The 42,731-nt window shown below is 36.8% G+C and carries 33 protein-coding genes, 2 tRNA genes and 2 pseudogenes; 23 read left to right on the top strand and 14 right to left on the bottom strand.

What is annotated here, in order from left to right; genetic code table 11:
- From MKL62_RS00385 to MKL62_RS00365, 5 genes and pseudogenes are all read left to right on the top strand, one after another.
- Positions 1-85: transfer RNA gene (locus tag MKL62_RS00385), tRNA-Leu, on the top strand.
- A gap of 65 nt (positions 86-150) precedes the next feature.
- A tRNA-Trp gene (locus MKL62_RS00380) sits at positions 151-224 on the top strand.
- Positions 225-428: 204 nt separating this feature from the next.
- Positions 429-2,186 carry a ShlB/FhaC/HecB family hemolysin secretion/activation protein gene (locus MKL62_RS00375; protein ID WP_005128280.1) on the top strand — a complete coding sequence of 586 codons (1,758 nt, stop codon included), beginning with the start codon at positions 429-431 and terminating at the stop codon, positions 2,184-2,186.
- Positions 2,187-2,249: 63 nt separating this feature from the next.
- Positions 2,250-11,138, top strand: a pseudogene (locus MKL62_RS00370) (two-partner secretion domain-containing protein); the annotation flags it as partial.
- A pseudogene (locus tag MKL62_RS00365) lies at positions 11,131-11,409 on the top strand (TetR/AcrR family transcriptional regulator); the annotation flags it as partial. The pseudogenes MKL62_RS00370 and MKL62_RS00365, both read left to right, overlap by 8 nt.
- Before the next feature lie 55 nt (positions 11,410-11,464).
- Here the strand turns inward: MKL62_RS00365 and MKL62_RS00360 are convergent.
- Both MKL62_RS00360 and MKL62_RS00355 read right to left on the bottom strand, forming a co-directional pair.
- The gene (locus MKL62_RS00360) at positions 11,465-12,583 is read right to left on the bottom strand and encodes a hypothetical protein (RefSeq protein ID WP_005128286.1); all 1,119 of its coding nucleotides are present in this window, start codon (positions 12,581-12,583) and stop codon (positions 11,465-11,467) included.
- Positions 12,584-12,700: 117 nt separating this feature from the next.
- Positions 12,701-13,618, bottom strand: a complete 918-nt coding sequence (locus tag MKL62_RS00355; RefSeq protein WP_000802864.1) for a LysR family transcriptional regulator — start codon at positions 13,616-13,618, stop codon at positions 12,701-12,703.
- Positions 13,619-13,715: 97 nt separating this feature from the next.
- On the opposite strand from MKL62_RS00355, the gene MKL62_RS00350 reads away from it, so the two are divergent.
- From MKL62_RS00350 to MKL62_RS00340, 3 genes are all read left to right on the top strand, one after another.
- Entirely contained in the window at positions 13,716-15,098 is a 1,383-nt protein-coding gene (locus tag MKL62_RS00350; protein WP_085940506.1) for an omega-aminotransferase AptA, read from the top strand.
- A 108-nt stretch (positions 15,099-15,206) separates the two neighbouring features.
- Positions 15,207-16,775 carry a CoA-acylating methylmalonate-semialdehyde dehydrogenase gene (locus MKL62_RS00345; protein ID WP_000181286.1) on the top strand — a complete coding sequence of 523 codons (1,569 nt, stop codon included), beginning with the start codon at positions 15,207-15,209 and terminating at the stop codon, positions 16,773-16,775.
- A 102-nt stretch (positions 16,776-16,877) separates the two neighbouring features.
- A complete protein-coding gene (locus MKL62_RS00340) occupies positions 16,878-18,275 on the top strand; it encodes an amino acid permease (RefSeq protein WP_001058173.1) in 1,398 nt (465 codons plus the stop codon).
- Between the two features lie 147 nt (positions 18,276-18,422).
- Here MKL62_RS00340 and MKL62_RS00335 read toward each other — a convergent pair whose 3' ends face one another.
- Positions 18,423-18,656 carry a DUF2171 domain-containing protein gene (locus tag MKL62_RS00335; RefSeq protein ID WP_001094391.1) on the bottom strand — a complete coding sequence of 78 codons (234 nt, stop codon included), beginning with the start codon at positions 18,654-18,656 and terminating at the stop codon, positions 18,423-18,425.
- A 298-nt stretch (positions 18,657-18,954) separates the two neighbouring features.
- Here MKL62_RS00335 and MKL62_RS00330 point away from each other — a divergent pair, with 298 nt between their 5' ends.
- From MKL62_RS00330 to MKL62_RS00305, 6 genes are all read left to right on the top strand, one after another.
- Positions 18,955-19,929, top strand: coding sequence for an acyl-CoA dehydrogenase family protein (locus tag MKL62_RS00330; RefSeq protein ID WP_025470009.1), 975 nt, complete (start codon positions 18,955-18,957; stop codon positions 19,927-19,929).
- The gene (locus tag MKL62_RS00325; protein WP_000536980.1) at positions 19,917-20,711 is read left to right on the top strand and encodes a PIG-L deacetylase family protein; all 795 of its coding nucleotides are present in this window, start codon (positions 19,917-19,919) and stop codon (positions 20,709-20,711) included. The genes MKL62_RS00330 and MKL62_RS00325 overlap by 13 nt, the downstream gene beginning before the upstream one ends.
- A complete protein-coding gene (locus tag MKL62_RS00320) occupies positions 20,686-21,285 on the top strand; it encodes a class I SAM-dependent methyltransferase (protein WP_000581929.1) in 600 nt (199 codons plus the stop codon). Before MKL62_RS00325 ends, MKL62_RS00320 begins: the two co-directional genes overlap by 26 nt.
- The gene (locus MKL62_RS00315; protein WP_005128288.1) at positions 21,282-21,926 is read left to right on the top strand and encodes a glycosyltransferase family 2 protein; all 645 of its coding nucleotides are present in this window, start codon (positions 21,282-21,284) and stop codon (positions 21,924-21,926) included. Before MKL62_RS00320 ends, MKL62_RS00315 begins: the two co-directional genes overlap by 4 nt.
- Positions 21,927-22,212: 286 nt before the next feature.
- The gene (locus MKL62_RS00310) at positions 22,213-22,575 is read left to right on the top strand and encodes a NirD/YgiW/YdeI family stress tolerance protein (protein WP_000721827.1); all 363 of its coding nucleotides are present in this window, start codon (positions 22,213-22,215) and stop codon (positions 22,573-22,575) included.
- A gap of 162 nt (positions 22,576-22,737) precedes the next feature.
- Positions 22,738-23,208, top strand: a complete 471-nt coding sequence (locus MKL62_RS00305) for an AnBLUF65 family BLUF photoreceptors (RefSeq protein WP_001102888.1) — start codon at positions 22,738-22,740, stop codon at positions 23,206-23,208.
- On the opposite strand, the gene MKL62_RS00300 is transcribed toward MKL62_RS00305, so the two are convergent.
- The 4 genes from MKL62_RS00300 to MKL62_RS00285 all read right to left on the bottom strand — a co-directional run bounded on the left by MKL62_RS00300 (position 23,205) and on the right by MKL62_RS00285 (position 26,901).
- On the bottom strand, positions 23,205-23,531 hold the full coding sequence (locus tag MKL62_RS00300) for a hypothetical protein (protein WP_000469224.1): 327 nt from the start codon (positions 23,529-23,531) through the stop codon (positions 23,205-23,207). The two genes, MKL62_RS00305 and MKL62_RS00300, sit on opposite strands and share 4 nt — an antisense overlap.
- 568 nt (positions 23,532-24,099) lie before the next feature.
- Positions 24,100-24,705 carry a LysE family translocator gene (locus MKL62_RS00295; RefSeq protein ID WP_005128289.1) on the bottom strand — a complete coding sequence of 202 codons (606 nt, stop codon included), beginning with the start codon at positions 24,703-24,705 and terminating at the stop codon, positions 24,100-24,102.
- Positions 24,706-24,755: 50 nt separating this feature from the next.
- The gene (locus MKL62_RS00290; RefSeq protein WP_000097865.1) at positions 24,756-25,592 is read right to left on the bottom strand and encodes an AraC family transcriptional regulator; all 837 of its coding nucleotides are present in this window, start codon (positions 25,590-25,592) and stop codon (positions 24,756-24,758) included.
- A 157-nt stretch (positions 25,593-25,749) separates the two neighbouring features.
- Positions 25,750-26,901 (bottom strand): alpha/beta fold hydrolase, encoded by a 1,152-nt coding sequence (locus MKL62_RS00285; RefSeq protein ID WP_000054911.1) that lies wholly within the window; start codon positions 26,899-26,901, stop codon positions 25,750-25,752.
- Positions 26,902-27,261: 360 nt separating this feature from the next.
- Between MKL62_RS00285 and gltS the strand changes: the two genes are divergently transcribed.
- Complete coding sequence (gene gltS / locus MKL62_RS00280; protein ID WP_000397471.1) at positions 27,262-28,497, top strand: sodium/glutamate symporter; 1,236 nt, start codon at positions 27,262-27,264, stop codon at positions 28,495-28,497.
- A 52-nt stretch (positions 28,498-28,549) separates the two neighbouring features.
- Here gltS and MKL62_RS00275 read toward each other — a convergent pair whose 3' ends face one another.
- A complete protein-coding gene (locus MKL62_RS00275; protein ID WP_005128298.1) occupies positions 28,550-29,452 on the bottom strand; it encodes an ATP-binding protein in 903 nt (300 codons plus the stop codon).
- Between the two features lie 96 nt (positions 29,453-29,548).
- Between MKL62_RS00275 and MKL62_RS00270 the strand changes: the two genes are divergently transcribed.
- Both MKL62_RS00270 and MKL62_RS00265 read left to right on the top strand, forming a co-directional pair.
- Positions 29,549-30,247 carry a FadR/GntR family transcriptional regulator gene (locus MKL62_RS00270; protein ID WP_030423594.1) on the top strand — a complete coding sequence of 233 codons (699 nt, stop codon included), beginning with the start codon at positions 29,549-29,551 and terminating at the stop codon, positions 30,245-30,247.
- Positions 30,248-30,274: 27 nt separating this feature from the next.
- Positions 30,275-30,466 carry a hypothetical protein gene (locus tag MKL62_RS00265; RefSeq protein ID WP_000637306.1) on the top strand — a complete coding sequence of 64 codons (192 nt, stop codon included), beginning with the start codon at positions 30,275-30,277 and terminating at the stop codon, positions 30,464-30,466.
- 68 nt (positions 30,467-30,534) lie between these two features.
- Here MKL62_RS00265 and MKL62_RS00260 read toward each other — a convergent pair whose 3' ends face one another.
- Positions 30,535-31,173 carry a TetR/AcrR family transcriptional regulator gene (locus MKL62_RS00260; RefSeq protein ID WP_000590088.1) on the bottom strand — a complete coding sequence of 213 codons (639 nt, stop codon included), beginning with the start codon at positions 31,171-31,173 and terminating at the stop codon, positions 30,535-30,537.
- 582 nt (positions 31,174-31,755) lie between these two features.
- Between MKL62_RS00260 and csuAB the strand changes: the two genes are divergently transcribed.
- The 6 genes from csuAB to csuE all read left to right on the top strand — a co-directional run bounded on the left by csuAB (position 31,756) and on the right by csuE (position 37,777).
- Complete coding sequence (gene csuAB, locus MKL62_RS00255) at positions 31,756-32,292, top strand: Csu fimbrial major subunit CsuAB (RefSeq protein ID WP_000790104.1); 537 nt, start codon at positions 31,756-31,758, stop codon at positions 32,290-32,292.
- Between the two features lie 74 nt (positions 32,293-32,366).
- The gene (gene csuA / locus MKL62_RS00250) at positions 32,367-32,915 is read left to right on the top strand and encodes a Csu fimbrial biogenesis protein CsuA (RefSeq protein ID WP_000577010.1); all 549 of its coding nucleotides are present in this window, start codon (positions 32,367-32,369) and stop codon (positions 32,913-32,915) included.
- 5 nt (positions 32,916-32,920) lie between these two features.
- Positions 32,921-33,439, top strand: a complete 519-nt coding sequence (csuB, locus tag MKL62_RS00245; protein WP_000876483.1) for a Csu fimbrial biogenesis protein CsuB — start codon at positions 32,921-32,923, stop codon at positions 33,437-33,439.
- Positions 33,433-34,266 carry a Csu fimbrial biogenesis chaperone CsuC gene (csuC, locus tag MKL62_RS00240; protein ID WP_005128301.1) on the top strand — a complete coding sequence of 278 codons (834 nt, stop codon included), beginning with the start codon at positions 33,433-33,435 and terminating at the stop codon, positions 34,264-34,266. The genes csuB and csuC overlap by 7 nt, the downstream gene beginning before the upstream one ends.
- Positions 34,263-36,761, top strand: a complete 2,499-nt coding sequence (csuD, locus tag MKL62_RS00235; protein WP_005128302.1) for a Csu fimbrial usher CsuD — start codon at positions 34,263-34,265, stop codon at positions 36,759-36,761. The genes csuC and csuD overlap by 4 nt, the downstream gene beginning before the upstream one ends.
- Complete coding sequence (gene csuE / locus MKL62_RS00230) at positions 36,758-37,777, top strand: Csu fimbrial tip adhesin CsuE (protein WP_001022722.1); 1,020 nt, start codon at positions 36,758-36,760, stop codon at positions 37,775-37,777. Before csuD ends, csuE begins: the two co-directional genes overlap by 4 nt.
- A 54-nt stretch (positions 37,778-37,831) precedes the next feature.
- Here the strand turns inward: csuE and MKL62_RS00225 are convergent, their stop codons facing one another.
- The 5 genes from MKL62_RS00225 to MKL62_RS00205 form a co-directional block, all read right to left on the bottom strand.
- On the bottom strand, positions 37,832-38,065 hold the full coding sequence (locus MKL62_RS00225; RefSeq protein WP_000437833.1) for a hypothetical protein: 234 nt from the start codon (positions 38,063-38,065) through the stop codon (positions 37,832-37,834).
- 428 nt (positions 38,066-38,493) lie between these two features.
- A complete protein-coding gene (proP, locus tag MKL62_RS00220) occupies positions 38,494-39,981 on the bottom strand; it encodes a glycine betaine/L-proline transporter ProP (RefSeq protein ID WP_001260521.1) in 1,488 nt (495 codons plus the stop codon).
- 389 nt (positions 39,982-40,370) lie between these two features.
- Positions 40,371-40,991, bottom strand: a complete 621-nt coding sequence (locus MKL62_RS00215; protein WP_001000110.1) for an NUDIX hydrolase — start codon at positions 40,989-40,991, stop codon at positions 40,371-40,373.
- Positions 40,992-41,126: 135 nt separating this feature from the next.
- Positions 41,127-41,885, bottom strand: coding sequence for an HD domain-containing protein (locus MKL62_RS00210; protein WP_005128305.1), 759 nt, complete (start codon positions 41,883-41,885; stop codon positions 41,127-41,129).
- Positions 41,886-41,997: 112 nt separating this feature from the next.
- Positions 41,998-42,507 carry a GNAT family N-acetyltransferase gene (locus MKL62_RS00205; protein ID WP_005128307.1) on the bottom strand — a complete coding sequence of 170 codons (510 nt, stop codon included), beginning with the start codon at positions 42,505-42,507 and terminating at the stop codon, positions 41,998-42,000.
- Positions 42,508-42,731: the final 224 nt, after the last annotated feature.

Here is a 42,731-nt window from a genome sequence, read left to right as displayed (position 1 = left end):
GGGGGCGTGGCGAAATTGGTAGACGCACTGGATTTAGGTTCCAGCGCCGCAAGGTGTAAGAGTTCGAGTCTCTTCGCCCCCACCATAGAAAGAAGCAAGACGATGATCTTGCTTTTTTTATGATTAAATCTGAATGGTTTAATTGTCTATAGAGGATTGGTGTAATGGTAGCATGACGGTCTCCAAAACCGTTCGTCAAGGTTCGAGTCCTTGATCCTCTGCCAAGATTCTAAAAAAGCTCCTTTTGTGGAGCTTTTTTTATACCTTATTGATTTTATATATAAATTTGTTTCTCGGTTGAGTGCTTCTAAAAGTTTGTTAATAAAAATTATTTTACATACAGACAAATCTGTATAAAAAATACTTCCACTTTGTTAAGGTTTTGTTAAAATAAAATTAAGTTGATATTAATCACGGTTTGATTTTATATGGTGAACTATAACAAATTTAATAAAAATGTCTTATTCATCTGTTTATCACTCATGGGGGGCGTAAGTTATGCGGCTGACTCGGATGATCCAATTCGACAGAGAATTCAGGCTGATCAGACCATTCGGCAACAGCAGCGAGATACTGCATTAGAAAAACAGATTCAGCCGAACGTAAGTGTGAATTTAGGGCAAGAACAAAATAAAATTTCAGCTCAGCAATTACAATATTTACACTCTAATAGTGAAACACCTTGCTTTGAAATTAAAAAAATACTTTTAGAAGGTGATTTAGCTCATCAATTCATTTCTAGCTTTAATGTGGTTACAACTGGTAAAAACAATATTATTGGACGTTGTTTAGGTGTAAATGGTCTTAATCAGGCACTTGATCTTGTCCAAAATAAAATTATTGCAGATGGTTATGTCACAACACGAGTGTTACTACCTCAGCAAAATATTGCATCTGGCACAGTTCGGGTTCATGTTATTCCTGGCCGAGTTGATCAGATTAAGTTTGCCGATGGTACCTCTAAACGAGCACATTTATGGAATGCTTTACCGATGAAGTCGGGAGCGCTTTTAAATATTCGTGATATGGAGCAAGGCTTAGAAAACTTTAAACGTGTACCTACGGTTGAGGCTGATTTTAAAATTCAGCCAGCAGAACAAAAAAATGAACCGGGTTATAGTGATGTGATTCTTGCATGGCAACAAGCTAAACCTTATCGCTTACATGTGGGGATTGATGATTCAGGTTCTGATGCTACTGGAAAATACCAAGGTACAGCGACCTTGTCACTTGACCATGTGTTAACTTTAAATGATTTATTTTATATCAGTTATAACCATGATTTAGGTAGCAATGGTTCTGGTAAACATGGTACAGATGGCTTTTATGCAAGTTATACCATTCCATTTGATTATTGGTTATTTTCAACCAGTTATAGCCGTTCTAACTATTTACAAACAGTCGCTGGAAGCACTGAAACTTATCAATACAGCGGTAAAAGCGAACTCATTAATGCAGATTTGTCTCGAATTATTTATCGAGATGCACACCGTAAAACTGCTGTAGGTTTTGGTGGATGGTACCGTGAATCACAAAACTATATTAATGATGTCGAAGTAGAAGTACAACGCCGAAAAACGGCGGGATGGAAAGCAAGTCTTGATCATACTGAATATTTTTCTAATGCAACATTAAGCGGTAATGTGACTTATAAGCGTGGTACAGGCTGGCTTAATGCAATGAGAGCACCAGAAGAAAGCTTTGGTGAGGCTTATACACATGTAGGCATTTTGCAGGCCAATGCCAGTTTACAAGTTCCTTTTAAAGTGGGGCAACAGAACCTACAATATCTTGCAGAATGGCGTACCCAACACAGTAATAAGCCTTTGACACCGCAAGACCGATTCTCGATTGGAAACCGTTATACCGTAAGGGGTTTTGACGGTGAACAAACTTTATTGGCAGATAATGGTTTTTTAGTTCGCAATGAACTGAGTGGCTCAATCATGAATAAACCACATTCGTGGTATGCAGGTATTGATTATGGAGAGGTGGGGGGAAAAACCGCGCATTATCCAAACCCTTTACCAGGTACTAGTTTGTTAGGTGCAGTTGTTGGTTTGCGTGGACAAATTGCCCCTCTGCGTTTGAATTATGACGTTTTTGTCGGAGCACCGTTGAAAAAGCCAGATCACTTCGAGACGGATGATTACACGACTGGATTTAGCGTGAACTGGACCTATTAATTTAAGTTCAAAGGTCCTGAACGCAATCAATTGTATTAAAAAAAGATTTAGTGAGATTTTAAAATGAATAAGAACCGTTATCGTATTATTTTTAGTCATGCTCGCGGTATGTTTATTGCTGTTGCCGAGATTGTAAAAAGTAAAACTAAGCAAGCAGGGCAAAGTCAGGGAACAATGGAAACAGGTGTGGTGACGTCTTCTGTTCCCACTATTCATTATAAAAAATTAAATCCACTTAACTTTGCAGTTATTGGTTGTTTAGGGGCATTGGTAATCAGCTTGCCAATGAGTAGTGTTGCTGGAACTCAAATCATTGCAGACAAAGGTGCTCCAACATCACAGCAGCCAACTATTTTAAATAGTGCCAATGGAACAACTCAGGTCAATATTCAGACACCAAGTGCGGGTGGTGTTTCGCGGAATACCTATACACAATTTGATGTTGGTCAAGAAGGTGCCATTTTAAATAACTCGCGTAATAACACTCAAACCCAGATTGGTGGATGGGTACAAGGTAATCCTTGGCTTGCAACAGGTGAAGCCAAAGTTATTTTGAACGAGGTTAATAGCAGTAACCCAAGTCAGCTTAAAGGTTATATCGAAGTTGCCGGAAAACAAGCTCAAGTCGTCATTGCAAACCCTTCAGGTCTAATTTGTGATGGCTGTGGTGTGATTAATGCAGACCGTTTTACTTTAACAACCGGACAAGCGGTAATGAATCAAGGTTATCTTGAATCATTCCGTGTTCGTGAAGGTCAGGTTACGATTGAAGGTAAAGGCTTAAATGGAAGCTTAACACCATATACCGATATTTATACGCGTGCCTTAAAGGTCAATGCAGGACTATATGCCAATGAACTTAACACGGTACTTGGACAAAATGACATTCAAGTCAAAGACCAAGTTACTCCTAAAATTACAGCAACTACAGGGCCTACATCTACACCTCAGCCGAACTTTGCCTTAGATGTGGGCCAGCTTGGTGGAATGTATGCTGGTAAAATCTTTTTGGTAGGGACAGAGCAAGGGTTAGGTGTTCGTAATGCTGGCTCGATTAACAGTACTCAAAGCACCCTTACCCTGAATGCAAAAGGTGATCTGGTCAATAGTGGTAATTTGATTGCAAATAAAGATCAGGTGCAACTTAAAGCTCAAAACATTCAGAATACAGGTAATATCAGTAGCGCAACTTCACAAATTTCAGTTGAGAGTCAAAATCTAAATAACTCTGGTCTAATCAGTAGTGCTGATGAGTTACATCTTCAAAATCAGAATACGATTACCAATAGTGGTACGTTAAATGCTGCCCGAATAGCAATTAACTCTACAAAACTAAAAAATAGCGGTTCTATTGAACAAACAGGCATACAAGCGCTTGATTTAAAATCAGGCTCAATGACAAACCTTGGCGGTAAAATTGGAATTGCTAAGAGTAATACTGGTGGTGGTACAGGGGGATCTACAGGTGGAAGTGTTCCAACGGTCCCAACAGATCCATCTAAAGATGGTGGAAGTTTAGGTGTTGTAACTCCAGTAGATACAACTCCAAAAACTTACGATACTGGTTTTATCCATGTGTCAGATGTGCTGAATAATGATCAAGGCGCAATCGTTGCCAATGGTGGTGTAGATTTAGACAGCCAAAATGGTTTAGATAACCAAGGCGGCCAACTTAATTTAGGTGCTATCAATATTAAAGGGAATAGCTTTAATAATGACCAAGGTCAGCTTACCGTTAAAAGTGCCAATATCCAGACCTCAACTTTCACTAACCAACAAGGTCAGCTTGCTTCTAATAGTACTCTTAATATTCAAACTCAGTCTGCCAACAATAAAGGCGGAAAAATCCAGTCAATTGGACAGCTTGATTTAGCTGTAAGTGGTGAGTTGAATAATGTTGATGGACAAATTGCTAGTGGAGCAACTGTCAACGTTAATGCAAGTGATTTGAAGAACCAGTCAGGTGTTGTGTATTCAGAAAACCAAGCTGTAAATATTAAAGCGAATAAAGCGATTGATAATACTGAGGGGCTCATTCAGGCTAAAACCAATTTAAATCTGAATAGCCAATCTCTTAATAATACATCAGGACAAATTGTTGCAGACCAAATTAAACAGAAACATGTGACGGTTAATAACAATCAGGGATCTATCGCAGCTCAGCAAAATTTAAACAGTACTGCCCAGCAGTTTGATAATACTCAAGGTCAGATTCACGCTAAATCAATAAAGCTACAGCATGATCAACTTAAAAACACGGGTAGTGTTTATGCTGATCAGGATTTAACAGTTACAGGGCAAAATATTCAGAATGCTGGTACTTTGGGGGCTGGAAAAAATGTCCAGATTACCAGTTCAACTTTAGAACATAGTGTAGGTGGATTGATTGCTGCGGGCCTAGATCGTGAAGGTAAATTAGGTGATGCTGGTGATGTGACTATTCGTTCAGATCAAGTCGGTTTACATGGGCAAACCTTAGCTGGCGGTAATTTAAAAGTACAAGCGCAAAGCAATATTGATGCGGCAAAAGGTCAATTGCAGGCACAAAATATTGAGCTAGATAGTGTGACAGGCAACATCTCTACGCAGGCTGGAAGCGTAGTTGCCCAGAATCAACTTAAACTGACTAGCCAGAATTTGATTAATAATCAGCAAGGCCTATTGAGTAGTCAGGACCTCATCCTTACAGCAAAACAGCTAGATAATAGTCAAGGTAAAATTCAGCATACGGGCAATAATGAATTTACCCTAGATTTTGTGAACGGTTTAAATAACAAAGCAGGTGAAATTAGCAGTAATGCATCTTCAATTAACCTGAACACGTCTGCTCTGAATAATGAAACTGGAAAGATTATCCATGCAGGGAATCAGCAACTGAATATCACTGCCGATCAATTGCAAGGTGCACAAGGCCAGATTCTCAGTAATGGACAGCTATTATTGAAGGGTGGACAAGTTGTATTAGATGGAGCAACTACTTCGGCGAATCAGATCAATATCTCTGCAGATAGTTTGAGTCATCAAAAAGGTCAAATGGTTCAGAGCGGAACACTAAACCCGCTCACCTTAGCGATTAAAGATCAAATGAATAACCAATTAGGTTTTATTCAGAGCCAATCGGGTTTACAACTAAAAACGACTACTCTTCATAATCAGGGTGGTCAGTTAAGTTCTGCTCTTAATTATGATGTACAACTTGATGTGGCAGACTTACTCGATAATAGTCAATCAGGCAAAATTTACGCAGGACAGAATGGCGTTATTCAAGCTGGTTCTATTAATAATAGTTTAAATGGTCTCATTTCTGCACAAAATGCATTAACTCTGACCAGCTTGGGAATCATTAATAACCAGTCCGGTAAAATTGTAGCGAATCAAGATGTCACTCTTACTTCTAATGGTGTAGACAATAGCAGTGGCCAAATTGGTAGTAGCCAAGGCATTGTAGCGATCAATGCAGGATCTGGTGTAGTTAATAATACTTCTGGAACTCTACAAGCTGAAAAAGATTTATCTGTAAGTGCTGACCAGATTAATAACCAATCTGGTCTCATGAATAGCCAAAGCTCGCTTGCTTTAATAAGCCGTAAAGATATTAACAATAAGTCTGGACAAATCATTGCTAAACAAGATGTGACTACACAGAGTCAAGGTCTGGCCAATGATTTAGGACAAATTGGTAGCGTTCAGGGCAATGTCTCATTAGATGCTGGTTTAGGCGATTTGAGTAATCAATCAGGCAAGATACTTGCCGCTCAGGATCTGACTTTAAGCGCTCAAAATTTAGATAATCAGTCTGGTCTTATCTCTGCTCAAAAAAAATTGGCCTTAAAAGTTCAGAAATTAAACAACCTTAAAGGTCAAATTCAAAGTGGCGATGCCATAGAAATTACGGGACAAAGTCTGAATAACCAAGGTGGTTCAATTGAGACAAATGCTGATCTTACTTTAAATATCAAAGGTGCATTAGATAACAGTCAGTCAGGCAAATTGACGGGCAACACTACAAAAATTACAGCAGGCTCAATAAATAATAGTAATAAAGGCCAAATTAATGCTACAGATACCTTAACTGTTTTATCGCAACAAGCAATTAATAACCAAACTGGGGTAATGGCCGCGAATCAGAACGTTTCTATTCAAAGTCAGGGCTTGGATAATACGTCGGGGCAAATTGGTAGTGTTCAGGGTTCATTAACCATTGATGCTCAAAAAGAAAAATTATTAAATACTTCGGGTTCGCTTCAAGCAGGAACGAGTCTTAAAATCACGAGTGGTGACTTGAATAATGATTCGGGCACTATTCTTGCGCTTACCGATAATACAATTACAAGCACAGGTGACGTCAGCAATAAAGCTGGAAAAATTGCATCGAATGCTCACACTACAATTACAACTCAGAATTTAAATAATCAGGCTGGAATGATTCAGTCAGGTAGTGGTTCAGCTTTAGATCTGGTAATTAATGGAGCATTAGATAATAGTCAAGCAGGCCATTTACTGAGTGGTGCTGGTTTGAATCTGAAAGTGAATACTTTAGATAACAGTCAGCAAGGGCAAATCAGTGCACAAGATGCACTAAATATCATTAGTGCTGGGCTTATCAATAACCAGGCGGGTACTTTGGTTGCAAACCAAAATGTAACTTTGAGCAGTAAAGGTTTAAATAATAATCAAGGACAGATTGGCAGCATTCAAGCTGGATTAGCTATTGATGCTGGGGATCAGGCTCTTACCAATCAGTCTGGCGTATTACAGGCAAAAACTGATTTAACAGCAAAAGCCTTATCTGTAGGCAATACAGCTGGACACATCAGCGCTCAGGGTAAAGTCGATTTAAACAGCCAAAAAAATATTAATAATACCCAAGGTTCAATTGTTGCTGATCAAAACCTCAATATCCATAGTCAAGGTTTGATTAACAATCAAGGGAAGCTGGCAACCCAAGGTAATTTGACACTTCAAGCGGGTACACAAGCGTTACAAAACCAAGCCGGTATTATTCAATCTGGACAAGATATGTCTATGATAGCTGGCTCAATTGATAACTCATTATCAGGACAGATCAATGCACAAGGTAGAGCTACTCTACAAAGCACAAGTCTTTTGAATAATGAAACAGGTATTTTGGCAGCGGGACAGGATCTTACGCTTAACAGTAATGGTTTAAATAACACAAAAGGTAAAATTGGAAGTGTGAATGGTGTATTAAATATTAATGCAGGTTCTTCACTTTTAAATAATCAATCCGGATCATTACAGTCGTCTGGCGTAATTGATCTTAAAGCGAGTGGTGTTAATAACCAATTAGGCAAAATTACATCATTAAAAGCGATAAATATAGATAGTCAACAACAGGCATTCACTAACCAACAAGGTACGATTAGCTCAGATCTGGTTTCGATTTCATCTGGTCTATTTAATAATGATCAGGGTCTTGTGCAGGCAAAAACATCACTTGTGCTTGATACCAATGGGCAGAATCTTATGAATACCAATAGCGGTACACAAGGGGGATTACTTAGCCAAGGTAATCTCACTTTAAAAAATCTTATTGCTCTCGATAATACGCAAGGTTACATTGCAAGTGGACAAAATTTAGATTTAAGTGCGAATCAGGTTATTAATAACAAAGGAACATTGCTTGCAACCCAAAACCTGAAATTACAAGGGACAGGTCAAAACCAACTGCTAAATAACCAATCTGGTCAGATTTTGTCGATGGGTGATATGCAGTTGACCATTGAACAGGTCAACAACCAAGGTAAATTGGTGGCAACAGACCCAGATAGCCATATCATGGCCACGGGGCAGCTAGATCTTGTAACTCAGCAGTTAGATAACAAAAACACATTAACTACGGATAGTACGTCTGTTCAAGGTATTGATGCTGGAAATCTAAACTTGAGCGCCCAAACTTTGAATAACAAGTCTGGTGCAATCCGTAGTAACCAAAATGCTGTACTTAATGTTAGCGGACAGTTGAACAACCAATCTGGTGAAATCAGCGCCGTTAAACAGCTTAATTTACAAGGTGATCAGCTGGTTATTAATAACCAAAAAGGCAAATTACTATCGGGTGAGAATTTAAATATTACAGCTCAATCGCTTACGGGTGATGGTCAGATTGCAAGTTTGGGTGACGCGAATATTACGCTGAAAGAAAGCTTTAAGCAGACTCAAGAAGGACAATTACAAGCGAATAAAAATCTGAGTCTAAGTACAACTTCGGATATTACCAACGATGGAAAAATTAATGCTGGCAATATCTTAAAACTAAATGCAGCCAATATAACTAACACTAGCAATGCTCAAATTGAAAGTCACGATACCCAAATTGAAGCACAAGATCAGATTAATAACACCGGGCTGATCAATGGTGATGACACCACACTAAAAGCAAATACTTTAAATAACCAAGGTACAGGTCGTATCTATGGTACAGATCTTGCGATTAGCGCTAACACTTTAAATAACTTGCCAGATATTCAAGGTAGGGCTCCAGTTATTGCTTCACGAGGTGATATGAACCTTGGTGTGGGAGTGTTAAATAATCTGGCAAATACACAAGATTATGTGAGTCAGGCACTTATATTCAGTGCTGCAAATTTATATTTAGGCGGTGCTTTAGATGAGAACCGTAAAGCGACTGGTCAAGCCAGTGTGGTTAACAATGAGAGCGCGACCATTGAATCTTTAGGTAACATGCGCTTATCTGCCGCACAGATTAATAATGTTAATAAGCATTTCATAACCGATGATAATGTTGAAGTATCACGTATAGATGGCTTAGAAAAATTCTGTAATGCTTGGTGTACCTTTGACGGTCAATATGATGGTGGTAACTGGTTTGAAGATTGGATGAGATACACCTATAGTGAAATTACTTATGAAACCAAAGCCATTGAATCTGCTCCGGGTCAAATTAAAGCAGGCGGAAATCTGGATCTAAGTGGTGCACAGGTATTTAATGATAAGAGCCAAATTTTAGCTGGAGGAGAGCTTATTAATTTGGGGGGTGCTATTGTTTCAGATAATAGCATAAAAGGGACTAGAAAGGTTGTAGATCGGGGGACAGTGTATAAACATTGGGAATATGAAGGTGATTGGGAAGGACCTTTTGAAGTTTCAAGTGAAACAACAATTGATGTGCCAATAGGTCAGGTCGCCGATCATTATGAGCTGAACCAAACGAATCAAGATATTACGGCTGTTTCTAAGAGTGCTGGTGATCCAATCACGAATGCACAGATCAAAACAACTCATGTTAATGATTTAACAGCTACATCTAATACAACTTTTGTTGAGCAAGCAGGTGTTGCACAAAATAAAAATTTACAAACAGCAGGTCAAACTTCTGTAAAAACTGATGTTCAAACTTCAGGGCTGAATGGAAACTCATCTAACGTTCAACAAAAAGACAATACCACTCAAATCTCTGTTTTGGACCAATTACAAGGTCAAAAAGCTTCTCAAGTTTCAGGTGTCTCCACCTCAGATCAGGCCACTGCACCAGATCAAGCTGGTACGGGGGAGCAACTCGAAATTCGTACCATTAATAACAACAATATTAAAGTTGCCAATAACGCCTTGTATAGAACAGGAGCTGATAGTAAAGCAGGTTATCTCATTGAGACTGACCCGAACTTTACCAATTACAACCAATGGTTGTCTTCGGACTATATGTTGAATGCTTTAGGCCTTGACCCTGCATTGCAACAAAAACGTCTAGGAGATGGCTTTTATGAGCAGCGTATGGTGCAAGATCAGATAACTAACTTAACTGGTTATCGCTTCTTGGAAGGTTATGCATCCGATGAGGAACAATATAAAGCCTTGATGAATAATGGGGTGACCTTTGCCAAGCAATATGGTTTGCGTCCGGGTATTGCTTTAAGTGCCGCACAAATTGCGCAATTGACCAGTGATATTGTCTGGTTAGTTGAAAAAGACGTGACGTTACAGGATGGAACGAAAACAAAAGCGCTTGTTCCGCAAGTTTATGTAAAAGCACGTGTGGGGGATTTAAAGGGTGATGGTACTTTACTGACAGGTAATAGCGTTAACTTTAAATTAAATGGTGATTTACTGAATGGTTCAACCATTGCTGGACGAGAAGCTGTTCAAATTACCGCAGATAATATTAATAATCTGAAGGGACGTATTCAGGGGAATACAGTTGATATTACGACTCAAAAAGACCTCAATAATATTGGTGGTCAAATCAGTGCCAAAGATGCAATGGCTGTAAAAGTCGGTGGCAACCTCAAGATTGAGACGACAACCAGAACATCAACCAGTCAGGTCGGTGATTTTAGTGCAAGCACAACCGGTGTAGATCGTGTTGCTGGGCTTTATGTAGGTAGTGGTAATAAGATTCAACCGAACAAGGCAACTTTAATGGTTGATGTTGCCGGAAATACAGTTCTTAAAGCTGCTGAGCTGAATAACAGCAATGGCGCCTCAGTGATCAATACAGTAGGAAATGTTGATATTGGCACAGTACAAACGGGTTATAAACTGAGTACTTACCGTGATATACAGAATCAGACGACCAGCCAGAAAGCCCAAGATGTTGGCAGTCAGCTTAATAGCAATGGCTCATTATTGTTAAATGGGCAAAATATTAAAATACAAGGTTCGGGTTTAAATAGTGTACAGGGTACGGCTCAAATCTCTGCCGTTAATCAATTAGATATTGAGGAAGGTCGTAAGACCAGCCAATTTGATCGACAGTGGTATGAGAAACATAAAGGAACTTTAGGTAGTAAGACCGATACTGGTTTTACTCATGATCAAGCGAGTGAAGCGATAGCAAGTACAATCAGTGGTAAAAAGGTTCTACTCGATGCAAATAATGTCAATATTCGTGGTAGCCAAGTGGTCGCTGATGAGTTGACTCAGATTCAGGCTAAAGAAAATATCAATATTGTGGCTGCGGAAAATCGATTTAGAAGGGCCGTATTACTTATTATTTAAAGCTATTTTTGAAATTAAAAATAGTTATCCCAACGCCTATCAAACCACGGTGCGCTATAGAACATGGTTAAAAAATGAAATTTATAGTCAACTTAGAACACTTAAATTTGATGCTTCATTTAATGATGCCAAACTATTTTTATATATGATTGAAGGCGCAATTATTCAGTGTTTAGACAAGAACGATGCGTATAAAGGAAATAACGCATTAGATTACTTTTTATTACTAGTATGTCAGGGGTAGGTAAATATCCCAAATTACATTAAGAAAGTACTTTGGGATATACAGCTTTTAAATTTTACTTATAGTAAGCTTGAATTTGGGCAGTAATAAAGTCATAACTAGCTTTATTGTATAAAGCAAATTCACCTTTTGTATGATAGTTAGGAATAAAATTACTTGGTGCGCCATAGGTTTCAGAGATAACATTGCCTTTAACTTGCCATTCACCATCGTAAATTTTACCATTCATTTCAATGGCTGGATCTTTACCATTCTCAAAAATTGGGTTACCTGCACTATCTACAAAATAAGTCACTTTATAGCCAGCAACAGTATCAAATTTATAATTAAAATTTGGATAAAGTTTTTGTTGCCATTCAGCTAGAGTTTTGAAATCAGTGAGTGAGCTATCAAATAAATAAAATTCTGTATTGTTATAAATAACAGACTTTGGGATATAAACAAAAGAGCCACTTGGGAAAGTTGCATTACTATTTACTAAATTTGCAAAGGCTGTTTGATTATCTTTAAGAATACGAGAAAATTGATCACTAATATAAATATAGTCTGAATCTTTTGGTATTGAATTTATGATATTAGGAGGGAAAATATCAGCTACTTTTTTACCAGAAACATTAATTTTCTCATAATCGAAACTAACATTATCTGAATTTAAGCTACAACTATCATTAAATTGAGCAGTCGTAATTTGTGAACCTTGTGAGGCAACAATATAGCCCTCAGGCCAACCATTATTTTGCTTTTGATAAGTCTTTTTAGTGAAAAGGCCAAAAGAGTTAAGGTCATAAGTCTGTACAACATCTTCAGCTAAACTACTTTCAATTTCGTCAGCGGTTACATTATAAATTGCTTTTGGTGATGAATATATCATCTGCCCATTTCTTTGAAATTCATCTGCATACAATTGTCTTATAGTAGTGAAGCTATTGCCTGTAGGTATTTGCTTATAATTGTATGTAAGGGAATATAAGGGCTCATCAAAAATTGTATTTGTTGAAAGTGTAGAGTTGAGTAGAATCCCTCGATTACACTTTAGAGTATTGGTTTCTTGTGGAGATTGTTCTTTAGTTTGGGATGATAGATTCTCTGTATTATTAGTGCTTGAACTACTTCCTCCACAACCAGTTAATATAATAAATAAAAGAGAGGCTGTTAAATTTGAAATTTTTTTCATGAATAGACCTTATGTAGTTATCTCTAATGTGAAATAAAAATTATATATTTTTATTAATAAAAATAGGAGATTAAATTATACTAATAAATATAAATTCTACTGAAATATTTGGTACTTTTAATTGTTAGCTATTCGCTTCTCAAGCATTTCCATAAAGGTTTTTAAAATATTATTGTGATTTTTACCCTTATGAGTAATTAAGCATATAGGGGTGCTGTAGTGCATTTTATCTTTTAAAACAGGCTGCATAACACCGTCTTCAACCCATTTTTTTGCATAGTGGTCGGGTAAAAAACCTAAAAATTTTCCGGTTAAAATGAGAAAGGCAATACCTTCGCGGTCACTTGCCGTCGCTTTACAATCTAAAAGCTGATGCAACTTGGCTGCTTCCGAGGTAATCGCATAATTAGGAAGAATGGCTTGCCATTTTTTTAATTCATTTAAATTAATGTTGCTACATTGGTTAAATAAAGGATGATTTTTGCCGCAATATAAAAATGAACTTTCACTATATAAATCGAAATAGTCTAAACCAGACAAAGGCGTAACAAGGGGGATAACACCTGCGTGCAAACGGTTATCAAGTACACGGCATTCAATATCTGAAAGGGTGCTCATACTGATATTAATAATAACCTCAGCATGTTCCTCGGCAAGTTGTGTCAAGGTGTTGGTGATATAGCCTCTAGGCATAGTCACAAGGTTGTTAATAATGCCGATATTAAATTCACCCTTAAGACGGTTATGCATTTGGTTAACTTTAGAACGGAAGTCTTCAATGGCTGCTGTCAGCACTTCGATATATTCTAAAATTTCCCGTCCTTCATCGGTCAGGGCAAAGCCGGCACGGCCACGTTGGCACAGCCGAATGCCCAGACGATTTTCTAAATCACTCATATGCAAACTAATTGCAGAGCGGCTAATACCTAAAATACTTTCTGCAGATGTAAAGCTGTGACAGTCGCAAACCGTTTTAAATATTTTGAGAAGTTTTATATCAAAATCAGTAACTTGATTTAATTTTTTAGGTTTCATTTAGTTTTGTTTTTTTAAATCTAAACTCAAGATAATTTGAATTTATCAAACTTATCTCGCTATGTACACTCAAACCATAATTTGAAAATAAACAGGAATGGTTATGTTTGATACGGATAAATTCAGCGACTCTGAACATACTTTGGACGCGGTTCAACCTAATAATAATATGCACATAAATTATCAGGCACACTGGATGCCTTTTTCAGCAAACCGAAACTTTGCTAAAGACCCACGTATGATTGTGGGTGCCAAAGGGTCTTATCTGATTGATGATTCTGGCCGTGAAATATTCGATTCACTTTCAGGCTTATGGACGTGTGGTGCAGGTCATACCTTGCCTGAAATTCAACAAGCGGTAAGTGCTCAATTAGGTCAGCTCGACTACTCACCAGCGTTCCAGTTTGGTCATCCACTGTCTTTTAAGCTGGCAGATAAAATTGTTCAGCATATGCCTGAAAAACTACAACACGTTTTCTTTACCAATTCAGGTTCAGAGTCGGCGGATACGTCTATAAAAATGGCACGTGCCTATTGGCGCATTAAAGGTAAACCAAGTAAAACCAAATTGATTGGTCGTGCCCGTGGCTATCATGGTGTGAACGTTGCGGGGACAAGTTTAGGTGGGATTGGCGGCAACCGTAAAATGTTTGGACAACTTATGGATGTAGACCATTTACCGCATACCTTGCAGCCGAATTTAACTTTTACCAAAGGTTGTGCAGAAACAGGTGGGGTAGAACTTGCCAATGAAATGCTTAAGTTAATTGAGCTACACGATGCTTCAAATATTGCAGCCGTCATTGTTGAACCTATTTCGGGTTCTGCGGGTTGTATTGTACCGCCAACAGGCTATTTACAACGTTTAAGAGAGATCTGTGATCAGCATGACATCTTGTTAATTTTTGATGAAGTAATTACAGGTTTTGGCCGTTTAGGAACGTGGACGGGAGCAGAGTATTTTGGGGTAACACCAGATATTTTGAACTTTGCGAAACAGGTGACCAATGGTGCTATTCCTTTAGGTGGTGTGGTGGCAAGCCATGAAATTTACTCAGCCTTTATGCAACAAGACTTACCAGAGCATGCCATTGAATTTACCCATGGCTATACCTATTCGGCACATCCGGTTGCTTGTGCGGCTGCTTTAGCTGCGCTTGAAGTTTTAGAAAAGAAAAACCTGTTAGCTCAATCTGCGGCGTTAGCACCAACTTTTGAAAAAATGCTGCATGACTTAAAAGGCTCACCGCATATTTTAGATATTCGTAACTGTGGTTTGATTGGTGCTTTGCAGTTAGCGCCACGTGATGGCGATGCCACAATCCGAGGTTTCGAGATTGGTATGAAACTTTGGAAAGAAGGATTCTATGTTCGCTTTGGAGGCGACACGCTTCAGTTCGGCCCAATGTTTAACAGTACAGAAGCAGATATTGACCGCTTAATGAATGCCGTGGGCGATGCGCTTTATCAAGTGAATTAAGGCTTATAGACATTTTAAGAGCATCGGTAAAGTTTATAGATGCTCTTTAAAAACTAAATGAAAAATACAGTTTGATCTGAAAACTAATTGTAGTAAGGAGTAACAACAATGACAAATGGCCTAGAAGATTTTAGCTATGAAGAAGTTTCAACTGAAAATAGTACACATAGTGAACAAGCCAAAAAAGTGCTAGGGCATTTCATTCAAGGAAGAATTGTATCTAAAACGGCAAGAAAACAGCCAGTTTACAATCCTGCGACGGGTGAAATTAGTAAAGAAGTCGAAATTGCAGATGCTCAAACGGTAAATGAAGCAGTTCAGGTAGCCGAACAAGCATTTCCTGCATGGCGAGATACACCAGTCATTAAACGTGCACGTGTCATGTTTAAGTTCAAACAATTATTAGAGCAAAATGCCGAAAAGATTTGTGCTTTGATTGGGCAAGAGCACGGTAAAATTTCCCATGATGCTCAAGGCGAATTACAACGTGGTATTGAAAATGTTGAATATGCTTGCGGCGCACCAGAGCTTTTAAAAGGGGAATATTCAAAAAATGTCGGTCCAGATATCGACTCATGGAGCGAGTTCCAACCGTTAGGTGTTGTGGCTGGAATTACACCGTTTAACTTCCCGGCCATGGTGGCGTTATGGATGTTCCCAATGGCACTGGTTTGCGGTAACTGCTTTATTTTAAAACCTTCTGAAAAAGCACCTTCAGTGGTTTTATACCTTGCTGAACTTTTAAAACAGGCAGGTTTACCTGACGGCGTATTTAACGTGGTGAATGGTGACAAAGAAGCGGTAGATGCCTTATTGCATCATCCTCGTATTCAGGCAGTCAGCTTTGTGGGTTCAACCCCAATTGCTGAATATATTTACCGTACAGCGACTTCAACGGGTAAACGTTGCCAAGCATTAGGCGGTGCAAAAAACCATGCGATTATTATGCCTGATGCCGATATTGATAACGTAGTGACTTCATTGTTAGGTGCAGCTTTTGGCTCTTCTGGCGAACGTTGTATGGCACTTTCGGTTGCGGTTGCCATTGGTGATGAAGTTGCCGATGTCGTGATTGATAAGCTGACACAAGAAATGAAAAAATTGAAGTTCGGCAACTATGCAGATGCAAGCAACGACTTTGGACCACTTATTACCCAAGCACATAAAGACAAAGTACAAGCCTATATTCAAAGTGCAGAGCAGCAAGGCGCAAAAATTGTGGTCGATGGCCGCGATGCAAAACCGGCAGGCTATGAAAAAGGTTTCTTTGTTGGACCAACTTTAATTGATCAAGTCACACCAAACATGACCAGTTACCAGCAAGAGATTTTTGGTCCTGTGTTGCAAGTTATGCGTGTAAATACCATGCAAGAAGCGATGCAGCTGATTAATGACCATGAATATGGTAACGGTACTTGTATCTATACCCGTGACGGTGAGGCAGCACGCTATTTTAGCAGTCATATTCAAGTCGGTATGGTGGGTATTAATGTGCCTTTACCAGTACCTGTGGCTTATCATAGCTTTGGTGGCTGGAAACGTTCGTTATTTGGTGATTTACATGCGTATGGCCCAGATGGTGTCCGTTTTTACACACGCCGTAAAACCATTACACAGCGTTGGCCATCTGCTCAAGTCCGTGAAGCAAAACAATTTTCAATGCCAACTTTAAATTAATTTTTATTATTAGGGAAAACAGCCGTTTTCCCTTTTTTCATGACTGTAGGATTTTGAAATGTAATAGATTGTTTTTATGGATATATTTTTAAGGAATGAAATATGAATAATGATAGAACAAAAAAATTAGGCGAAGGACTTTCAAATCGCCATATCACAATGATTAGTATTGGCGGTGTTATTGGTGCTGGTTTATTTGTCGGTTCATCTTCTGCAATTGCCAAAGCAGGCCCAGCGGTGATTCTTGCGTACCTGATTACCAGCATTATGGTATTTCTGGTTATGCGTATGTTAGGTGAAATGGCCGTTTTAGAGCCAGACACCGGTTCCTTTTCTACATATGCCCGTAAAGCCATTGGCCCGTGGGCAGGCTTTACAATAGGTTGGTTATATTGGTGGTTTTGGGTACTTGCGATTCCGGTAGAAGCCATCGCAGGTGCTGAAATTTTACATTCGTGGTTTCCGAGCGTTTCGGTTTCTATCTATGCATTTTGCTTTATTGTGTTCTTAAGCTTAGCCAACTTTTTTAGTACCAAAAGTTTTGGTGAGTTTGAGTTCTGGTTTTCTTTGGTCAAAGTCGTTGCCATTATTGGTTTCATTATTATTGGTATTTTGGCAATTTCAGGTATTTGGCCTTTAGCAAAAAATGTCAGTGGTGTTGCCAATTTATACAACAACGCTGGTTTTATGCCGCACGGTATGGGAGGCATTTTATCTGCCATTTTAATTACGGCATTTTCATTCTTTGGGGTGGAAATTGTTTCGATTGCCGCAGCAGAGTCATCTAACCCTAAACAGAAAATTAGACGTGCCACCAATTTGGTGTTGTACCGTATTATTCTTTTTTTCGTGGTCTCAATGTTTATTGCTGTTTCACTTGTCGATTGGCGTTCACCGGACTTACAAAAGTACGGGACATTCCAATACGTTTTAATGAGCTTAAACGTACCAGGCACTAAACTTATTATTGATACGGTCGTGTTTATCGCCGTGGCGAGCTGTATGAATGCGGCAATTTATACCTCTTCTCGTATGTTATTTCGTTTGGGAACACGTAATGAAGCACCACAGGCAGTCACTAAAGTGAACTATGCCGGTGTACCTGCAATTGCGGTGTTTTCCTCAACTTTTATTGGTTTAGTATGCTGTGTCATTAACTATGTATTTCCTGGAAAAGTCTTTGGCTTATTGCTCTCAAGCACAGGGTCAATTGCTTTACTCGTGTACTTGGTTATTGCGTTTTCGCAACTACGTTTAAGACATAAGCTAGAAGCGGCTGGAGCGGAAATTCCATTTAAAATGTGGTTATTCCCATGGCTGACTTGGTTTGTGATTATCATTATTTTAAGTGTATTGGCTTATATGTTCTTCTCACCAGCCTATAGTTATGAAACGACTCTATCTTTAGGTGTAACCTTAGGTGTGGTGGTTTGCGGTTTGTTTGTGACCCGAAAGCGTAAAGCAACCCGTTCGGTTGCGATCAATCAGAGTAATTTATAAAATATTAAATTAATTTTTAATGATACAAATAAAAAGCTCCTTAATAAAAAGGAGCTTTTTATTTTTTTAATTCTAATTATTTTATTTTAATTGTAGTTGGGTTTTTATAATAATATAAAGAGTTAAAAGCTAACTAAGCAAAGATGTTTAAATCGCTTGCCAGTTTTCTTTAACTTCTTCTGAGTTTTTATTTAAAATGACTTGATCTTCTTTTACCTCCCCAATCCAAGAAGTAGGGATAAGATGATGTTGATCATTTTCATCTTTGGTGAGTTTTAACTGATTTTCACCTTCAAGATGATCGACAGTTCCTACTTTGGTGCCACAAGAAGCAATAACGTCTGCATGTTTTTTAATATCATTAATATTTAAAGTATTCATCTTTGACCTCTTCTTTGGAAATAGAAAAACGGTAGAAACTAAATTACTGGATAAAACGGCAGAAATCCTTAATTTTTAATAAACCTTACATGATTATTTTATAATTTCACTTAAGCGATATATTTAGGTAACAATGAAATAAAAAGAAATATTCATTGAATAAAGTTATAGAAAATATCTTTTTATTACATTTTATATCTTTAATTAAACAGAATTATTTCGATATGTTTAAGTGAATACTTTTGAATAATTATTTGTAATGAATATTAAAATATCTATAAATATGACAATCTTGAGTATGTTGAGTGAATTTGAACATGCTCAGGCCGAAAACAAAAGTCAGCTCCGCCAAGATTTACTCTACCAATTGGTAAGTTTATCTAAAAGTTTGCCTTATCCAGCTTCAGGTCATACCTATCAGCGATGGCAATTATTTGCTCAAATTGCAGGGTATGATTTAAGTCTCGCTAAATTATTTGAGTCACATCATGATGCTTTAAGTATTTTAAATGAATTGGGCTATCAAGACGAAATCGATGATCAGACTTGGGCGGTATGGGCAGCAGAGGGTGGGCTGGCACCTGTACAGGTCCAGAACAATCACTGTAATGGCATAAAAACCTGGTGCTCAGGTGCAGAGTTTATTCAAAAAGTCCTAATGAGTTATAAGGAGAAAGAAGGCCAAGCACAACTTTGTATCGTTGATTTGTCTCATCCCTCGGTTCATGTTGACTTGAGCCACTGGCAAGCAGTCGGCATGCAGGGAACCCAAACAGCCCAAGTGCATTTTGACAATACTCCTGTTATTCTTATCGGACTGCCAAATTGCTATTTGGAACGTCCGGGGTTTTGGCATGGAGCTGCTGGTGTCGCGGCTTGTTGGTATGGTGCGGCGGTACGCTTGGTTAGCTTCTTACATAAAAGTTGCACCCTTAACCCAAACGCCTTTAAAAAAATGTATTTAGGGGAGTTGGCTCAACAGCTCTCTGTAACCAAACAGTATTTTCAATATATTGCCAAGCTCATTGATGATGAGCCTGCGCTCAGCCATGAGCGTGAAATCCGTATATTACGTGCCCAAACAGAACAATGCTGCCAGAGTGTTATTCAAATCGTTGGTAAAGCTTTAGGCGCGCGTCCTTATTGTGAAGAGCCTACATTTTCACAGCTCATCGCTGATTTACCAGTATTTATCCGACAGAGCCATGCGGCTTTTGATTATGAGTCTATTGCTGAGCTCTGTTTACCGGAGAAAAGCTTATGGGAACTTTGAAGCATCCCTTAGTAGAGGACCGTATGATTTCAGGGGAAGGCACACCCGAATTCATGTGGCTTGAGGCATTTAAAAAGAATCCTTTAGATCGGCTGAATTTAAAGTTGTTTCAGTCTAAAAGAGTGGTGATTGTTGCTCCGCATCCTGATGACGAAGTGCTGGGTTGTGGCGGCTTAATGCAGCAGCTAGTTGAGCAAAACTGTCATATTGTCATTTTGGCAGTCAGTAATGGAACACAAAGCCATCCTCATTCAGTGAAATATACTCCTGACCAATTGAACGATTTACGTCCGCAAGAAACACTGGCTGCTTTAAACACTTTAGGTATTTCAGCTTTTTCTGAACGGATTGGTTTAAATCTAATGGATGGTCAAATTCATTTACAGACTGATCAATTGAATCAGGCACTTAGCCAAATAGTTCAGCCCGAAGATATTTTAATTTGTAGCTATGCACTTGATGGACATCCAGATCATGAGGCTGTCGGGAAAACAGTACAAGCTTTTGCCGAAGCTCGGGACTTACTATGTTTGCACGTATTGATCTGGGCATGGCATTGGGCAGAGCCTTTTGACACACGAATTAACTGGTCCAAAGCAAAAGCTTATGCCTTAACTGAAAACCAGTTAATTAAAAAACATCAGGCGGTTATGCAATTTAAAACACAACTTGAAGCCGATGAGAGCACAGGAAATTCCGCCGTTTTATCCTCAAGTGCGATTAGCCGTCTTTTAATGCCTTATGAGGTATATCTGAGTGATTCATTCTCGTGTGTATTTTGAAGAGTTGTATCGTAGTAATAATGACCCGTGGGGCTATGACTATCACTGGTATGAAGCCCGTAAAAGACAAATCTGCCTTGCATTATTAACGCGACCACACTACGAAAGAGTTTTAGAAATTGGCTGTTCAAATGGGCATTTAAGTGTTTATCTGGCTCAGCGCGCTGCTCGTCTGTTATGTATTGATGTGTCGAAGCAAGCCGTTCAGCTCGCATCCCAACGGTTAGAAGCATTTGAACATGTGACTGTTGAAAATAGAAAAATACCTGAAGATTTTTATGAACAAAAATTTGACCTGATTGTAATTAGCGAAGTGGCGTACTACCTCACATTCGATGAGTTAGGTGAGTTTATTGAACAGTTAAAGCAGGCCTTAAACCCGGAAGGGGAAATTTTGTGTTGCCATTGGCGACATGATATTCAGGATTTTGAATTGAATGCCCAAAAAGTCCATCAAAGCTTTCAACAATCTTTTCCATTTCATCACTATTTAAGTCTGAACGATCCGGACTTTATGGTCGATGTTTGGACGGTTAATCCTTCATCAATAGCTCAGCGAGAACAATTACGATGAAAATAGGTGTTGTAGTTCCAGCGCATAATGAAGAGCAACATTTGCCCGCCTGTTTGCAATCAATTCAGGAGGCGATTGAAAAAGTACCGGATGAACAAGTCGAGGTTATGGTTGTACTTGATAGTTGTACGGATCAGTCGCGCTCAATTGTACAGCGCTACGGAGTAAGCTGGATTGAATGTAATTATGCATGTGTCGGAAAAGCACGGGACTTAGGTATCCGCCAACTTATTCAAAATGGCGCAACATGGCTGGGTTGTACCGATGCTGATAGTGTGGTCAGCCCTGACTGGTTACGCTGCCAGATTTTGCATCAACCTACAGATGCAATTTGTGGCATTGTGACTTTAGATGACCTTAGCCGTTTATCGGTTATGAAACAAAAAAAATATTTATCGCATTATCAGGATTGTATGGATCATCACCATATTCATGGCGCAAATTTAAGTTTTAGTGCTGCTGCTTATATGCAAGTAGGCGGTTTTGAACCTGTTCCTTGCCATGAAGATGTTTCGCTCATTCAAAAACTGATAAGGCAGTGCTGTAATATTACATGGAGCAATTTAGTCCGAGTAACTACCAGTAGTCGACTCGAAGGAAGAGCGCCAGAAGGCTTATCAAAATTTTTAGAAAATCTTTAATTAAACTTATTTTCTTAAGATTATTTTAATAATTAAAATATATTCTAAACTCAGATCCTCTGTTATAGATAGTATTTTAGTGTTCATTGAGCTATACCTTTTTGCCACATCACCCGATGTGGTTTTTTTTCATTATGACCATTCAAACATCTAGGCCAACGCAAAGACCTTCTCAACAATAGTGCTGTATATCTGACACGATGACACAAAAAATCACAAAAGCTAAAACTCACGGTTTTCATAAATTGTTTAGATAGCTATAGATAAAATAACGAGGAGAATATTCATGAAAAAAATATTATTTACCACACTCACTGGACTTGTTTTATTAACTAGTAGTGCAGCATTTGCAAGAACAGATCCCGCTTTACTTAATCAAGCAGCAAAAAATGTAGTCACTGTTTCAAAAGCTAAAACTTTAGCTGATGAAACAGGGGTAACCTTAACTGGTACTATCGTTAAGCATATTGCTGGCGACCATTATGAATTTAAAGACAAAACAGGTTCAATTGTGATTGATGTCGATGATGATTTGGCAAATGGTTGGCAGTTAAAGGTTGGAGATAAAGTGCGTATTGTAGGTGAGGTTGATACCCACCGCGTTAAACCGACTGAAATTGAAGTGTTACAAATTGAACGTGTTAAATAATTTTTCATTTTAAATAAAAAGCTCGAACTAGATTCGGGCTTTTTATTGAAATAAGCAAGCTTATAAATTTTTTATAATAATGAAATATAAAGTATTTTAAATAAAGGTATGTTAAGTTGAAAATTCCATTAATAATGAAATTTTATATTTCACGGAAGTCTTATGAACGTTCGCCTGTGTTATGCCAGCCAACGAAATGAAAAAAATGAAGATTTGCTACAAGATTTACGTGATATTCTGACAGAAGCTCGTGATTTCAACGATTTAAACGGGATTTGTGGGGTGCTTTATTATGCCGATAATGCATTTTTTCAATGTCTAGAAGGCGAACAAGAGGTCGTTGAAAGATTATTTGAAAAAATTCAAAAAGATCAAAGGCATTATAATATTAAATGGTTATGCACATACTCCATTGATGAACACTCTTTTCAGCGTTGGTCAATGAAATACGTGCAGCGTAATACAAATATTGAAGCTTTCTTTCTTAACATGGGAGAGAATACCTTTAACCCGCTTTTGCTGAACCAGCAAAACCTCAAATTTTTCTTAAATGAACTCTTAATTGCAGAGCAAACTAAGATGAATACGGTTAAAAAAGTTGGAATGGTGAATCGGGGAGTAAACCCGTTCTAGCTATTAGATGCGATACCGATATGGATGTGTTTGAGTTTAGGTACGATTTGTGTCATGACTAAATAAACAATTACTGAAATCGACAGCATCCATATCACTTCTAAACTTTGACTAATCACAAACATTGCCCAGTAAAAAAAGCTAAAAAGGGCAATACACAGTCCGCTTCCTTTGTAGTACCAAGTAATAAATATTCCAAAGAGCGCTGAAGAAATGATGAGATTTAGTGTCTGATTCATTCCTAGATAGTTAAAAAGAATAATTAGTAAGCATAAAGCTAACATTGATAGTAAATATACAAATATATTTTTTGCAATAAACATTCTTTATATCCTATCTGAAGATTTAAAAAGTAATCTTTCCTCTGTTTCCAGAGGAAAGATAGTACATATTCATTTTTTGAGATTCTTTTTCTATTATTGAGACTTTTTATATTAATAAAGATGACTTTATCATTTTCTCCAGATCTCTTTATTAATATTCAGCTTTCTATTTAATAGTAAAGAGTGCTTATATGTACTGAAATTAATTATAGGAAAAACAATCAATTATGTTGTAAGCTTTAGCTTACATAATTGTGAGACATTGCCTACATTTGTATAAAAAATAACCTAATTTTACAAATTTTTATGAATAAAACTTTATATTTTACATATGTTTATTTAAAATTATTGTTGGGATGGTCTTTACATAAATAACAAAAAGTAACATCGGATTTTCAATCATTATTTTTAAATAAAATTTGATGAATTAAAAAATATTATTATTAAAAAGTTAATTAATATAAGTTTTGATAATTTGTATAATGAAAAGTAATAATTTGAACTTATAAATTTAAAATATGTTTGTTAAAAATAGATTTCCTTATCTATTTTGATTAGATTTTGATGATCAAAATATGGAGAACATGGGCCACCAGACCGAGGCTAGTAATATAATAGCCATTATTTTATTAAAAATATTTATATGTTTGGGTTTTGAAAAAAGTCGAGTACTTAGTCTGCCTACTAAGGCCCATAGGTAGAGACAAGGAAATGCTATAAGTAAAAAAATGCAGGATAAAATTGAGACATTTATCAAGATATCTTGTCCCTGTTTTGTATAGACGCTAATAACTGCGAAAGCCATCATCCATGTTTTAGGATTAATCGCTTGCATTAAAAAAGCAGCTTTAAAACCAATAGGAGTGTATTGTTCATTTTTTTCTAAAGAGATAACAGGATTGTAGTTATATAGTTTCCAAGCTAGAACGGTAAGCCAGATTAAACCACTCCATGTCATAATTTTTTGAATAACAGGGTAAGCAAGAATAGTGGAGCCAAGGCCAATACCAACCACTAATACAAGTAAGGCTGCTCCAATACAAGAACCTAAAATAACGGGAAGTGTTTTAGAAATTTTATAATGACTACTTAAACTTAAAATTATAAAGTTGGTCGGGCCTGGAGTAATTGAGGCAACAATTGCAAATAATGAAAATGCAGTGAGGTTTTCCATCTTGTCTACCTTAGTTAATTGGAAGAGACAAGATGAAATAATTAAGATTTTTAATCTTGAAGATTTGTGCAGATTTTTCTGTAAGCGGCTGGTGTTAGTCCATAACAGCGTTTAAACCAACGACTTAAATGACTTTGGTCTGAAAAACATAAGTCAGAAGCAACTTGTGCTGGAGAAATACTTCTAGCGAGTAAATCACGTGCTCGTGTAAGTCTCAGTTGAATAAGATATTGATGAGGAGCTAAATGAAAAGTGGATTTAAAAATACGGTGAATATGGTAACGGTCTAGTCCCACCATACGTGATATATCTTCTAACCCAATATCTTCAAATAAATGATCATGCAGAATATCTCGGATTTGATGGGCGATCTGGGGAACATGAATACAAGAAGATTGAGAAGCTTTTTTTAACCATTTACCTTGGGCAATATATTGAATAAGCACATCTAGACTATTGTCTTTCACAATATTCATTTCTTTATAGTGTAAGTGTCGAAATGCTTGCGAAGTAATGATTGCAAGTTGATCATCGGATTTTAATGGCGCATCAATCACTAGTTCGTAATGATCGGGGCTGTTGTGAAACAAACCTTGAAGGCGTTGCTTTAACCATTCTGGATGTAGATAAAGCATTTGGTAGGTAAAACCATCAGATGCAGGCGCATGTCCATCATGAATTTCTTCTGGCTCAAGCATAAAGACTTGCCCAGCATGACTATTGATTTGCTTTTTACGGCAATGAAATTGTTGAATGCCAGATTCAGTTACACCAATTAAATAACTTGAATGCCAATGGGGATCATAAGCATGGCCAGTAAAATGAGCACGGATTGTTTCGATACCCGTATTGGTATCTTTTGAAATATCCACCCAGTTACTACTCATAAGCACTGACCTATAAACTTTTAATTTTAGCCCCTGAAACAGTATAAAAGAGATAAAATTAGTTCTAGAAGATTTGTGCAAAAACTTTAAAAATTTAGTGTGTATTAAAACCAGCCTAAGGTTTAACAGGCTGGTTTTTCATTAACGTTTGAATTGATTAATCTGAACGTGTAGCCAGCCAATTACTCATTTCAGGCCAAACAGAGGTCGGAGCTTGGCTACCGGACACTACGCCCATATGGCCGCCGGGCACAGTTTTGAATGTTTTATCTTGGCTACTAATTAAATCCATAAGGGGCTTAACAGCATCGGCGGTCACAATAATGTCTGTATCTCCACCTACAGCCAACACTGAACAATCAATATCTTTTAAATAAGCTGTAAGTTCCCCAAATTTGATTACACCTGTTGAGAGTTCATTATCAATCCAGAAACGTAAAATAATGTCGCGCATAACGCCACCCGGATAGGCCAGCATATTGTCGATAAATGAACTAGAGGTAGCGTGGTCAACAATAAATTCTCGGTTATCCAGATTTTTAAGAAGTTGCCAATAGGTTTTTAAATTGCCAATGGGGTCCGTTAATTTAAAACCGAGTGTGTTTTGCCATCCATGAATATGAAACACTTCACTTGGTACATGTTGGCGAATACGAAAAGGCGTATGCTTACGGACCCACTGTGCAGGTTTAGTCAGACTTCCATAGAGCTTACCCATATAACCTGCTTTATGTGTGTCGATCGGGGAAGCAAGAATCATCAGATTCTTAATATTTTTATCTTTAAATAAGGCGGTATAGCAAAGTGAAAGTGCGCCGCCTAAGCTCCAGCCATGTAATGAAAGCTGTTGTTGCCCACTATGTATACGGACCTGCTTTAACATTTCAGGCATAAAGACTTTTACGTAGGTGCCAAAATTGTATTTGGCTTGATTTCGGGTAGGTACGCCCCAGTCTATTAAGTAAACCTCGAAGCCTTGATCTAAAAAATAACGTATGAGACTGCGGGTAGGGAACAAATCGTAAATAAGCATGTTCACAGCTAAAGGCGGAACAATCACTAACGGCACACGGTGTTTGTGTGCAGAAGCCTCTGTCTCAATTCTATAATGTCGTAAACTTATAATTTCATGCTTATAAATTACATCAAAAGGCGTTTTTCCTGACAGGGCAATTTCCGACCCTCTAAAAAACAGATCTGATGCATTGGAGAGCATGTGAGGTATTTTCTGACCAGCACGCTTTTTAAGAGATGTTTTAATCGACTGTACCTGTGGAACATTCTGTCGAACTTTAAGCAATAAACTCATTGAATATAAAACCTATAAAGATGTTGCCCAGAGCAAATAACGAGCTGGTCTTTTGCGGATATTAAAGGGAATAAAAGATGAGTTCAGTGACCTAAAAGACAGGATTTTCTGTTTAAGAGATCAAAGTGAAGTTATACTAAATTAATAATTTCTTTACATAAGATTTTGAAATAATTGATAAATTAAATTATAGGGTATGATTTTGTATAAAATATTTAAAAAATTAAGCTATTCTTAAGAATAGTAAAAATTTATTGGTAGGGTAATTTTGTAAAGTTTATTTGTGTTTTTTTTACATATTAAAAAATAAAATATAATTATTTTACAATCCGTTAGGAATGTAATCAGAAAGTAGTATATATGGAATTTGTTTTTAATGGTTTTTATACACTAATTTCGGCGGTCATCGTTCTATTGTTGGGTCGCTTTCTTGTCAATCGGATTGATTTTTTAAAACGTTATAATATCCCTGAACCAGTAGCAGGTGGTTTGGTCGCTGCGGTAGTTTCTTTACTTGTCCACACTTTTTGGGGATACAGTATTGTTTTTAGCAGTGAATTACAAACCAGCTTTATGCTCGTGTTCTTTGCTTCAATTGGTTTAAGTGCCAATTTTATGAAGCTTAAAGAGGGTGGTACTGCTTTAGTCATCTTCTTAATTTGTGTAGCCTCATTTATTGTTGTTCAAAATGCTGTCGGTATGAGCCTTGCAACCTTATTGGGTCTAGACCCACTTATTGGTTTGATTGCAGGTTCAATTACATTAACCGGTGGTCATGGTACAGCAGGTGCGTGGGGTGAAATTTTAGAAAGCCAGCATGGTATTCAGGGTGCTTTAGCGTTAGGTATGGCAAGTGCTACGTTTGGCTTGATTATTGGTGGTGTCATTGGTGGTCCTTTAGCCAAATTGCTCATTAATCGTTATAGCCTTGCTCAAGCAAAAACCAATGCTGAGATTCAGCAGCGTGACACGCATGTTGAACAAAATTCAGATGATCTTGCACCGTTTGAAAACCCGCATCAAGTTCGTTTAATTACTGCCGACAATGCAATTACCACGCTTGGTATGTTTGCAGCATGTTTAGCATTTGCTGAATTTATGACTGGCTTTAGTAAGGGAACTTGGTTTGAGTTACCAACTTTCGTTTGGGCGCTTGGTGGCGGTGTAATCTTAAGAAATATTTTAGAAAGCGTGTTGAAGGTTGATATTTTTGACCGCGCGATTGACGTTTTTGGTAATGCGTCTTTATCTCTTTATTTAGCAATGGCATTGCTTTCATTAAAGCTTTGGCAACTTGCTGACTTAGCAGGTCCACTTGTGGTTATTTTAGGTGCTCAAACACTGACTATGGCTTTATATGCAGCATTTGTGACTTTCCGTGTAATGGGGAAAAATTACGATGCGGCAGTATTGGCAGCAGGTCACTGTGGTTTCGGTATGGGGGCTACACCAACCGCCGTTGCAAATATGCAGGCGATTACCAATATGTATGGCCCATCGCATAAAGCATTCTTAATTGTTCCGCTTTGTGGTGCATTCTTTGTCGACTTGATTAATGCAACTGTGATTCAGCTTATGTTGAAATTTATTGCTTAATTAAAAAAAGCCCGTAAGGGCTTTTTTTATGGAGCATGTTATAGCCAACAACTTAAACCGTTAAATCTGCTGCACTTAGCATTTCTTGGCCCACAATCATTTTGGCAAATTGATTGGCAATTCTTCCTGAGCGGTTGCCTTGCTGAGTTGCATATTGAATAGCTTTTAACTGAATCGTTTCCCAAGTTTCACGTTGTTGCCATTTGTATTCATTTAGCCAGTATTGAACAGTTTTTAAATACTCTTGTTGGCTAAAGCCATAGAAATTAATTTGTAAACCAAATCTGTCTGCTAAAGAAATCTTTTGTTCAATGCTGTCGCCAGGGCGTAATTCGCCATTTTCCCCGACATTTAACTCGGTATTATCTTTATTGTATTCGGCCACCATATGCTTTCGATTTGATGTTGCATAAATGAGTGTATTGTCTGAACTAGAGGCCAGTGAACCATCTAATACAGTTTTTAAAGTTGCGTAACTTGAGTCACCGGCTTCAAAGGCCAAGTCATCACAAAAGATGATAAAACGCTCAGTACGGTCTTGTAGTAAGTTAATAATCTTAGGCAAATCTTCTAAATACTTTTTCTCAAGTTCAATCACTCGAAGGCCTAAGTGGTGATATTCATTTAAACAGGCTTTTACAATAGACGACTTGCCTGTACCACGTGAGCCTGTCATGAGTACATTATTTGCCAACAAGCCTTTTGCAAAGGCTTCAGTATTTAGTTTTACTTTGGTGAGTTGGCTGTCGATATTGCACAGATGATTAAAAGAAATGAGTTGAGGTTTACGAATCGCGACGAGCGAACCTTTATTATTTTCTCTTTCCCATCTAAAGGCGATTGCCTCATCTAAGACATCTATAGAAATTTCTTGGATTTTAGAAATTTTTTCGACTGCTTGAGTAAGCTTTTGAATTTCAAAAATAAGATTTGAAATTGTCTGACTTAATTCCATGAGCTCAACCTTTAAAAATGCATGAAAGAGAAATTGAACAATTAAACATAGGATGATAGTATCACCGTATGTTTAAGCTTACTAGTACCAATTTTAATGATTGAGCAAATTCAAAAAAGATCACTGGTCGATGAAGTGATTCATGTCATACGTCAGAATATTAAAAATGATATTTGGAAAGTAGATGAGAAAATTCCCACTGAACCTGAGCTTGTTCAAGGTTTGGGTGTGGGCCGAAACACCATTCGTGAAGCAATTAAAATTTTAGAATATTTAGGTGTTTTAGAAGTCAAACAGGGACTGGGTACTTTTGTACGCACGAAAAATGACTTTTCAATTGTGATTAATTCAATTCATCATTCTGATTTATATGAACACGTAGAAGTAAGATGTTTATTAGAAATCGAAATTGCTAAATTAGCTGCTAGACATAGCACGCCAGAAGATATGTGCGATGTTATAGCGTGTTTAGAACATAGAGCAGCAACAAATCAACAAGATGTTGCTAACTTCATGTTAAGTGATAAGAAACTACATTTGGCAATTGCCAAGGCGACGCATAATAAAGCTTTACAGGCAACTTATGAGTATTTCTTAAACTCAAGCTATCAATACATCTTAGAGCTAGTGACTAATAAAAATTTACCTGACCCAAACCAGCAAATACATAGTGAACTTGTTCAAGCTATTCAACACAAGTCTGAGTCAGAAGCCATGCGAGTTGCGGAGTCTATGTTGGCGCCCATATTACGTTCGCTAGATTCAATTAAAGCTGACTTTGTCCAAAACCACTAAATAGCTAGATCAAATACTATGAGTTTTATGATTGTTTCGAACAACTTTGCTGTTCCTTACTATTTAAATGTGAGGAAAGAAAAGGGAATGACGGCTTATTATTGGGCAACTCATCAATCTCAGTTAGCTCTATTTGACTCTTACGAATTGGCCTATCGCTTTTACTTTCCATCTCGACATATTTTGATTCGAAGTGAAATTAAAGCTTTCGCTCAGTAATATAATAATTGAGTACAACACCACCATATATTAAAAACATAGGAGAACTGGCTCCTATGTTTTAAAATTTATGGTTCACTGACTAATCTTAATATATTTTTTAACAGTATACTTCTTAAAAATTCTTTATAACTTTCATCTGTATTTTTGTTCGAATGTTGAACTAAATATCCATTAAGTTGAGTGATTATAATAATGGCTCTTTCTTTATATTCTTCTGAAGATATTTTATTATGAATAGGGAGAATGATTTTATATATAAGCTCGAGATTATACTTTTGTATGATTGACAAAGCTTCATATACATAGGGTAAATGATCTGAAATAGAGAAAAACTCTTTAAATGCATTTGTAATGATCGGTTGCTCTATTTCATAAATTATATTAGTGATAATATTCATAAACCGAATTAAAGGTGGTTCATTTGCATTCAAATTGATTAAAATTTCAATACGCTGTATATAGTCACAAATTAATTTATTAAGTAAAGCTTTTAATAAAATATCTTTATTTTGAAAATAATGTTGCAAAGTACTTAAACTAATATTTGATTGAGTTGCAACTCCTCTCATACTAAATCCGGAATAACCTTTAGTAAGAAAAACTATTTCAGCATTTCTTAAGATCTGCTTTATTCTTTCTTGCCCTTTTAGCGTGGTAAAGGACTTCTTTATTTGCATAGTATCAAAGGTATCAATTTTGATCATTATCCAGCCTGTAAGTACTATTTAAAAAAAGGCATTCTAAACCATGAAATTAAAAAAATATAAATAAAATATTTAAATTCTATTAAACTAAAATTAGGTCGGATGACCTATATTTTTTAAATCTAGGTCATTCGACCTAATTAATGGTTAAAAAATGGGTCAAATGACTTATTTTTATTTCTTTAGGTAGGATTAAAATAGGTCATGTTACCTATTTTAATAAAAATAAATAATGCTCATTTTTGTTGTGTGTATAAATAATTGTATTTGAATAACTATTTAAAAAGTATGATCGTTAAAACAATAATTTCTTTTTCTAGTTTTTAGTCATTTTAATAAAGTAGGGGTGGGTATTTAATCGGGTGTTTTTATAAGATTAAAAAAATGATTTTAAATAACTCAACATAGTCTTTTTGTAATATGTGTATACAAGTTAAATAATTGTTATTAAATTGTGAAGAGAATCACACAATAGTAAAAGGTAATTTGTTTTATATATAAAACAGATTAGCCATATTTTATTTGTCGAGTTTGATTCATTTTGTTCTACAAATCTAATCATTATATATGTAGGTTATGAATATGAAAAACATTCAGAAATCACTTCTTGCAGCATTAATAGTTGCTGGTTATGCGGTAAATACTCAAGCAGCTGTTACTGGACAGGTTGACGTTAAATTGAATATCTCAACAGGCTGTACTGTAGGTGGTAGTCAAACTGAAGGAAATATGAACAAGTTTGGTACTTTAGATTTTGGTAAAACTTCCGGTACTTGGAATAACGTATTAACTGCTGAAGTTGCTTCAGCAGCAACAGGTGGCAATATTTCTGTGACTTGTGACGGAACAGATCCTGTTGATTTTACAGTCGCAATTGATGGTGGTGAACGTACAGACCGTACTTTAAAAAATACTGCTTCTGCTGATGTAGTTGCATATAACGTTTATCGCGATGCTGCACGTACAAACCTTTATGTTGTAAACCAACCACAACAGTTCACTACAGTAAGTGGCCAAGCTACTGCTGTACCAATTTTCGGTGCAATTGCTCCAAATACAGGTACACCAAAAGCACAAGGCGATTATAAAGATACTCTATTAGTCACTGTAAATTTCTAAATATAAAAAAGAAATAATTAATTGAGTGGCAGGTTTGCTCAAATATGAGTAGACCTGTTTTAAATGGAGGGAAGATGATATTCAATCGTGGTTCGGCATTTATAATTTCTTATTTTTTAATTTCTTTAGTAAATGCGGGTGAAATTGGAGCTAAATTAACTAGTCAAATTGAATTATTGCCTTCTTGTTCTGTTAATAATAACGTTGTAGAAAATAATGCAGCAAATTTAAATTTTGGAACTATAGATTTTGGTGAAGCTACCACAGCTTTTAAAGGGGTTTTAGAAGCTAGTTTAGTTAATAATGGTAATTCAGGTTTTCAGATCGAGTGTGCAGGTATTTCAACTGTAAAAATAATATTTGGAGCAGGAAATAATGATAGTAATATTCCAGCTTCATTTTCACAAAATTATTATCATGCTTTAAGTAATGGTAGAGATTTTATTGCTTATAACTTGCTCTATGGTTTAAATAAACAAGTCATTAAAGCAAATGAAGCTTTTATTCTTAATGATATGAATAATAAAAAGAATATCGATATTTTTGGTCAAGCAACCCATGATGGTAGTCGTATATCTAAGGGTGAATATAAAGATATAGTACCAATTACGATTGAGTTTTAAGAAAAATGAAATACTTATATTTTAAAGCAATATTTTTGCTATCTGTTAGTCAATTTATATATGCAGCAGATCCTCAGCTCAATTCAAGTTTTAAAGTACAAGCTAAAATTGAAAATGGCTGTTCAATAGATAATATTGAGCAAAACATGGATTTTGGTAAATACTCTGCTTTATCAAAAAATAAAGTGGTGACTAATATTATTAATAGCAAAGGTTCTTGGAATATCCGTTGTACGGAAAGTTTACCTGTAAGTATTTCTATAGATGGTGGTGAAAACTTTCAAAATAATACAAGACGTATGAAGAATGGTTCATCCACTAATTATTTATCTTACAAGCTATATAACTCTAGCAGTTTATCCAATGAATATATTGTAGGTAATAAATATTTATTGCCTGCTACAACACCTACAAACCGTCTGGCAAATTTTGAAATATATGGTGTCGTTGATTTAGAAAATAATAATGAACCCCATGTGGCCGGAATTTATAAAGATACTGTTTCAATAATGATTACATGGTGATTTGTATGAACAATTCTGCATTTATTAAAAATGGCATTTTAAAATCTTTTTTATTTGCAAGTACATTATCACTTGTTACACCTGTGATGGCACAAGCAACTTTTCTAATTTGGCCGATTTATCCAAAAATTGAAGCCAATGAAAAGGCAACTGCGGTTTGGCTTCAAAATACGGGTAAGACCGATGCAATGGTGCAAATTCGGGTATTTAAATGGAATCAAGATGGCTTAAAAGATAACTATAGTGAGCAATCAGAAATTATACCAAGCCCGCCTGTAGCCAAAATTAAAGCAGGCGAGAAGCATATGCTTCGCTTAACCAAAAGCGCCAATTTGCCAGATGGGAAAGAGCAGTCATATCGTCTAATTGTAGATGAGTTACCGATTCGACTTTCTGATGGCAATGAGCAAGATGCTTCTAAAGTAAGTTTCCAAATGCGTTACTCAATTCCATTGTTTGCTTATGGGAAAGGAATTGGCAGTGGATTAACCGAAGAAAGTCAAAAACTTAATGCAAAAAATGCTTTAGCAAAACCGGTTTTACAGTGGTCAGTTCGCAACAATCAACAAGGCCAGTCTGAGCTATATCTTAAAAATAATGGTCAGAAGTTTGCGCGTCTTTCGGCACTGAAAACTTCAAAAACAGGTAATGATATCTCTTTAGGAAAAGCTGCTTTTGGCTATGTTTTATCAAATAGCACTGTAAAGTTTGCTATTGATCAGTCGACGGCACATGAGTTGTCAAAAACATCTAAAATTTATGGTGTAGACAGTTCTGGTATTAAACAAGAATTGATCGAAATCACCAAAATGGAGGATCCATCATGATCCTTCGGCATAATAATTTATGCAAAAGTATTTTGCTGATTTTATTGTCGGGTGGATGTTTAAATATTCCAAATACTGTGTTCGCAGGCGATTTGCCTCCACCACCAAGAGACATTAATGAAATTAATCAACTTTTTAAACTGTACCTAGATTTGGTTGTGAACCAGTATTCGGTCCAGCAAGTTGTGCCTGTTATTGTGAAAAATGATGAGTACTTCATACAAAAAAAGAAGCTGATTGATGAATTAGAAATTAAGATCCCTCAAGAGTTATTAACAAACACTGACACATCTTTATCTAATCAAGATGTTTTGACCTTGGGGTTTAGTGGTGATGCGAGTGATTGGATATCTTTAGATAAATTAAAAGATGTAAGCTATGAATATCAATCTTCGAACCAATACTTTAAGCTCAATTTTCCGCCCGCTTGGATGCCCACTCAAGTTTTGGGTAAAGACTCATGGTATAAGCCGGAAGTCGCTCAGTCTGGTATAGGGCTGCTCAATAACTATGATTTTTATACATATAGACCCTATCAAGGCGGTTCAACCAGCAGTTTATTTACTGAGCAGCGTTTTTTCTCTCCGTTAGGGGTCATTAAAAACTCTGGTGTCTATGTCAAAAACCAATACAAAAATGAAGGTAACGCCGAGTCTGTAGATAATGACGGCTATCGTCGTTATGACACATCTTGGCAGTTTGATAACCAAAAGAATGCTACATCTTTTTTACTGGGTGACATTATTACCGGTAGTAAAACGACTTGGGGAAGTTCTGTCCGTCTAGGTGGTTTTCAGGTACAGAGAAACTATTCAACCCGACCAGATTTAATTACCTATCCCTTACCACAGTTTATTGGGCAAGCTGCTTTACCAAGTACAGTCGATTTAATTATTAATGGGCAAAAAACCAGCTCAACAGAAGTACAGTCTGGTCCATTTATATTAAATAATGTTCCCTTTATTAATGGTAAAGGTGAAGCCGTTGTTGTCACGACCGATGCAGTCGGACGTCAGGTTACCACTGCCGTACCGTTTTATATTTCTAATACTTTGTTAAAGCCCGGCCTATTTGACTATTCATTATCTTTAGGGAAAATTCGTGAAGACTACGGACTTAAAAATTTCTCTTATGGGAAGTTTGCAAGTGCAGCCGACGCCCGTTATGGGGTAAATGACTGGTTTACCGTAGAAGGTCGTACTGAGCTTTCCTCAGACTTACAGTTATTTGGTGTTGGATCTGTACTCAAACTTGCAAACTTAGGTGTGCTGAGTGCTTCTTTTAGCCAAAGTAAGGCCGATAAGTCTATGTCTGAAGATCGCACCAAAGACTTAGAGGGTAAGCAATATACGGTCGGGTATAGCTATAACCGTAATCGATTTGGTTTTAGCATTAACCATAACCAGCGTGATGATGAATATACCGATCTTTCACGACTGCAATATAGCAATTTAATTTCGGTCAATAGCAATAAAAGTTTAACGGCCAATACGTACTTTGCGACTAAAAACTCAGGAACCTTTGGTGTGGGTTATATCAATACCAAAGCAAACGACTTTAAAAACCGCTTTTTAAACTTGTCATGGGCGCCTGTTTTACCGACCTATATGAATGGCGTGACCGTTTCACTCAGTGCCAACCGTGACTTTATCGAAAAAGAGTGGAGTGCTGCATTTCAGCTTTCGATACCGTTGTTTCAGCGAAACGCGACTGTTAACTCAGGTTATGCGTTTAATAAGCAGGGCGATACTGGCTACGTTAACTTCAACCGCTCTGTTCCGTCTGAAGGTGGCTTTGGTGTCGATTTAACCCGACGCTTTAATGAAAATAGTGAAGATTTAAATCAGGCACGCGTCAATTACCGCAACAGTTATATTAATACTGACTTTGGTCTGTCTGGAAACCATGACTATAACTACTGGTTTGGCCTATCCGGATCTCTCATTTATATGGCAGGAGATTTATTTGCCTCAAACCGATTAGGTGAATCTTTTGCATTGATCGATACAAACCAAGTGCCTGATGTTCTGGTCAGATACGAAAACAGTTTAATTGGCCGCAGTAATAAAAAAGGCCATATTTTTGTGCCATCGGTCACGCCTTACTATTCGGGTAAATATAGCGTCGACCCAATCGACTTACCTTCAAACTTTACAATCACACAAGTTGAACAACGGATAGCGGCTAAACGCGGTTCGGGCGTTGTGATTAAGTTCCCTGTTCATCAGTCTATTTCTGCAAATGTCTATTTGACTCAGGCAGATGGTAAACCTGTGCCGGTAGGGTCTGTAGTACATAGAGCTGATCAAGAGTCTTCTTATGTGGGAATGGATGGCATTGTCTATTTAGAAAATTTAAAACCGAATAACACCGTAACGGTTCAGCGTTCGGACCAAAGTATTTGTAAAGCAGATTTTTCTGTAGATGTAGATCAAGCCAAGCAGCAGATTGTGGTGGTTAAACCTGTTACTTGTCACGAGGTATCTTTACCATGAATATAAAAACAAAAAAATTACTCAGACATTTATGTATGTTCTCTGGACTGATGTTGACGGGAAATTTGGCTCATGCTGCATGTAGTGTGAGTGCTTCAGGTACATCCTCTATTTCGGTCCCGTCTATTTACTTAATGGAAAACGGTGAAAACTCATCACAATTTAATTCGGGTTTGTCGTGTACGGGTTTTAGCTTGGCTTTAGCAAACATGACCTACCTAAAATATCGGGTCGAGCAAATGTCGAATTCATTTACCAATGCTCAGACCGGAGAAAAACTTAACGCCATTATTCTAGACAGTAACAATGAAATCATTAGTCTAGGCCAAGAAAAAGACATGAGTAGCTTTACGCTGGTCAATCTTTTTAGCGGGCCTGATGGCAATTTACCTTTCTACATACGGCTTCCGGCTGGACAAAGTGTATCGCCGGGTGTTTATCAAGCCGACTCACCGTTAAAAGTAAAATGGTTCTATTCTGTGCCCGCAGTCGCGATTGTGGGAATCGGGGTGTTCTTTGAGAGTCCTGGGTTTAGACGCGGTGCATTGGGTATTGGTTTTAACTGGGGAAGTGGGGCAGACTCGCTTGGTTCACTCTCAATTACCGTACTTCCAGACTGCCGAATTTTAGCTCAAGACGTAAACTTTGGTACGGCGGCGTTTGCTTCCAAGCTTGAGCCTGTTCAGTCTTCTATGGGAATACGTTGTTCTGTAAATACACCATATTATGTGAGTTTAAATAATGGACTTTCCCCGCAAAATGGCAACCAACGAGCCATGAAGTCGCAAACGGGAAATACATTTTTAAAATACGATATTTTCAAGAATTCATCGAATGACCGATGGGGAAGCGGTAACGAGCGTTGGTCGAGTTTAAATGCAACGATTAACCCGGGGGTACATAACGGGGTAACTCAGCAGAACTATGTGTTTACTACAAAAATTGTGGATGAAAACGCAGACACGGTACCAGCGGGAACTTATCAAGATACGGTCACGGTACAAGTCGAGTTTTAAAAGCTGTTTTATATAGAAGATAAAAGCTCAGTTCATGGGCTTTTATCTTTCAAACTATTCAATTTCTAACTGATCATCATCTTTGGTAATTTTAATTTTTATCTTTTTATATTTCCGCTTATTTGGATCGAGCGCCGAGTTTATTACTTCATCGGCAAAAGGCGGGCACTGCATGAGTTTTGCATAAGCTCTATAGCCGATGCGTATTCGACTAGGCGGGCAATCGGTTCTTTTTGAATAGTATTCAATGAGTGAGTTCAGTTCTTGTAATAAAGTTTGCTGTTCCATCATACATACTTAACAATTAGATAACTCAAGCATAATAGATTTAAACCTTTTGCTGTGTAGCTGTTTATCATAAGCACCCATCAAAATTGTGATGGAGTTCTCTAAAATCACTTATATATGTATTAAGTTTGTTTTGGGGTAGACTGAGGTGTTTTTTTAATTGAATTGTCACAATGGAAAGCTAAGTTAGACCTATAACAAAAACGAATGAAGATTGTTGCGAACAATAAAACCAAGAAGCAATTTTCAACTAAAGCTGGTCTGCTGTAATTAAGCTAATTCGAAAGAATTGGCTTTTTTGTTTATTAAATATTATTCCTAATAATAGATTTACTAAGTTAATTCTTTTTACTATCAAATTGAATGAAAAATATATTAAAAGAATAGCGACATTTAAGTCGCTACTCTTATAAAAAACGTTGCTTCACTCATGCTATATCAGGGTGTTTATCTGCAAGTTTTTGACGTTTTTGTTGAAGCTCCTGAATTTTCTGATCAATATTTTCAATTTTCTGTTCAATAGTTTCATGAAACTCTTCGAGTAACTCTTGTGCTTCCTCTATATTGTGAGCAATAGGCACGCCCCCAATTAAAGGCTTATTGGCTGTTTCCTTTAAATACATTGCAGTAGCAATACCTACCACCCCGCAAATCATCAAGTAATAGGCTGGAACCATCAGATTATGGGTAGTTTCAACTAGCGTTGCGGTAAGAGTTGGGGTTAAACCAGCGATAACTACTGAGAAATTAAAGGCAATACCTAAAGCGCTATAACGGATTTCAGTTGGAAATAGAGCCGGTAAAGTTGATGCCATCACTCCGATAGACATATTGAGAGATAAAGCAAGAATAAGTAAGCCTATAAAAATTTGATAATTTACCCCAGAGTTAAGTAATACAAAGGCAGGATAGGACAAGAAAATAAGAGAAAAGCTTCCAATAAAAATAAATGGGCGGCGTCCGAACTTATCACTCAAATAACCAATCACAGGTTGTACAAATAACATGCCAACCATAACCGCAATGATAATAAGTGCACCATGTGCTTCTGAATAGCCTAAGTTATGCGAAAAATAGCTTGGTAAATAAGTTAGCAACATGTAATAAGTAACGTTAGTGCTGATTACGAGACCAATGCACACCAATAAACTACGCTTATGTTTAACAAAAATTTCTTTGAAACTAAATTTTTGGGGTTTGCTTTTTTGTGCTTGTTGCTCTGAATGCTGTTGATATACAGGGGTTTCTTCAAGGCGGTTTCGTAAATATAAACCGATTATGCCCAGTGGTAGAGCGAGAAAGAATGGAATACGCCAACCCCATTCGGCAAAGCGTGCCTCACCCACGGCGTGTGTGATCAAGGCGACAGTTGCAGCCCCAAGTACAAAGCCGGCTATCGATCCAAAATCAAGCCAGCTTCCCATAAAACCACGTTTTCGGTCCGGAGAATATTCAGCTACAAAAATCGCAGCACCTGAGTATTCACCACCAATGGAGAAGCCTTGTACAATTTTTACGATGAGTAAAAGAATAGGTGCCCATAAACCGATTGTTTCATAAGATGGAATAAGGCCAATACCAAAGGTACTGATGGACATAATAATGACAGTAATGGCCAGAACTTTTTGACGTCCGTATTTGTCACCTAAATGTCCAAAGAAAAGACCACCTAATGGACGGAAAATAAAAGGTACTGAAAATGTAGCAAGCGCGGCAATCATTTGCACGCTTGGTGAAGCATCTGGGAAAAATACTTTACCGAGAACGTATGCCACATAACCATAAACTCCGAAATCAAACCATTCAATTGCATTACCTAATGCAGCTGCAGTAATCGCTTTTTTGGTTTTTTCGTTCTCGATGATATTGATATCATCAATCTCAATAGGTTTTACTTGTTTTTCAGATGTACGCATATCTAGCCTAAGAATTGAATCTCAGTATTTAAAGTGAAAATATACGGTTTTAAATACTGAATTAAAAAATTGCAGAATAAAGAGACAGAATAACGATAAGTTACTCAAGAAAAGGAAATTAAGAGGTGTTCTCTTAATGAACAACAAGATAGCAAAAGAGAACTAATTGTTTGTTTATGTTAGAGTTTTAAATTGTGGAGAAATTGTATGGATAAAGTTACATAAGTTTACTTAGTGGTAAAACTGAATCATGGGGTAAGAAAATTATATAAAAATTGATAAAAGACATGAGATTAGCATAAAAGTTAAGCGCTATTTTTTGAGTTTAAAAGACCAAGTTTTTTACTTTTCATATACAAAAACTGAGCTTGCCTTATATTAGGTTTTTATTAATCAAACTTCGTTGCTTCAGGGATTGACTCTAAATAATCAAAAAATTGTTGTATCTGTTCTTCAGTTACACGTGCTGTAGAAATCGGGGGGAGTTCATCTCTACCAAAGAAGCCAACTTCTGGTGTTTCAATACTCGGGGTAAGCTCGCCATCAATGATTTCGCACCAGAAAAATGCCTTATACACATGTAAAAACATTGGAGGATGAGGGTGCTTGGTTCTATCAGTTAAAGCTAATAATTTAATGGCTTTAACCCGCAATCCTGTCTCTTCTAAAACTTCTTTTTCTGCATTTTCCGATGCTGAGTAGCCTACATCAGCCCAACCACCGGGAACAGACCAGCGTCCATCGCCAATTTCTTTTGCTAATAACAATTTATTTTCTTTAAACACAACTGCTCTAACATCTAGTTTGGGAGTCGCATAACCCACATCTTGAAGAACATTATTAATAAAATTTTCTGTATTAATTTCTTTTAGTTCTAATAGATGTTCAATATGCCCTAAAAGCTGCTCATAACGTTCTTTGTCATAAACATCTTTTGAGTAATGTAAACCTGTTTGAGCAATACCAGTAATTTTATTTAGAATTTCTAACCACTTAACTGAATCATTCATTAGAGCGGGTGCCTTTAATTTATATCTTTTGCATATATTAAGGCATACTCATGCTAAGGAATATAAAACAGTTGTTAATTGAAATTTCTCGTCATGATAGAAAAGTTGTTTTATGACTAATATGTTTAATTAAACTTATTCATTATATAAATTTGATTTAATCATGAGGGGTAATCCAAGGTCATATAATAAGCCTGTTCGCGAACTCGGAACATTTTTTCTCTCTAAATTAATAAGTTTAATGAATTCTTTATTAAATTGATTTCTAGGATATTTTTCTAAAATTTCATTTCTAAAAGATAAGGGGAGCTTATATTGGTTGTCACTAATTACATCACAAGAAGCACCTTGCTGTAATAGAATAACTTCAGGTGGATCAGAATCCTCTATATATCCATTCATGTGTAGACATATAGCATCTTTAATCACTTCGCTTTTCTTGTCATCAAAGTTATATTCTTTCGCCTTTTGCTCAAATTGTTTAGCGCTTTCATATGTAAAACATTGACAGCCTTTATTATGTATATGTTGCTCAGTTAGACCAATATCATGAAAAAGTGAAGCCAATAAGAGTGACTCAGGGTCAAACTGCCGGTTTTGTAAATGACCTAGGGCTGCTCCCCAGAAGTATGTTCGCCATGAATGATTGTAGATAGATATACTTGATTTTGATTCTAGTTCCTCAAGTGCGATTTTAATCATTTGAGTATCTGGTATTACAATTTGCCCTATATCAAAATCGTTACCAGTTTGAAATCGATAATAATTTATTTTTATAGAACTCAGGATGCTAGGCACCATAATTTTTTGAATTAATTTAATTTTTTCTTTGAAGCTGAGCTGACCATTTGTAGTTTGCATCCAGTGATATGAACCAATTCTTATATTTTTCATTATTAGATCTCATTTTAGAGTAATTACTCTAAAATATTGCCATAGCAGTTATTTTGCAAGTTGTATCTTTTATGAAGCTAATAGCCATTTGATTAATATGGTTTTTATAGAATTAAAAGCTAACAGGAATTTCATAGGTTACAACTTCGTATTTGGGACCAGTAAATTTTGAAACTACTTTGCCCTCTAAAGATTCGGCAATTTTGCGACTTGGGTAGTTATCTTCGGCGACGGGATAAACAAAAAAGTCCGGCTTAACAAAGTCAATTGCCCACTTTGCTACTGCTGTTACAGCTTCTCTACCATACCCATGATAGTGGTAATCTTCGCGTATCCATATGCCTAACTCTGGGTTACTTGTTTGTATACGGTGTAGTCCTACAAGACCTATAAATACTTGAGAAGATGTCTCTCTAATAACAAAAATAATTTCAGTGCCAAGAGCAAAGTTCTTTAGCCAATTACTCCAAGTTTGATCGAATTCATGCCTTGGTTGAGGATCCCAAGCCATATAGCGTGTGAGCGTAGGGGTAATACAGTTATAGGTTTCATCTGCATCATTTGCGGTAAATGGTTTTAGGGTAAGCCTTTGAGTAGAGAGCATTACTGTATTTAAAGTCATAATTATCCTTGTATAAATGAATTAAATTGTTATCAAAATATATGATTCATACTCAAGTTAAAGTAAACAATAAACTTTTATTAGCCATATATACTACGTTTTATATAAATAATTTATAAACCCCAAATGAACAATAAATTTTAATTATTTATCCTTAGTTTTTAATGATCTAATTTAAAACAAATGTCATTTTGTGTGCTTGACTGTAATAGGGCAGAGCACTA

Source organism: Acinetobacter sp. AOR01_HL (assembly GCF_027855455.1).
Taxonomy (GTDB): Bacteria; Pseudomonadota; Gammaproteobacteria; order Pseudomonadales; family Moraxellaceae; genus Acinetobacter; species Acinetobacter baumannii.
The sequence above is the reverse complement of the archived record's forward strand: the minus strand, read 5'-3'. Positions and strand labels throughout refer to the sequence as shown.

Bases quoted from the DNA above. Each gene is read 5' to 3' on its own strand.
- MKL62_RS00335 (WP_001094391.1), bottom strand. From the start codon at position 18,656: ATGAATACTTTAAATATTAATGATATTAAAAAACATGCAGACGTTATT.
- MKL62_RS00290 (WP_000097865.1), bottom strand. From the start codon at position 25,592: ATGAGTAGTAACTGGGTGGATATTTCAAAAGATACCAATACGGGTATC.
- MKL62_RS00305 (WP_001102888.1), top strand. From the start codon at position 22,738: ATGAACGTTCGCCTGTGTTATGCCAGCCAACGAAATGAAAAAAATGAA.
- MKL62_RS00375 (WP_005128280.1), top strand. From the start codon at position 429: ATGGTGAACTATAACAAATTTAATAAAAATGTCTTATTCATCTGTTTA.
- MKL62_RS00275 (WP_005128298.1), bottom strand. From the start codon at position 29,452: ATGGAATTAAGTCAGACAATTTCAAATCTTATTTTTGAAATTCAAAAG.
- MKL62_RS00345 (WP_000181286.1), top strand. From the start codon at position 15,207: ATGACAAATGGCCTAGAAGATTTTAGCTATGAAGAAGTTTCAACTGAA.
- gltS (WP_000397471.1), top strand. From the start codon at position 27,262: ATGGAATTTGTTTTTAATGGTTTTTATACACTAATTTCGGCGGTCATC.
- MKL62_RS00355 (WP_000802864.1), bottom strand. From the start codon at position 13,618: ATGAAACCTAAAAAATTAAATCAAGTTACTGATTTTGATATAAAACTT.
- csuAB (WP_000790104.1), top strand. From the start codon at position 31,756: ATGAAAAACATTCAGAAATCACTTCTTGCAGCATTAATAGTTGCTGGT.
- MKL62_RS00210 (WP_005128305.1), bottom strand. From the start codon at position 41,885: ATGAAAAATATAAGAATTGGTTCATATCACTGGATGCAAACTACAAAT.
- MKL62_RS00205 (WP_005128307.1), bottom strand. From the start codon at position 42,507: ATGACTTTAAATACAGTAATGCTCTCTACTCAAAGGCTTACCCTAAAA.
- MKL62_RS00225 (WP_000437833.1), bottom strand. From the start codon at position 38,065: ATGGAACAGCAAACTTTATTACAAGAACTGAACTCACTCATTGAATAC.
- proP (WP_001260521.1), bottom strand. From the start codon at position 39,981: ATGCGTACATCTGAAAAACAAGTAAAACCTATTGAGATTGATGATATC.
- MKL62_RS00330 (WP_025470009.1), top strand. From the start codon at position 18,955: ATGTTGAGTGAATTTGAACATGCTCAGGCCGAAAACAAAAGTCAGCTC.
- csuD (WP_005128302.1), top strand. From the start codon at position 34,263: ATGATCCTTCGGCATAATAATTTATGCAAAAGTATTTTGCTGATTTTA.
- csuB (WP_000876483.1), top strand. From the start codon at position 32,921: ATGAAATACTTATATTTTAAAGCAATATTTTTGCTATCTGTTAGTCAA.
- MKL62_RS00285 (WP_000054911.1), bottom strand. From the start codon at position 26,901: ATGAGTTTATTGCTTAAAGTTCGACAGAATGTTCCACAGGTACAGTCG.
- MKL62_RS00300 (WP_000469224.1), bottom strand. From the start codon at position 23,531: ATGTTTATTGCAAAAAATATATTTGTATATTTACTATCAATGTTAGCT.
- csuC (WP_005128301.1), top strand. From the start codon at position 33,433: ATGGTGATTTGTATGAACAATTCTGCATTTATTAAAAATGGCATTTTA.
- MKL62_RS00215 (WP_001000110.1), bottom strand. From the start codon at position 40,991: ATGAATGATTCAGTTAAGTGGTTAGAAATTCTAAATAAAATTACTGGT.
- MKL62_RS00270 (WP_030423594.1), top strand. From the start codon at position 29,549: ATGATTGAGCAAATTCAAAAAAGATCACTGGTCGATGAAGTGATTCAT.
- MKL62_RS00260 (WP_000590088.1), bottom strand. From the start codon at position 31,173: ATGATCAAAATTGATACCTTTGATACTATGCAAATAAAGAAGTCCTTT.
- MKL62_RS00265 (WP_000637306.1), top strand. From the start codon at position 30,275: ATGATTGTTTCGAACAACTTTGCTGTTCCTTACTATTTAAATGTGAGG.
- MKL62_RS00350 (WP_085940506.1), top strand. From the start codon at position 13,716: ATGGTTATGTTTGATACGGATAAATTCAGCGACTCTGAACATACTTTG.
- csuA (WP_000577010.1), top strand. From the start codon at position 32,367: ATGATATTCAATCGTGGTTCGGCATTTATAATTTCTTATTTTTTAATT.
- csuE (WP_001022722.1), top strand. From the start codon at position 36,758: ATGAATATAAAAACAAAAAAATTACTCAGACATTTATGTATGTTCTCT.
- MKL62_RS00310 (WP_000721827.1), top strand. From the start codon at position 22,213: ATGAAAAAAATATTATTTACCACACTCACTGGACTTGTTTTATTAACT.
- MKL62_RS00340 (WP_001058173.1), top strand. From the start codon at position 16,878: ATGAATAATGATAGAACAAAAAAATTAGGCGAAGGACTTTCAAATCGC.
- MKL62_RS00295 (WP_005128289.1), bottom strand. From the start codon at position 24,705: ATGGAAAACCTCACTGCATTTTCATTATTTGCAATTGTTGCCTCAATT.
- MKL62_RS00325 (WP_000536980.1), top strand. From the start codon at position 19,917: ATGGGAACTTTGAAGCATCCCTTAGTAGAGGACCGTATGATTTCAGGG.
- MKL62_RS00360 (WP_005128286.1), bottom strand. From the start codon at position 12,583: ATGAAAAAAATTTCAAATTTAACAGCCTCTCTTTTATTTATTATATTA.
- MKL62_RS00315 (WP_005128288.1), top strand. From the start codon at position 21,282: ATGAAAATAGGTGTTGTAGTTCCAGCGCATAATGAAGAGCAACATTTG.